This window comes from Vreelandella venusta, assembly GCF_015689495.1.
GTDB lineage: Bacteria > Pseudomonadota > Gammaproteobacteria > Pseudomonadales > Halomonadaceae > Vreelandella > Vreelandella venusta.
Genome location: NZ_CP065135.1, coordinates 2,695,423 through 2,752,276, shown reverse-complemented (window position 1 = coordinate 2,752,276; position 56,854 = coordinate 2,695,423). Strand labels below are relative to the sequence as shown.

55 protein-coding genes (2 of these 55 running past the window's edge) are annotated in these 56,854 nt (G+C 53.3%); 27 read left to right on the top strand and 28 right to left on the bottom strand.

Features of this window, described 5'->3' with window-relative positions:
• Positions 1-867 carry the 5' portion of an imidazolonepropionase gene (gene hutI / locus IR195_RS13270; RefSeq protein ID WP_206047783.1) on the bottom strand. 348 nt of this gene lie to the left of the window's left edge, so only the first 867 of its 1,215 coding nucleotides appear in the window; the start codon lies at positions 865-867; its stop codon lies off the left edge, out of view.
• Positions 868-1,209: 342 nt separating this feature from the next.
• Between hutI and IR195_RS13265 the strand changes: the two genes are divergently transcribed.
• Positions 1,210-2,532, top strand: coding sequence for a YjiH family protein (locus tag IR195_RS13265; RefSeq protein WP_241006721.1), 1,323 nt, complete (start codon positions 1,210-1,212; stop codon positions 2,530-2,532).
• A gap of 38 nt (positions 2,533-2,570) precedes the next feature.
• On the opposite strand, the gene hutC is transcribed toward IR195_RS13265, so the two are convergent.
• Positions 2,571-3,287 carry a histidine utilization repressor gene (gene hutC, locus IR195_RS13260; RefSeq protein ID WP_206047781.1) on the bottom strand — a complete coding sequence of 239 codons (717 nt, stop codon included), beginning with the start codon at positions 3,285-3,287 and terminating at the stop codon, positions 2,571-2,573.
• Between the two features lie 174 nt (positions 3,288-3,461).
• Between hutC and IR195_RS13255 the strand changes: the two genes are divergently transcribed.
• Positions 3,462-4,430: a GlxA family transcriptional regulator gene (locus IR195_RS13255; RefSeq protein ID WP_206049796.1), complete on the top strand. Its 969-nt coding sequence runs from the start codon at positions 3,462-3,464 to the stop codon at positions 4,428-4,430.
• A 119-nt stretch (positions 4,431-4,549) separates the two neighbouring features.
• On the top strand, positions 4,550-5,497 hold the full coding sequence (locus tag IR195_RS13250) for an ABC transporter substrate-binding protein (protein WP_206047780.1): 948 nt from the start codon (positions 4,550-4,552) through the stop codon (positions 5,495-5,497).
• On the opposite strand, the gene IR195_RS13245 is transcribed toward IR195_RS13250, so the two are convergent.
• From IR195_RS13245 to IR195_RS13225, 5 genes are all read right to left on the bottom strand, one after another.
• Positions 5,488-6,321 carry an alpha/beta hydrolase fold domain-containing protein gene (locus tag IR195_RS13245; RefSeq protein ID WP_206047779.1) on the bottom strand — a complete coding sequence of 278 codons (834 nt, stop codon included), beginning with the start codon at positions 6,319-6,321 and terminating at the stop codon, positions 5,488-5,490. The genes IR195_RS13250 and IR195_RS13245 overlap by 10 nt on opposite strands.
• Positions 6,322-6,423: 102 nt before the next feature.
• Positions 6,424-8,025: a BCCT family transporter gene (locus tag IR195_RS13240; RefSeq protein ID WP_206049795.1), complete on the bottom strand. Its 1,602-nt coding sequence runs from the start codon at positions 8,023-8,025 to the stop codon at positions 6,424-6,426.
• Between the two features lie 220 nt (positions 8,026-8,245).
• Complete coding sequence (locus IR195_RS13235; RefSeq protein ID WP_206047778.1) at positions 8,246-8,701, bottom strand: thioesterase family protein; 456 nt, start codon at positions 8,699-8,701, stop codon at positions 8,246-8,248.
• Positions 8,701-9,657, bottom strand: a complete 957-nt coding sequence (locus tag IR195_RS13230; protein ID WP_206047777.1) for an L-carnitine dehydrogenase — start codon at positions 9,655-9,657, stop codon at positions 8,701-8,703. Before IR195_RS13230 ends, IR195_RS13235 begins: the two co-directional genes overlap by 1 nt.
• Entirely contained in the window at positions 9,654-10,574 is a 921-nt protein-coding gene (locus IR195_RS13225) for a beta-keto acid cleavage family enzyme (RefSeq protein WP_206047776.1), read from the bottom strand. The genes IR195_RS13230 and IR195_RS13225 overlap by 4 nt, the downstream gene beginning before the upstream one ends.
• A 125-nt stretch (positions 10,575-10,699) precedes the next feature.
• Between IR195_RS13225 and IR195_RS13220 the strand changes: the two genes are divergently transcribed.
• Positions 10,700-12,169 (top strand): amidase, encoded by a 1,470-nt coding sequence (locus IR195_RS13220; RefSeq protein WP_206047775.1) that lies wholly within the window; start codon positions 10,700-10,702, stop codon positions 12,167-12,169.
• A 29-nt stretch (positions 12,170-12,198) separates the two neighbouring features.
• On the opposite strand, the gene IR195_RS13215 is transcribed toward IR195_RS13220, so the two are convergent.
• The 6 genes from IR195_RS13215 to IR195_RS13190 are packed head-to-tail and all read right to left on the bottom strand — an operon-like array spanning position 12,199 to position 18,065.
• Positions 12,199-12,480, bottom strand: a complete 282-nt coding sequence (locus tag IR195_RS13215; protein ID WP_125749407.1) for an amphi-Trp domain-containing protein — start codon at positions 12,478-12,480, stop codon at positions 12,199-12,201.
• Positions 12,481-13,821: a metallophosphoesterase gene (locus tag IR195_RS13210; RefSeq protein WP_206047774.1), complete on the bottom strand. Its 1,341-nt coding sequence runs from the start codon at positions 13,819-13,821 to the stop codon at positions 12,481-12,483.
• A gap of 18 nt (positions 13,822-13,839) precedes the next feature.
• Positions 13,840-14,532 carry a histidine phosphatase family protein gene (locus IR195_RS13205; protein WP_206047773.1) on the bottom strand — a complete coding sequence of 231 codons (693 nt, stop codon included), beginning with the start codon at positions 14,530-14,532 and terminating at the stop codon, positions 13,840-13,842.
• Positions 14,532-15,647: an HprK-related kinase B gene (locus IR195_RS13200; RefSeq protein ID WP_206047772.1), complete on the bottom strand. Its 1,116-nt coding sequence runs from the start codon at positions 15,645-15,647 to the stop codon at positions 14,532-14,534. The genes IR195_RS13205 and IR195_RS13200 overlap by 1 nt, the downstream gene beginning before the upstream one ends.
• Entirely contained in the window at positions 15,644-16,546 is a 903-nt protein-coding gene (locus IR195_RS13195) for a GAK system ATP-grasp enzyme (RefSeq protein ID WP_206047771.1), read from the bottom strand. Before IR195_RS13195 ends, IR195_RS13200 begins: the two co-directional genes overlap by 4 nt.
• On the bottom strand, positions 16,539-18,065 hold the full coding sequence (locus tag IR195_RS13190; RefSeq protein WP_206047770.1) for an aminoglycoside phosphotransferase family protein: 1,527 nt from the start codon (positions 18,063-18,065) through the stop codon (positions 16,539-16,541). The genes IR195_RS13195 and IR195_RS13190 overlap by 8 nt, the downstream gene beginning before the upstream one ends.
• A gap of 175 nt (positions 18,066-18,240) precedes the next feature.
• Here IR195_RS13190 and IR195_RS13185 point away from each other — a divergent pair, with 175 nt between their 5' ends.
• The 9 genes from IR195_RS13185 to uxuA all read left to right on the top strand — a co-directional run bounded on the left by IR195_RS13185 (position 18,241) and on the right by uxuA (position 28,588).
• Entirely contained in the window at positions 18,241-19,512 is a 1,272-nt protein-coding gene (locus tag IR195_RS13185; protein WP_241006720.1) for a GAK system CofD-like protein, read from the top strand.
• Between the two features lie 375 nt (positions 19,513-19,887).
• Entirely contained in the window at positions 19,888-20,640 is a 753-nt protein-coding gene (locus IR195_RS13180) for a GntR family transcriptional regulator (RefSeq protein WP_206047769.1), read from the top strand.
• A complete protein-coding gene (gene manD / locus IR195_RS13175) occupies positions 20,637-21,848 on the top strand; it encodes a D-mannonate dehydratase ManD (RefSeq protein ID WP_206047768.1) in 1,212 nt (403 codons plus the stop codon). The genes IR195_RS13180 and manD overlap by 4 nt, the downstream gene beginning before the upstream one ends.
• A 14-nt stretch (positions 21,849-21,862) precedes the next feature.
• Positions 21,863-22,885, top strand: a complete 1,023-nt coding sequence (locus tag IR195_RS13170) for a Zn-dependent oxidoreductase (protein ID WP_206047767.1) — start codon at positions 21,863-21,865, stop codon at positions 22,883-22,885.
• 88 nt (positions 22,886-22,973) lie between these two features.
• Complete coding sequence (locus tag IR195_RS13165) at positions 22,974-23,942, top strand: TRAP transporter substrate-binding protein (RefSeq protein WP_206047766.1); 969 nt, start codon at positions 22,974-22,976, stop codon at positions 23,940-23,942.
• 103 nt (positions 23,943-24,045) lie between these two features.
• Positions 24,046-24,624, top strand: coding sequence for a TRAP transporter small permease (locus tag IR195_RS13160; RefSeq protein ID WP_206047765.1), 579 nt, complete (start codon positions 24,046-24,048; stop codon positions 24,622-24,624).
• 2 nt (positions 24,625-24,626) lie between these two features.
• Positions 24,627-25,910 carry a TRAP transporter large permease gene (locus IR195_RS13155; RefSeq protein WP_083006025.1) on the top strand — a complete coding sequence of 428 codons (1,284 nt, stop codon included), beginning with the start codon at positions 24,627-24,629 and terminating at the stop codon, positions 25,908-25,910.
• A gap of 2 nt (positions 25,911-25,912) precedes the next feature.
• On the top strand, positions 25,913-27,394 hold the full coding sequence (locus IR195_RS13150; protein ID WP_206047764.1) for a mannitol dehydrogenase family protein: 1,482 nt from the start codon (positions 25,913-25,915) through the stop codon (positions 27,392-27,394).
• 15 nt (positions 27,395-27,409) lie between these two features.
• The gene (gene uxuA / locus IR195_RS13145; RefSeq protein ID WP_206047763.1) at positions 27,410-28,588 is read left to right on the top strand and encodes a mannonate dehydratase; all 1,179 of its coding nucleotides are present in this window, start codon (positions 27,410-27,412) and stop codon (positions 28,586-28,588) included.
• Between the two features lie 80 nt (positions 28,589-28,668).
• Here uxuA and IR195_RS13140 read toward each other — a convergent pair whose 3' ends face one another.
• From IR195_RS13140 to IR195_RS13125, 4 genes are all read right to left on the bottom strand, one after another.
• Complete coding sequence (locus tag IR195_RS13140; RefSeq protein ID WP_206047762.1) at positions 28,669-30,168, bottom strand: sodium:solute symporter family protein; 1,500 nt, start codon at positions 30,166-30,168, stop codon at positions 28,669-28,671.
• Between the two features lie 156 nt (positions 30,169-30,324).
• Positions 30,325-30,717: a RidA family protein gene (locus tag IR195_RS13135; RefSeq protein WP_125749386.1), complete on the bottom strand. Its 393-nt coding sequence runs from the start codon at positions 30,715-30,717 to the stop codon at positions 30,325-30,327.
• Positions 30,714-32,201: an N-acyl-D-amino-acid deacylase family protein gene (locus IR195_RS13130; protein ID WP_206047761.1), complete on the bottom strand. Its 1,488-nt coding sequence runs from the start codon at positions 32,199-32,201 to the stop codon at positions 30,714-30,716. The genes IR195_RS13135 and IR195_RS13130 overlap by 4 nt, the downstream gene beginning before the upstream one ends.
• Position 32,202: 1 nt before the next feature.
• Positions 32,203-33,066 (bottom strand): MurR/RpiR family transcriptional regulator, encoded by an 864-nt coding sequence (locus tag IR195_RS13125; protein WP_206047760.1) that lies wholly within the window; start codon positions 33,064-33,066, stop codon positions 32,203-32,205.
• A 124-nt stretch (positions 33,067-33,190) separates the two neighbouring features.
• On the opposite strand from IR195_RS13125, the gene IR195_RS13120 reads away from it, so the two are divergent.
• On the top strand, positions 33,191-34,399 hold the full coding sequence (locus tag IR195_RS13120) for an amino acid deaminase (RefSeq protein WP_206047759.1): 1,209 nt from the start codon (positions 33,191-33,193) through the stop codon (positions 34,397-34,399).
• A 33-nt stretch (positions 34,400-34,432) separates the two neighbouring features.
• Here IR195_RS13120 and IR195_RS13115 read toward each other — a convergent pair whose 3' ends face one another.
• From IR195_RS13115 to IR195_RS13100, 4 genes are all read right to left on the bottom strand, one after another.
• Positions 34,433-35,110 (bottom strand): HAD family hydrolase, encoded by a 678-nt coding sequence (locus tag IR195_RS13115; protein ID WP_206047758.1) that lies wholly within the window; start codon positions 35,108-35,110, stop codon positions 34,433-34,435.
• The gene (locus IR195_RS13110; RefSeq protein ID WP_206047757.1) at positions 35,107-36,081 is read right to left on the bottom strand and encodes a 2-hydroxyacid dehydrogenase; all 975 of its coding nucleotides are present in this window, start codon (positions 36,079-36,081) and stop codon (positions 35,107-35,109) included. The genes IR195_RS13115 and IR195_RS13110 overlap by 4 nt, the downstream gene beginning before the upstream one ends.
• Positions 36,082-36,124: 43 nt before the next feature.
• The gene (locus tag IR195_RS13105) at positions 36,125-37,093 is read right to left on the bottom strand and encodes a sugar kinase (RefSeq protein ID WP_206047756.1); all 969 of its coding nucleotides are present in this window, start codon (positions 37,091-37,093) and stop codon (positions 36,125-36,127) included.
• 89 nt (positions 37,094-37,182) lie between these two features.
• A complete protein-coding gene (locus IR195_RS13100; protein ID WP_206047755.1) occupies positions 37,183-38,199 on the bottom strand; it encodes a LacI family DNA-binding transcriptional regulator in 1,017 nt (338 codons plus the stop codon).
• A 183-nt stretch (positions 38,200-38,382) separates the two neighbouring features.
• On the opposite strand from IR195_RS13100, the gene IR195_RS13095 reads away from it, so the two are divergent.
• The 3 genes from IR195_RS13095 to IR195_RS13085 all read left to right on the top strand — a co-directional run bounded on the left by IR195_RS13095 (position 38,383) and on the right by IR195_RS13085 (position 41,046).
• Positions 38,383-39,246 carry a methyltransferase domain-containing protein gene (locus tag IR195_RS13095; RefSeq protein WP_206047754.1) on the top strand — a complete coding sequence of 288 codons (864 nt, stop codon included), beginning with the start codon at positions 38,383-38,385 and terminating at the stop codon, positions 39,244-39,246.
• The gene (locus IR195_RS13090) at positions 39,243-40,232 is read left to right on the top strand and encodes a methyltransferase (RefSeq protein ID WP_206047753.1); all 990 of its coding nucleotides are present in this window, start codon (positions 39,243-39,245) and stop codon (positions 40,230-40,232) included. Before IR195_RS13095 ends, IR195_RS13090 begins: the two co-directional genes overlap by 4 nt.
• A gap of 85 nt (positions 40,233-40,317) precedes the next feature.
• Positions 40,318-41,046: an SIMPL domain-containing protein gene (locus IR195_RS13085; RefSeq protein ID WP_125749353.1), complete on the top strand. Its 729-nt coding sequence runs from the start codon at positions 40,318-40,320 to the stop codon at positions 41,044-41,046.
• A gap of 11 nt (positions 41,047-41,057) precedes the next feature.
• Here IR195_RS13085 and greB read toward each other — a convergent pair whose 3' ends face one another.
• Complete coding sequence (gene greB / locus IR195_RS13080) at positions 41,058-41,606, bottom strand: transcription elongation factor GreB (protein ID WP_125749350.1); 549 nt, start codon at positions 41,604-41,606, stop codon at positions 41,058-41,060.
• Positions 41,607-41,783: 177 nt separating this feature from the next.
• On the opposite strand from greB, the gene IR195_RS13075 reads away from it, so the two are divergent.
• The 6 genes from IR195_RS13075 to cysN all read left to right on the top strand — a co-directional run bounded on the left by IR195_RS13075 (position 41,784) and on the right by cysN (position 47,033).
• A complete protein-coding gene (locus IR195_RS13075) occupies positions 41,784-42,428 on the top strand; it encodes a hypothetical protein (RefSeq protein ID WP_206047752.1) in 645 nt (214 codons plus the stop codon).
• A 154-nt stretch (positions 42,429-42,582) separates the two neighbouring features.
• Positions 42,583-43,269 (top strand): NUDIX domain-containing protein, encoded by a 687-nt coding sequence (locus tag IR195_RS13070; RefSeq protein ID WP_125749344.1) that lies wholly within the window; start codon positions 42,583-42,585, stop codon positions 43,267-43,269.
• Positions 43,270-43,271: 2 nt separating this feature from the next.
• Entirely contained in the window at positions 43,272-43,718 is a 447-nt protein-coding gene (locus tag IR195_RS13065; protein ID WP_009721899.1) for a DUF1249 domain-containing protein, read from the top strand.
• The gene (locus IR195_RS13060) at positions 43,718-44,443 is read left to right on the top strand and encodes a phosphodiesterase (protein ID WP_206047751.1); all 726 of its coding nucleotides are present in this window, start codon (positions 43,718-43,720) and stop codon (positions 44,441-44,443) included. The genes IR195_RS13065 and IR195_RS13060 overlap by 1 nt, the downstream gene beginning before the upstream one ends.
• A gap of 178 nt (positions 44,444-44,621) precedes the next feature.
• Entirely contained in the window at positions 44,622-45,581 is a 960-nt protein-coding gene (gene cysD, locus IR195_RS13055; RefSeq protein WP_125749338.1) for a sulfate adenylyltransferase subunit CysD, read from the top strand.
• Between the two features lie 12 nt (positions 45,582-45,593).
• Complete coding sequence (gene cysN / locus IR195_RS13050; RefSeq protein ID WP_206047750.1) at positions 45,594-47,033, top strand: sulfate adenylyltransferase subunit CysN; 1,440 nt, start codon at positions 45,594-45,596, stop codon at positions 47,031-47,033.
• Positions 47,034-47,156: 123 nt separating this feature from the next.
• On the opposite strand, the gene IR195_RS13045 is transcribed toward cysN, so the two are convergent.
• From IR195_RS13045 to IR195_RS13035, 3 genes are read right to left on the bottom strand one after another with little or no spacing between them, the layout of a single operon-like run.
• Positions 47,157-47,999 (bottom strand): ABC transporter substrate-binding protein, encoded by an 843-nt coding sequence (locus IR195_RS13045; protein WP_206047749.1) that lies wholly within the window; start codon positions 47,997-47,999, stop codon positions 47,157-47,159.
• 16 nt (positions 48,000-48,015) lie between these two features.
• The gene (locus IR195_RS13040) at positions 48,016-48,762 is read right to left on the bottom strand and encodes an ATP-binding cassette domain-containing protein (protein ID WP_186808815.1); all 747 of its coding nucleotides are present in this window, start codon (positions 48,760-48,762) and stop codon (positions 48,016-48,018) included.
• Complete coding sequence (locus tag IR195_RS13035; RefSeq protein WP_206047748.1) at positions 48,759-49,463, bottom strand: ABC transporter permease; 705 nt, start codon at positions 49,461-49,463, stop codon at positions 48,759-48,761. Before IR195_RS13035 ends, IR195_RS13040 begins: the two co-directional genes overlap by 4 nt.
• Before the next feature lie 169 nt (positions 49,464-49,632).
• On the opposite strand from IR195_RS13035, the gene IR195_RS13030 reads away from it, so the two are divergent.
• From IR195_RS13030 to IR195_RS13020, 3 genes are all read left to right on the top strand, one after another.
• Entirely contained in the window at positions 49,633-50,514 is an 882-nt protein-coding gene (locus IR195_RS13030; protein WP_125749326.1) for a helix-turn-helix transcriptional regulator, read from the top strand.
• A 162-nt stretch (positions 50,515-50,676) separates the two neighbouring features.
• Complete coding sequence (locus IR195_RS13025) at positions 50,677-51,795, top strand: App1 family protein (RefSeq protein WP_206047747.1); 1,119 nt, start codon at positions 50,677-50,679, stop codon at positions 51,793-51,795.
• A 95-nt stretch (positions 51,796-51,890) separates the two neighbouring features.
• Positions 51,891-52,565 (top strand): zinc metallopeptidase, encoded by a 675-nt coding sequence (locus IR195_RS13020; RefSeq protein ID WP_206047746.1) that lies wholly within the window; start codon positions 51,891-51,893, stop codon positions 52,563-52,565.
• 326 nt (positions 52,566-52,891) lie between these two features.
• Here IR195_RS13020 and IR195_RS13015 read toward each other — a convergent pair whose 3' ends face one another.
• The 3 genes from IR195_RS13015 to cmoA all read right to left on the bottom strand — a co-directional run bounded on the left by IR195_RS13015 (position 52,892) and on the right by cmoA (position 55,064).
• Complete coding sequence (locus IR195_RS13015; protein WP_125749317.1) at positions 52,892-53,140, bottom strand: GlsB/YeaQ/YmgE family stress response membrane protein; 249 nt, start codon at positions 53,138-53,140, stop codon at positions 52,892-52,894.
• Positions 53,141-53,305: 165 nt separating this feature from the next.
• Complete coding sequence (gene cmoB, locus IR195_RS13010) at positions 53,306-54,319, bottom strand: tRNA 5-methoxyuridine(34)/uridine 5-oxyacetic acid(34) synthase CmoB (protein WP_146943260.1); 1,014 nt, start codon at positions 54,317-54,319, stop codon at positions 53,306-53,308.
• A gap of 1 nt (position 54,320) precedes the next feature.
• Positions 54,321-55,064 (bottom strand): carboxy-S-adenosyl-L-methionine synthase CmoA, encoded by a 744-nt coding sequence (gene cmoA / locus IR195_RS13005; protein ID WP_083005974.1) that lies wholly within the window; start codon positions 55,062-55,064, stop codon positions 54,321-54,323.
• Positions 55,065-55,178: 114 nt separating this feature from the next.
• Between cmoA and pgi the strand changes: the two genes are divergently transcribed.
• On the top strand, positions 55,179-56,854 hold the 5' portion of the coding sequence (gene pgi / locus IR195_RS13000) for a glucose-6-phosphate isomerase (protein WP_206047745.1). The gene runs 19 nt beyond the window's last position; 1,676 of the gene's 1,695 nt are visible here — the first part of the coding sequence; the start codon lies at positions 55,179-55,181; its stop codon lies off the right edge, out of view.

Here is a 56,854-nt window from a genome sequence, read left to right as displayed (position 1 = left end):
ATGGAAAGCACCTGGCAGGATTACCGCCACACTTCCGGCCTCACGCATGGCGGCGATGCCAGTGTCATCCAGGTACTCAATGTGGTCTGCAGATAGGGCTCCGTGACGCGCGGCCATGGCCGTTCCGCCCAGGTTAGAGAGCTGTTCCGCGTGAGCCTTAATGGGTAAGCCATGGGCCTCGGCGGCTGCAAACACTCGCTCGCACTGCTCCACCGAGAAGGCGATTTTTTCGCAGAACACATCAACCGCATCTGCTAAGCCTTCGGCCGCTGCGGCGGGGATCATTTCCTGGCAGACAAGATCGATATAGCCGTCGCTGTCATCTTTGTATTCTGGGGGAAGGGCATGGGCACCCAGCAGTGTCGTGACGACATTAACTGGCAGCATCTTGCCGAGACGGCGCGCAACACGCAGCATCTTGAGTTCATCTTTGACGCTAAGCCCGTAGCCAGACTTAATCTCCACGGTGGTAACGCCGTCGGCAATCAGTGCTTCAAGGCGCGGTTTCGCGAGTCTTAGCAGCTCATCTTCACTCGCCTCACGGGTGGCACGAACGGTACTGAGAATGCCGCCACCGCGTTTAGCAATTTCTTCATAGCTAGCCCCTTCAAGCCGCGCTTCAAACTCTTCAGCCCGAGAACCGCCAAAGACAAGATGGGTGTGGCAATCCACAAGACCCGGAGTCATCACACCGCCACTGCCCACCTCTGTGCAGTGATTGGCGAGTTGCTCGTCGAACTCACTCATGGGCGACAAGGTGATGATGTGTGCCCCTTCGGTGATAACGGCCATGCGGTCGGGCAATGTCTGCAAGCCATCGAAGACGCTGATATCGCGCCAGAGGCGACGATTCGTTGCATTCGGCATGAGGAGCTCCTTTCAAAGGCGATGTGCAAAAATTTATTTTTAAATCTTAATGTATATACAATTAAGGTCAATATGAGCTGATTCGTCAAGCTGCTTGGTACAAAGTAGTGCGAAGGGCGAAACATATGAAAAGGTGGGGTTTTTTAATATTTGTTATTTAAAACAGATTTTTATGTGTTTTTTGATGTTGTTTTAGACTGTTTATAGAATTTTTTATTAGACTAATGTCTATTTATATTGGGGTGGGAGTGCTCTTCAATTGGCGTATATATGTATATACATTGCGTGATGCAGATACGCTGAAGGCTCACTAAACGCTGTTGCACAACAAGAGGCATGCTCATGCTCCCCCCCAATACCACAACACATCAGCGGCCCAGTGCCGCGCTGATCCTCAAACTGTTTTTGCCAAGCGCACTGGGGATTTTGATTTTCTTCGTGCCTGTCGAAATTGGCGGTCGCAGCACTATATTGCTCGATCATATGGTGACCGGCTCCCGACGCTGGCTAGGAGATGCAAGCGGCTTCTATGCGCTGGCGCTGATTGCCGCTGGGGCTGCGTACCCGTTGATTCGAGGCTACTGGAATCGAAACGTTACCGAGCGCATTTTTACCGCACTGAAACTGCTTGGGGTAATGGCTGCCCTGATGGCGCTAACGGGCTGGGGGCCTGCCTTTCTACATGAGCCGGATATGCTGCCTTTCCTGTTTGAAAAGCTGGTGATCCCCGTTGGTTTGATCGTTCCTATTGGCGCGATTTTCCTGGCCTTGTTGATCAGTTATGGGTTGCTTGAGCTTATTGGTGTACTGGTTCAGCCCGTTATGCGGCCCATTTGGCGAACGCCGGGACGCTCGGCAATCGATGCGGTTGCCTCATTTGTGGGCAGTTACTCTATCGGATTATTGATTACCAACCGGGTGTATCAGGCGGGGCAGTATTCCGCGCGAGAAGCGGCCATTATTGCCACGGGTTTCTCTACCGTTTCGGCGACGTTCATGATTATTGTGGCGCGCACGCTGGATTTAATGGCGGTGTGGAACGCCTATTTTTGGCTAACGTTAGTGATCACGTTTATCGTCACGGCGGTCACCGTTCGTTTGCCGCCATTATCGCGTATGGATGACAGCGCTGACGATGGTGAACCGACGGCGGTGCCAGGCAAGCGCTTGCTAACGGCATGGCAGACCGGATTGGAAGTGGCTGCCCGAGCACCGGCGTTGCATAGAAGTGTCGCGATCAACTTTAAAGAAGGGCTAGTGATGGCGATTAGCATTCTGCCTTCGATCATGTCGGTGGGGTTGCTAGGCTTGCTTGCGGCTAAATACACGCCGCTATTTGAGTGGCTGGGTTGGCTATTTTACCCCTTTGTGGCCGTGTGGGGCATTGCTGATGCGGCTGCGCTTGCCCAGGCATCCGCTGCTGGCCTTGCCGAAATGTTTTTACCGGCACTGTTAATGGCAGAAGCGGACTTTGTCGCGCGTTTTGCAGCAGGCGTTGTCTCAGTATCTGCAGTGCTGTTCTTCTCCGCCTCGATTCCTTGCATTCTCTCTACGAGCATCCCGCTTTCTGTAGGGCGAATGGTGGTGGTGTGGTTTATTCGCGTTGCATTAAGCTTGATGCTCGCCATACCCACCGGCTATTTGGTGCAAGCCCTTATCAGCTAGGTCTTTATCAGCAAGGTCTTTATCAGCCAAGCCCAGCATTATGACGCTTGGCGATGCACCGAGGAGCGCAGCTTGTAGCGGTCGCCTGGGTGGAGTAGGCGGGCATAGCTGATGAGCTGCTCGCCTGACCAGGTGCGTCGTACCATGCTCAGGCAGGGGGTAGCGGTATCAATAGCAAGCCAATTGGCAGTTTGCTGGTCGACAAGCACGGCTTCAACAATGTGCTCGACGTCAGTAATCGGGCAGGCCGCTACCAATACTTCATTGGGTGTGTGCAGTGAAAAATCACTGGTCAAGTAGTTGGGGACCCAACGCGGGTTAACATAACGGTTTTCAAGCTGAATAGGCGTGTCGTTTTCCAAATGCACCAGCAGCGTTTGAAACACGCGGCTACCCAGGCGAACGCCTAGCCGTAAGGCGACTTCGTCATCCGCTTCAATGGCTTCACATACCAGTACGCGATTACTGTAATGGTGCCCCCTGCAGCGCACTTCGTCGGCAATATTGTAGACCTCGACCAGCGATGACTCTGCCTTGCGGTCTGTCACGAAGGTACCTAACCCGGGCTGGCGTGTTAGGTAGCCTTTATGGACGAGATCACGAATCGCTTTATTAGCCGTCATTCGGCTTACCCCAAAATCTCGGGCAAGTTGCTCTTCGGGAGGGATCTGGTGGTGTGCTGGCCAGGCACCGCCCTGGATTTTCTCTAACAGGTGCTGCTGTATTTGCAGATAAAGTGGGGGAGCGCTGGTCATGAAGTGCCTTTCAAATGAATCTAATGTCTAACTATATCCAGTGTACCTTGTGCAAAGGCCCAGGGCATCCTGTTGCTGGTTGGGCGTGTATTATGTACGCGGATTTATTGGCGTTGCCTGATGCGTTTAGTAATCGTCAGCATCGATAAGAAAGCGCTTATTTTAGGAGTTATTTTGCGCCTAAACTATTCTGGAGCACTGCCAGAGCGCGTTGGTTTTTTATTATTACCGCGCTTTTCAATGATGGCATTTTTTTCTGCGGTAGAGCCGTTACGCATAGCCAATCGTATCAGCGGCCAAACGCTGTTTGAGTGGACGCTATTTAGTCGTGATGGTGAGCCTGTCACCGCAAGCAATGGCATGACGCTATTAGTCGATCAGACCATGGGTGGTGGTCTCGACCTGCCATCATTGGCTGTATGTAGCGGCTTTGAGCCTGAAGACCATTTAAGCCGAGCGCTCATGTCATGGCTACATCGGCTTGATCAAGCCGGATGTGCCCTAGGTGGATTGGACACCGGAGGGTTTATATTAGCCGCCGCTCAGTTATTGAAGGGGGAGCGGGTCACGTTGCATTGGGAAAGCTTGCCGGTCTTTCGTGAGCGTTTTCCAACGATTGAAACCACCGACGAGTTATTTGAGATAGGGGAGCGGCGTTTTTCCTGTGCGGGCGGTGCCGCAGCAATGGATATGGCCTTAGCCGTCATCGCCAGACGTCATGGGAGCAAATTAGCCGTCGATGTCTCGGAACAGCTTATTCACGAGCGGTTACGTAGCCGCAGCGACCAGCAGCGGATGTCGTTAGCGCAACGGTTAGGCACTCATAACCGGCGTTTAGTGGAAGCTGTTGCATTGATGGAAAGACATTTAGAGGAGCCTCTTGCTTTGGCTGAGATTGCACGCCGAAGCGGTGTGTCATCTCGTCAGCTGCAGCGGTTGTTTGAGGATCATCTTCATCAAACACCGCGCCAGTGGTACTTGTCACTTCGTTTGGCGCGGGCAAAGCGTTTATTGAATGAAACTGATATGAGCGTACTCGCCATAGGGATAGCCTGCGGCTTTAGCTCTAGTTCGAGCTTTGCCAGAGCGTTTCGTGCTTGCTTCGGCTGCTCACCGATAGAGGCACGCCAACAGGGCCGCTAACTGAGCGATGAACGACGCAGCTCTGTCGTTTTGCGCGTAGATAATGTCGCTTTGTGTCGTTTCCATTGTTGTCTAGTCGTCAAACTTGGTGCGGTATATTGCCAAAAGAGGACATTATAATGAAGAACGCACTCGTTGGTTTTAAGGGTATGTCAGCACTTAGCGCCGCTGGGGTGGCAGCGCTTGCGTTGTCAGGGCCCGCCGCAGCCGATCTTGATGAAGTACGGTTTGGTGTTCCTCCCTGGCCAGGTGTCACCGTGAAATCTGAAGTAGCAGCTCAGCTGATGGAAGCGATGGGCTATCAAATAAGCCAGCGTGATTTGGCCGTAAGCGTGATTCTTGAGGGGCTAGCGCGCAACGATGTGGACGTCTATCTGGGCGGCTGGTATCCGGTGCAAACCGATATGGTAGAGCCTCTGGTGGCTGATGATAAAATTGAAAAAGTGGTCTCCAATATCCAGGGGGCGAGCTCTGGTCTGGTGGTTCCTCAGTATGTTTATGATGCCGGTGTAACATCGGTGGCCGACCTGGACGCCTACCGCGACCGCTTTGGCGGTGAAATTCAGGGCATCGAGGCGGGCACCGGGATTAATACCGCCATTCTGGCGGCTATTGATAATGACATTGCAGGTTTAGGAAATTGGCGTCTACGTGAAAGCTCTACTGCCGCTATGCTGGCGCAGGCGGAGCAAAAGATGGCGAATGAAGAGTGGGTGACTTTTGTTGGTTGGGAGCCCCACTGGATGAATGTCAGCTTTGACATGGCTTATCTGGATGATGCCGATGAGGCGGGCATAGCCAAAATTGAGAGTACGGTTTGGACCATCGTGCCGGCCAATATGGCTGAAGAAGACCCTCAGTTGCATCGTTTTCTTTCGCAATATGTAGTGGATATTGAAGATCAAAACGCGTGGGTGCATGACTACAGCTATGAGGATCGTCCCGCCGACGAGGTAGCGTCTGAGTGGATTGGTGCTAATTTAGACACCGTAGAGACATGGCTAGATGGGGTAATGGCTAAAGATGGGCAGCCTGCGATACAGGCGGTGCGTTCGACTTACCAATAGCCACTATTTTGTGTTAACCGTTTGTTAAGCGCTTGGCAAAAATCTTGCCAAGCGCTTTGCATTTCAGGCAGGTTCGCGTGGGCATGTAGTGCCGCATGAACCATGTTTTTTGTACAGCGATAGCCTATCTGCATGCTGCTGTTCCGCCAGGACGCAATGGCTTTTTCAAGCGGTGCGGTTAAAGGATCGTGCTCAACTGCAAGAACCTCAATCTGCATGTTGGGTGGAAATGTATCGACGTGGTTTTCAATCCATGGGCAGTAGGCAATGAGCGACAAAACATCATGTCGGCTAAGTAACGGCGCATCGGCTCCCAGCGTCTGCTGATTTAGTTTGCCGACCGGCGGATAGATGAGTCCTAACAGCACAGAATGATGCAGTAAGGGGGCTAAATCTATGGCTATGCGACCGCCAGCGCTGTCACCGACTACTGCAATGGGCTTTATGGCTTTAGCAATCTTGAAGCAGTCTTCTAGCATGTTGTGGTAGCTCGCCTCGGGCGCTAAGCGGTAGCTAATGCTGATAACGTGACGCTTTAGCTGCTCTGCTAGGTTTGCTGCTACCCCATGATGGCTGTCGATAGATCCCAGGGTAAACCCACCTCCATGAATGTATAGCACTTGGCCAAACTGAGCGGATGCAGGGATAAAGTGTCGAATGACGATATTTTCCCGCGCTTCGTCAGTGATTGTCATGCCTGACGGATTAGGCGGTGCAAACGTTTGGCATAGTTGGTCGTAGCGCTGGCGTGCTACTGCAGGAGTGGCATTTTCGATATCTTTTAAGCCCGCACCAAAGCGGGCGATAAAAGTATTAATGTCCATCAGCGGCGTCACCCGTCAGTCGTTACTGGGTTGGTTTGATGCTTTTTCGCTGACAATCAGGCGCTGCCGTTAAGCACGCCTGATGTCATCGAGATTGTTCGATCAACGCCTTCTGCGCTGTGCGTCGAGCGTCTCGCGGAACAGCGAAATCAGCACACCAGCCGTCATCACTAGCACGACAACACTGAGTGGAAGGGCGGCTGCAATAAGGGCTGTTTGCAGCGCCGTAAGACCACCGGCAATCAGCAGCACCGCTGCTACTAAACCAATCGCCACGCCCCAGAACACTCGGAAGCGTTTAGGCGGTTCATTGTCACCTAACGATAAAATGGTGGTCAGCACTAACGTGCCGGAGTCTGAAGAGGTGACAAACCAGCTCATTAGCAGAAATACCATCATAGCGGAGAGTATCCAGCCAAATGTGCCACTGCCGACAATGCCATCAGCCGTGGCAAACAGTGCTGAGGGTAGGTTCCAAGCGTTAACCAGCTCGATGATACCGGCGCTACCTGGGCCGCCCGTAGCGTAGAGTTCCTGATACATGGCGTTGCCACCGAAAATGATCAACCAGATAAAGATGATCAGGGTTGGCACTAACAGAACGCCCAATACGAACTCACGTAGCGTACGTCCCTTAGAAATTCGCGCGATGAAAAGACCGACAAAAGGAGCCCAGGCTAGCCACCAGCCCCAGTAGAAGATTGTCCAACCTTGTTGCCAAGCGGCGGTGCCTTCCTCATCAGCGTACCAAAGTCCCATGGGAATAAAATTGATAGCGTAGTCGAGCATGGTTTCGCTGAATGCCATGATGAGCCACAACGTGGGGCCTGCAATTAGGAAAATGCTCACCACTATTAGGGACACCCAGATATTCATCTCGGAAATGAGACGAATACCAGCGCGTACGCCGGATACCGCTGAAAGTATAGAGATAACTGAGATAACCGCGATAAGCATTAACTGGGTATTTAACCCTGGGTCGACACCAATGAGCCGCTCTAAGCCAACGGCCATTTGGCTAACCCCAAGTCCCAGCGACGTAGCCACACCAAAGACGCAGCCGAGTACCCCGAGAATATCGAAAAGGTGGCCGATAGGGCCGAAGATGCGTTCACCGATAAAAGGATAAAGCGCCGAGCGCAGTGCTAGCGGCAACCCTTTTCGATAAGCAAAATACGCCAGCGACATACCGACAATCACGTAGATAGCCCAGCCGTGAAGGCCCCAGTGAAAAACGGTGACGCGTAACGCATCGATAGCGCGCTCGTGACCGATGGCGGCGGCACCTGCCATGTCGGCATGAGGATTGTTGGGATAGCCAAAGGCGCCAGTATTGTCGAGATAGAAGACAGGCTCAGCAACGCCAAAAAACAGGATGCCAATGCCGATACCTGCTGAGAAGAGCATCGAGAACCACGCAAAGTTGCTGAACTCTGGGCGGCTGTCATCAGCGCCAAGTCTTACGCTTCCATAGCGGCTGAAGACAATGAAAGCGCAGACCGCTAGTAGCAGCATGACGGTAATTAGGTAATAACCGCTGAACGTGCTCTCAATCCAGGCGCGTGTTGCTCCGAACACGCTGCCCGCTGTATCTGAGCCAAGCCCGGTGAAAAGTACGAAGAGCAGCACTAGGCCGCTAGCGGTTAGCGTCATTCCCTTGTGCATGCCTTGGAAGAAACCGCCCTGGGCGAGCTCTGTCACCATGTAGTCAGTACTGAGTTCGGCCTTGGGTGAGTTGTTATGCGATGGCGGAGTGGGTCGATGAGGGGAAGTTGGCGTAGCGATATGCTTGTCCTCTTGGGCCGGACGTCGGGCCGGCAATCCCGGTCAACCGTCCGCGCTGGCGGACGGTTCTCATTATTTTTAGTGTTGCTTTGCTATGTGGTTTTACTCTGTGGTTTTGATATGCCGTTGTGCCGTGCCGTTATCGCCGTATGGCAATAGTGCGGCCGGCCAGCTCTGGCCAGACCGAAGGCTCAGCTTGGGGTAGAGCCGCAATGGCTTCTTCAACGGGGGCAGGGAAAGGCGCAGGGCGAGTGGTATTGATATCAATGCCCATCAGCATCTGCTCGCTGGTAGCAAGCAGATTGCCTGCCTCATCCTGTAACTTGAAAAAAATATGTAGCCGTTTGGTATCGTGATCCAGCAGGGTCAGCTCCACGCTGAGTGGCTGTCCTTCATGGGCCTCGCGGCGATAACAAAGGTGCGTTTCAAGGGTGTAGATCGTGTAGCCGTAGCATGCTCTGCCTGCGCTATCTAAGCCGATATGCTCCATGAGTTCTTCTACCGCCAATGAGAAGACCCGGGCATATTCGGCGTCGTTCATATGGCCGTTGTAATCGACCCACTCTGAGGCAACGCGGCTTTGCAAAATAATCATTAGATACGTCCTTCCAAACCTTCGGCTTCAGGCCAATATTTTTGTACTAAGCCGAGCAGTTCAACAAGAAAGTCATCACGGCGGCTATCAAGCTCGGCCACCGAGCGACCGGCGGCTTGATGCTCGCAGCCTTCTACCACGCGATCAATCAGCTCGTTGGTAAGCTCGGGAGCTTCAAGCTTTGTCCACGGCAGTTTTAACGCTGGGCCGAACTGCTCAAGCATGTGGCGCATCCCTGACTCGCCACCAGCCAAATGAAAGGTGAGAAAGGTACCCATTAGCGACCAACGCAAACCACAGCCGTAGACGACGGCGGCATCTATCTCTTCGGTTGTTGCCACGCCATCGTTGACTAGGTGCAGCGCCTCACGCCAGAGCGCTTCCATCAGACGATCGGCAATATGCCCCTCGATTTCCCGGCGCACGACCAGCGGGCGCATGGCGAGTGTTTGGTAGAGGGCCTGGGCACGCGCTAGCTCGTCAGACGTGGTGGCTTCCCCGCCCACCAGCTCCACGAGTGGCAGTAAATAAACGGGATTAAAGGGATGCGCGACGATCACACGCCCCGGTGCCCGTGTGCAGGCATGTTGCAAATCGGTGGGCTTGAAGCCGGATGTTGACGATCCGATCAAGACATTTGGAGCTGCTGCGGCATCCAGAGCGGCAAGTATCTCACGCTTTAGCGCGAGTCGCTCTGGTACGTTTTCCTGGATCAGGTCGGCGCCTTCAACCGCTGCCTCAAGGCTTTCCACGAAGCGCAGCCGCTGGGGGCTGGCACCCTCGGCTAGGCCCTGGCGCTGCAAAGATCCCCAGGCATTGTCAACGAAGGCGCGAGTACGCAGTGGCGCATCAGGGTCTGGATCAAAGGCCACGACGTCCCAGCCCCGCGCCAGAGCGCGCGCGATCCAGCCATTGCCAATAACGCCCGTGCCTATAACCGATAGCTGTTGACTCATGCTTGACCCCCTGTAGCTGGCGCGGAGGAGTGTTTGCTATGCGGATCACGTAAGTTGAGGTGCACACGAGTTTCTGCGGGTGTCATTACTCGGCCACCCAGGTTGTCGATTAGCGTGGCGGCATGCTCTACCAGTTGGCCGTTAGTGGCCAGGATGCCTTTTTTGAGGAAGAGATTGTCTTCCAGGCCGACGCGGGCATGGCCACCTAGTAGTACCGCCTGAGCTGCCATGGGCATCTGGTGGCGACCGATGCCGAAGGCTGCCCAATGGGCATTTTCTGGCAGCTTATTACGCATCGCCAGCATACTTTCTGTGTCGGCTTCAGCGCCCCAGGGAATGCCTAAGCAAAGCTGATAAAGAGGATCACCGTCAATCAGACCTTCCTGCTGTAGCTGGCGTGCGAACCAAACGTGGCCCAGGTCGAAACATTCAAGCTCTGGCTTGACGCCAGCCGCTTGCACCAGGCGGGCGTGTTCGCGTAGCCAGTCGGCAGGGTTCACATAGACCATATCGCCGAAGTTCAGGCTGCCGCAGTCTAGGGTGCAGAGTTCGGGTAAAAGCTCACCGACTGGTTCGTGGCGTTGGGCGGGCGTCTGAATATCCGTGCCGGGGCCGCCGCGAGTGGGGTCCTGGGCGTCAGGAATCCAATCACCGCCGCCGCCAGCGGTAATGTTCATGACAATATCCACGTTCGCTTCGCGTACGCGTTCCATTACTTCGCGGAAATGATCGAGAGAGTGGCTGATGCCGCCGGTTTCAGGGTCACGAACGTGGATATGCGCAACGCTGGCACCGGCTTTTGCGGCGGTAATGCAGTCGTTAGCGATTTGTTTAGGTGTGATAGGCACATGTGGATTTTTGCCGGTGGTATCGCCTGCGCCGGTAACAGCGCAAGTTAAAATAACGTTGCGGTTCATTGGCCGCTCCTTGAGAGTGGTGCTAAGTAATGTGCTTCAGTATGGCTAAATAGCGAGATAGAAATTGACACTAAGCGACGTTGGGTGTGCATAAGGCGTCTTTATTGATAGGTGGAGTTAATGCGATGCATTTTGAGGATTACCAAACGTTTGACGCCACTGGCCTTGCTGAGCTAATTCGCCGCCGAGAGGTAAGCCAGGTTGAGGTGTTCGATGCGGCAGTGGCTGCGATTGAAACGCTTAACCCATCTCTTCATGCTGTGGTTCGAACACGCTTTGAAAAAGCGCGGCACGAGTGTAAGCACGTGTTGGAAAGCTCGGTATTTGCTGGAGTACCCACGCTAAGTAAAGACTTATTGATGGCGCTAGCAGGCGAGCCACTGGCGTTCGGAAGTGCATCGTTATCAGCGTGGTGCCCTAAGCAAGATTCGCTGCTTATTCAGCGTGCGCGGGCGGCTGGGTTAGTGGTGATGGGGCAAACGGCCACGCCGGAATTAGGGCTAATGGGGATTACAGAACCTAAGGCGTTTCCCCACCCGCAAAACCCATGTCGAGAGGGCTATTCCCCTGGCGGTTCAAGCGGTGGTGCCGCAGCGGCAGTCGCTAGCGGGATGGTGCCCATTGCGTTGGCAGGCGATGGCGGTGGTTCTATCCGCATTCCCGCCAGTTATTGTGGTTTGTTCGGTTTTAAACCTTCTCGCGGGCGGGTGCCGTTAGCGCCTGCCCACGGCGAAGTATGGCAGGGCGCGGTGGTCGAACATGCCATCACCCGCAGCGTGCGCGATAGTGCCGCGTTGCTAGAACAGATTAACGGCATGGCTCCTTCTGGCCCTTACCCAGTGCCGCGGGAAACGGGTTATGTGGATGCCTTATCGGCCTCCTCTAAGCCGCTACGCATCGCCGTATCGCTGGGTAATTTTTTGAGTTATGGACTGGATACCCAATTAAGTACCGATGTGAAAATAGCGGTTGAGAAGGCCGCCAAGGCACTGGCCGACATGGGGCATGAGGTGGAGTGGTGTGAACCACCGGTTGATGGTGACGCCTTGGCTGATCGTTACCTGACGCTCTACCTTGGCCATTTAGCCGCTGACCTTCAGTGGGTAAGCCAGCAAACCGGTGTGCCGGTGCATCGGTTAGCCATTGAGCCGTCTACCCGCGCTGTTGGCAGACTGGGCGCTAAGCTGTCGGCGAAAGATTACGAGCTAGCCAAGCGCTATTGGCATGAGGCTGCCGAGCAGATGAGCCAGTTTCACCAGCGTTATGATGCCCTGGTGTTGCCGGTAGCCGCGGATACCGCTCCCAAAATAGGCGAGCTGTATCCTTCGGCGGCTCGCGAGCGATTAATGTCTCTGTTAGCGGTTCCAGGCGCATCAGCGCTGGCACTAAAAGCGGGGGTGTTAAAGCACCTGGCAGTGGATGCGCTCAGCCGCACCCCGTTCACGCAACTGGCAAATCTTACTGGCCAGCCTGCTATGTCGGTACCTTTCCATGTGGCGGCCAATGGGTTGCCCGTTGGGGTGCAAGTGGTAGGGCGCCTGGGTGAGGATAAGCAACTATTACAGCTGGCGGCGGATATGGAGCGCAGTGTCTAGCGGTCGCCTAGCGGGCATAGCTGATGAGCTCACCGTTTTCCGGCGCTGGTTTTGATTTTTGGTGGTGTATCGGAAATTTTTTTCTCTTTGGTACGCCATTTAATCTTCACTTCCACTTCCTGTTTATCGCCTTCATCGCTTGCCCGCAGGGAAACTTGCAATAGCTGTTGAGGTGAAAGCACTAGGTCATCGCCACTTTCCTGAAAGGCTAATTCGCCTTCTTTGATGGCATTTGCCAGAGCGACCAAAAGCGCTTGGGTTGACTGACGATCCAGTAGTGAGTCGTGGCTGAACTTAGTTTTTGACTTCATTTAGTTCGCTCCCGCCAGTTTGCCTTTGTGGTTGGGTTTGAACACTTTTGCCTGAGGGTAATCGCAGCTAAGGCCGATAACACCACGTTTTTTATCAATGAGTGTCACACCGACGCCCTGGCCATCTAGCCCTTCATTTTTTCTGGAGTGAGCATCCAGTGTGATATCGGCTTCGATATGGATGAGGCCGTTTTTAAGCGTTACGCGTTGCCCAAAGTGTTGGTTGATATGGCCGTGAACGAGTACTTGAATACCCGCTCGGCGAGCAACGCTGGCACCGTACGGAGTAAGGGGGAGGTCGACTTTGCGATATTTCGTTCTGAAGGTATTGGCGAGTGAGCCATAATAAAAGCTGAATAAATTTTGGCTCAACAGGTTTTTTTTGAAGGCTTGGTTGGCATGTTTTACGCCATGATTAGCGAGTAGTTCGGCCATCTTATCGTCAAGACCAGCATGCAGGAACAGAAATGAGCCTCGCTTCTTTACGAGCTGCATCCGGCGAAAAAACCAGCCAAACTCGCCTGATTGTTTTAGGAACAGTGAGCGGCATTTCATGGCAGCTGCGTAGACTTGCTGGAGTGATAGATCGGCTTTTGCGCAATGTGCCTCGAAACTCTGAGCTTTACTCTCCATCTTGCTAATTTCACGATCAATGCCTTCAGGGGTAAGAAAACCTGCGGCATAGAAAGGGAAGTTCTCGAACCATGCCTCGCTTGGGAATAGGGCTTTACGGCATGCAGCCTCAGAAGGTATCTCTCTGTCCCATTGAGTATCGGCTAAGTACTGGTCGAAGACTTCTTTGAACAGTGGAACCACTTTCTTGCCCATGCGAACAAAGAGATGCTGGCTTCCGGCATCTGTCTCGCGTTTCAGGGATAGTAGCCCCATGAGCAAGCGTAAATCATGGTTGCCGGCAAGCAGGGTGATGCCCGCGTTGAGGCGGTATAAGTGAGCTAAACTGCGTAGCATCGTCAGGTTGCTCGGCCCTTTGTCCAGGCAGTCTCCACCCACCACAATTTCCGCTTTTGTACCGAACTTAGTCAGCTCGTATTCACACGGGTGCGGTCCATCCCGCTCAATCACCCCTGCGGCAATTAATGAGGCCTCAAAAGCCTCGGCATCGGCGTGAGGGTCGGAGATAAATACGACAGGCTGCTTGGGCCAGGCAAAGCAGCTTTTCCGTGAGCGCTTTAGAAAGGTGCTCAATGCGTCATCATGGTTGACCGAGCTTTGATCATTAGGCCAGGGGACCCAATCTGTCGGCAGGCGCGCCAAGATAGCATCATGATACGGTTGCTTGCTTATCTTTGGCATAAAGTCCAACGCGGTTATCGTCGCCATCTTATAAGTTGCCACCTTTTAATCGATTGGGTCTGCCAAGTGCCGGTGCTTCCAGTTTCCGTACAATCGGTTCCAGCCTTCCGCCTGTTGCTCAAAAACGACGGGGTGCCCGTAAAACATACTTAACCGCTTAATATCGCTGAAGTGTATGACATTTAAATGATAGCTAGCGTGACGTATGGATGCGCCATGGCCAACAACCAGCTGTAGTCGGTTATCCGTTGCGCATCGTAATGGTGTCTTTAAAAGTGCCGTTAAGTGCGCCGCGACTCGTTCGCCTGCCTCGATCAGAGACTCAGCACCTTCGAAAGGCAGCTTGAAGTGGCTGGCTGATTTCCAGCCTTCTGGTAAGGGCGTTAGGCGAGGATCCTGGGCAACAATCCTTTCTATTTCCTTAACACTGAGGTTGGCTAGCGCTCCAACACTGCGCTCACAAAGGGCTGAGAAGCAGCGTGAATATGGGGGATCTGTAAAGAGTGTTGCTAGCTCTTCGCGGTAGATCTCAGCTGTTTGCCAGGCTCTTAACAGTGTCGAGGAGTGTATTTCGCTATTCAGTTGGTAGCCTGACGTAGATAGCCACTCGCCGAATTGCCGAGCTTGCTGTCTAACCTCTGCTGCCCCTTTATCGGTCAGCGGGTAAGGCTGTAGAGCGCTAGGTGTGTCCGCCCGTTGTGCGTACTCACCATGCCTGATTAGAGCCAGTGCCACCATCAGAGAATGCCTTTGGCTTGCAGCAGTTCAATGGCACGCTCAAAGTCTATGCTGCCGGTAAGGCGCAGTACCTGAACGCCCCGTAAGTTATCGGCATAGGTCTCGACAGATTGAGTCTGTTCGGGAGGGAAACGGCCATCCGCCTGCTGAAAAAATGCCCCAGGGCTTTTGCGTAAACCCTCAAGTGCCTCCGGCGTTTTATCGCTCTCCACACTGCTCAAACGTGTGGGTTCCATAGAGCTTAAAGACCAGTCAAGGAGTATCAGGTTACGTAGCTTTCCGGAAATAGCAGTTTTGTTCTCGCCGTAGGCGTTGGGGATCAACACATCATATTTTTGCTCAAGATCCCACAGCTGACTTTTCGGCATGCGATCCAGCTTAGCGCACTCCTCGCTGGTAAGCATTGCAACCAAGCGTTCAGAGTTAAGCAGCGTGCCTGGGTTAACGCGCGGGTGTTTGGCGACACCGATAACATTAACCTGACCCTCTTGTGGCTTAAACAAAATCCGATCATTAGAGAGAAAGCACGCTTTTTCATTCTCTAGCGCCTTCAGCATTAATGTCGATTTACCGCCACCTGAACTCGCGGCAATGGCGGTGGTACTGCCATTAATGTCAAAGGCTGATGCGTGGCCCAATAGGTAGCCGTCACGCTGATGGTAATTAAGAAACTGGTTGTTGATAAAATTGACTACTTGAGATCGATGTTGGGTTAAATCGCCAGTCGCAACTGGGTCGGTTAACGACTGAAATAGCACCATTCCCGTACGAACTTTATGTATCCAGCGTCCTTTCGGTGTATCTACATAGGCTTCTTTTAGGCCAAGAGAGCTGCTTTTGTTGCGTTTAACGGGCATCCAATCGATCCCGCTGGTATCAAACTGCCTATCGAGCAGGAATATCCGCTGTTCAGCGTGAGGAGGGGACGTGTGAGGGGAGAGCGTGTGAGGAAAGGTACTTGCCGTCAGGCTGGCGTAGTACTGCTTAAGATAGTCCAAAATAGCTGGGTTATCAGCCAGCACACGCAGTGTCAGCCCGTGGAATACCAACGGTAGCTCGTAGAGACAAGCAGCCTTAGCCAGCATTATTTGCTTCTCATCAAACAGATGGGTCATTCGCTGGCCTCTACTTCAAGTTGGTTAAGGACATAATCACATAACTTTTCGCTGGCATCGATGCCGCAGCCTTTTAACGCGCCGCTAAATCCGCCAAAGGCCGAAACCTCAAATACCACAGGGCCCTCATCGGTCAATGCAATATCTACGGTGGTAAAGCTTAGTGTGAAGCATGACTGGGCTTTTTGGCCAAGCTCAATCAGCTCCTGGCTTGGCTCGTAGGCTTGATACTTTCCACCACTATGTATCGTTGTGTTCCATGCATCGCCACTGGCAACACGGGCATAAGTGCATAAATACTGGCCGCCCAGAAAGACCATGCCTAAATCCTGGCCACCTAAGTTTACGAATTTCTGTAGATAAAAAAGTCCATGTTTAGACTTAAACTTATTCAACTTTTGTGTGTTGGTCGCGACGCCGTCGGACGCTTTTAACACCACCATGCCTCGGGCTTTGGTCGAGTAGAGTGGTTTTAGGATTGCTGTACCGAACGACTTGATGGCCTTTAATGCAGCCTCAGTACTTTCTGTAACACGTGTTGATGGCAGAGCAATGCCACCTGCGGCCAATGCGGCAGTGCCCTCAAGACGATTAATCAAACGCATTACCTCGCTTGGGCTACTGAAGCAGCGCACACCATCCGCTTCAAGGCTGTTAAGCATCCGTAAACGATCGTCTGCAGCAGGGGAGTACGTTTCGCTTATTTTTTTGATGATCACCCCATCAAGCTCGTTGAGAACAATGTCTCGATAGCGCAGCTTGCCTGTCTCTAGCTCTAGCACTACTTCAGACATATCGACGATGCAGCGGAAGCCGGTCTGCTTTTCCAAGTGATTTGCAAGAACTTCGGTTGACCACTTGCCAGGTATCCCGATAACTGCAATCCGCTTTTTAGTCATTAAAAATGTCCTCTAGGGGAAACCTGTAGTTCTCAAGTTCTGTAGGGTTCAAAAGTGTGATTGCTTCTAGCAGGTAGCTAGCTCTTAGCGCGAGTCGATTGGCAAAGCTTTTGTCATATATAAAGCGCGTGGATGTCGCAAAGGAGCGCCCTAACGCAATGGCTAGACGCGCATCAAAGCTTGTATCGTGATTGTCTTTGGCAAATCGCCACGCAAATTGATATAGCTGTCGAATCAATGCCATTAACTCGGCCCGTGGAGAAACATCCATAATGGGCAGCCGGTAAATGGATGCCATGAGTACTGATAAGTCCTGAACATAGTCAGAGTACGAGGCTCGGTGCAGATCGATAAAATAGATACGGTCTTTGAATTCGTCATAAATAATGTTGTCGACGTTGAAGTCACCGTGGATCAGAACTGAGAACGGTGCCCGGATGTGCTGCTCAAGGTTTTCAACGTGATCAATTAATTGGTCAAAGCTTGGCCGAGAAAGTCCACAAATTAGCTGGCCCGTACTAAGCAGGTTGGGGTGAGTGTGGCGGGTTGCTGGCATCCGTTTACGCAACTGCTGCATATACTCGGGCTGAGCAGACTCGTTGGTACGTGACGTCTTCCAGATTTTTCTCAACGTCCGCTGGAGTGTGCGGATAAGTTGCTTGGTTGATTTCCACTGGCCGTTTAACAGCAGTGATTCAAGCGTACGGCCGGGGAGATGTTCGATCACCATCGAACCCAGCTCATCTCCCTGCTCGACATGATGCGAGAGCACCGTGGGCGCCACCTTGGGGTAGATTCGCTTCCATTGATCTACTCCATAAAGCTCTTCAATTACTTTCTGGCTTTCCCCCTCTTTGTAGACTGCCATCATTTCGCCAGAGGAGGCGTGCTCTGCTTTAAGGGTGGCGATGGTGCTGCCACTGCGGGTAAGCGCCAGCCGCTCAACGGTAAAATCGTCGCTCTGGGCGGTCATCACGTGAGCGGCGTTTTGCAGCTGCTTGTAATTTTGTAAACGTACGGCGGGGCCAAAGTTGGCGGAGAGTAGGGCGTCGGCAAGCTCCGAAAGTAGGCGAATCATGCGATGAAGTTGAAAATCCACCACGGCGTTGTTACGCATGCTTGAAGTGCCAGGCTCGAAAGCAGCGGTTAAACGGGCGGTTATTTTGGGAATTCGGTGACCCACTTTCAGGCCTTGCCGAGTGTTTGCATCATCGACATTAATCATCACCAGCTTCAATGATTTACCTATCGATCGAATTAGCTTGGCGTACTCTTTACGTGACTTGTCTGGGAGCTGTTTCAGAGCATTGATCGCGGTAAATTCCAGACAGGCCTGCCCCAGTTGGTCAAGCAATCTTGCCAAGCGCTCAAGCGACTTGGATTGTTGAAAACCTGCACCGTCGACTTTACGTCGATGCACATCAATCGCGACGGAAAGTTCAACTTTCTCCAGTAGCGTGCTCCGGTAACCCTGGCGATTAATTAAACGTCGTGCAGTAGAGCCACTTGGCTGAGTCACATAAACTTCAACTAACTCGAAGTGATTTTCGACTTCGAATCGTAGAAAATAAAAATGCTCTAGAATTGATGCGTTGATAGACGGCCTCACCGTGAAAAGTGTCAATCAAGGGGGATCACTATAAGTAACTGTGCCATTTTTGATGTTACGTTTTAGTTACAATTCAAAGGGTTGTATGAAAAAAAATCGCTTCATTTGTGCACATGTTAATATGCCGCGAGGACTTTCTCAGGGACAGGATTTGCGTCTTGCCAGATACCGTAAAACGCCGGAACTAGGGCCAAAAATACTTTTCTTCAGTGGTGGTTCGGCACTCAGGCGCTTCTCTGAGGTACTTACAGACTACACGCATAATTCGATTCATCTTGTGACCCCTTTTGACTCTGGTGGGAGCTCCGCCGAATTGCGTCGAGCTTTTGCGATGCCTGCCGTTGGAGACTTGCGAGCTCGGTTACTTTCATTGGCTGACGATTCGGTGACTGGGCATCCTGACGTTGCTGCACTGTTTTCGCATCGCCTAACGGCTAATGAGCTGAAAGAAAGCGCAGAGAAAGCCGTGCTGGAGCAAAGCCTACAAGCACTGGTGAGCGCCAAGCATCCACTGCTTAGGGCGATTGGAGAGCCCATGCGGTCGCTGATTCAGAGTTATATCACTGCGTTTTATAAACACATGCCACAGGATTTTGACCTCGCTGGAGCCAGCGTGGGGAACTTGATCTTGACCGGTGGCTACCTGATTCACAATCGCTCACTGGACCCGATTGCTTTTCTATTTGGCCAGCTCATCAAAACACGCGGCACTGTTCGCACAACAACTGACGCTGACCTTCAGCTAGAGGTGTTGTTAGAGAATGGCCAGAAAATTATCGGGCAGCATTGCTTTACCGGCAAAGAAACAGCAAAAATTGATTCACCCATTAAATCGATAAAACTATCGGGGGAAGCGGACGATATCGATACTTTGGATGCCTCTAAAGTTTGTAAAGAAACTCGCTTACTCATCGATTCTGCTGAGCTGCTGGTTTTTCCACCGGGTAGTCTTTACAGCAGTATTATTGCCAATTTACTTCCCAAAGGCGTGACCAAAGCATTGGCTAAAAATCCAGCGCCGAGGGTGTATGTGCCTAGCTTGGGAACCGATCTTGAAACGTTTGGTATGACGTTGGTTGACCAGATCAGAATGCTCAATCACCACTTGTCATTCAAACCAGTGCCATTCAAGTCTATGTCATTCAAACCTCAAACGAGGTCGCCAGAACGGCCCTTAATAGACTTTCTGCTGTTTGATTCACAGTTGCTGAGTGTTTCAACTGAGCAGATGGAAATCATCAGCAAGCAGATGGGCATTCAAATTATCGATACGGATCTTGCCGCCGATAACGCTGATGCTGATATAGACCGTTACGATGACGTTAAGTTGGCAGAAGCCCTACTTGGGCTTACCTAATCCCCCGCTAAATCCAAAACAGTGTTGAACCCGCGCTGCTAGATGCTCTTTGGAATCGCCCAAGTGGCGTTAAAAGTTGATTAGTACGCGCGTTTTATCCATCTGTTTCGTCGTCGATTCCTTTCTTTTAGGCCTTCTTCGCACGTCTCCTCGGCTGTTGGTGTTTATTTTGAATCAGGAACTAGGTTGGCTAGTTTCTTTTTCAAGCCATACAAGTGGTTGATATTTCAATACCTGTTGGCGATCTAAGGCTGGGGCTGACTACTTCTGCAACCAAAGTATAAACAAATGAAGCTTTCGCTTACTTCGCCATACTACCATACTAGTTGTATCAGATGAGGGCAGTATAGCGGTCATCGAATTGGGAGGCTCATTATGAATACGCTTCAAGCACTCTGGGGGGAGACTCGCGAAAGCGATCCCGTTCGGCAGCGCCTTTATCAAGTACTACGCCAGTCGGTTATTCAAATGGTACTGGCACCAGGTCAGGCGCTATCTGAAAAGGAAATTGCTGACACTTTTTCGGTCAGCCGCCAGCCAGTGCGGGAAGCCTTTATACGGCTCTCTGAGGCAGGGTTGGTGGAGGTAAAACCTCAGCGTGGTACTTACGTCGTAAAGATCTCTCAACGGGCGGTGCTTGAAGCGCGCTTTGTGCGCGAGGCGGTGGAAGTCGCGGTCGTAAAGCTAGCTGCTGAAAAAGGGCTTGAGCCAGCCATACTGGTGGAGCTGCATGATTTGTTAGCACGTCAGCGTCGTTGTATTGAACCTAATGATAACGATCGCTTTTATCGCCTTGATGAAGAATTCCACCGAACGCTGTCACTGGGTGTTCAGCAGTATGCGGCTTGGAAAGTCATTGAAGAAGTGCGTGCTCAGCTTGACCGAGTACGCTACCTCAGCGTGCCGCATAGCACCCCGCTGGAACGGCTTGTGAATCAGCACGCCAACATTATTGCCGCCATTGAAGCACGAGATATATCCCAAGCAGAGCAGGCGATGTCACTTCATTTACGCGAAATTTTGGTCTCGATGCCTGATTTGATTCGCCGTTTCCCCGCCATGTTTGAAGAACAAGCAGCGTTTGAAGAACAAGACTCCCCCGTGCTGAAGCAGGAGCTGACGCAATGAAGATTGAGCACGCTTATACCATCGTGACATCGCCCGGCCGCAACTTTGTCACACTGAAAATTGTCACCGATCATGGCGAGTATGGCATTGGTGATGCCACGCTCAATGGCCGTGAAATGGCCGTGGTGGCTTATCTGGAAGAGCATGTCATTCCGATGCTAATTGGGCGAGACCCTCAGCGCATTGAAGATATCTGGCACTACCTTTATCGCGGTGCTTACTGGCGGCGTGGGCCGGTCACCATGAGTGCGATTGCCGCTGTGGATATGGCGCTGTGGGACATTAAAGCAAAGCTCGCGGGCATGCCTCTGTATCAATTGCTTGGAGGCAAGAGCCGTGACCGGGTGATGGTATATGGCCATGCAACGGGGCGTGATATTGAAGCGTGCCTGGAAGAGGTCGCCCGCCATGTGGATGAGGGCTACAAAGCGGTACGCGTGCAGGCCGGCGTGCCCGGTATTGCCAGCATTTATGGCGTTGCCAAAAAAGATGGCGAGCCTTACGAGCCAGCCGACTCTGATTTGCCCGCCGAGCATGTCTGGAGTACCAGTAAATACCTAAATCATGTGCCTAAGCTATTTGCCGCTGTGCGTGAGCGTTTCGGCGACGATTTGCATGTACTCCACGATGTTCATCACCGTCTGACGCCCATCGAAGCCGCGCGTTTAGGCAAGGAGGTTGAGCCCTACCACCTATTCTGGCTTGAAGACTGCGTACCGGCTGAGAATCAGGAAGCGTTTGGGCTTATTCGTCAACACACCACCACGCCGCTGGCGGTGGGCGAAGTCTTTAATAGCCTGTTTGATGCTAAAGCACTGATTGAAAACCAGTGGATCGACTATATCCGCGCCACCTTAACCCATGCTGGTGGTATTACCCATGTGCGCCGTATCGCCGATTTGGCAGGCCTTTACCACGTGCGAACTGGTTTCCACGGGCCAACGGATCTTTCGCCTGTCTGCCTGGGCGCTGCGATTCATTTTGATACTTGGGTGCCTAATTTTGGCATTCAGGAATATATGCCGCATACCAGCGCTACTGACGAGGTTTTTCCCCACGATTATCGCTTTGAGGATGGTCATTTCATCGTCGGTGAAAAGCCGGGGCATGGTGTTGATATCGATGAGCAGTTAGCCAAGCAATACCCCTATAAGCGCGCCAGCCTACCGGTGAACCGGCTAGAAGACGGCACCTTGTGGCACTGGTGAAGGAGTCCATCTAAATGAAAGCATTTCAGGTAAAGGCGCCCCATGACTATCAGGTTGAGGACGTTGAGCCGCCCAAGGTGGCCGCTGGTGAAGCGCTGGTACGCGTAGCATTTGCTGGCATCTGCGGTTCGGATATGCACATTATCCATGGCGACAACGCCTTTGTGCGCTTTCCGCGCATTACTGGCCACGAGTTCGCCGGTGTCGTGGAAGCGGTGGGGGAAGGCGTGGCTGATGTCGCCGTCGGGGATCGGGTGTGCATTGACCCCGTTATCAGCTGCGGTGAGTGCTACCCCTGCCGTATTGGCCGTCCCAATGTGTGCAGTTCGCTGGAAGTGATCGGTGTGCATCGCGATGGCGGGTTTGAAGAGTTTGTCGCCGTGCCTGCCGCTAATTTGCACCACCTGCCTGACCATATCGGGCTAGACGCTGCAGCCTTAGTTGAGCCTTACACCATTGCGGCCAATGTGCTTGATCGGATGCAGCCACACCCCGGTGATCGGCTGATGATTTTGGGCGCAGGTGTGATTGGTATGACGATTCTGCAGATGGCTCTGGCCAAGGGGATTGAAGAGGTCATCGTCACGGACGTTATCAACGAGCGATTAGCTGTCGCGAAGCAGCTTGGGGCGACACAGGTATTAAATAGCCGAGAGCAAGATGTTGAACAAGAAGTACTCGCGCTCACCCAGGGCGAAGGTGTGCCACTGATTGCCGATGCGGCCTGCGTGCCTGCGTTGTTGCCACAAATGCTGCACCTAGCATCGCCGGCAGGGCGCATTGGTTTGCTGGGCTTTAGCGCTCAGCCCAGCGACCTTGTGCAGCTAGAAGTGATTAAGAAAGAGCTGACCCTAGTGGGGTCGCGCCTTAACAACCGTAAGTTTCCGGAGGTGCTTGAGCTAATGGCAAGCGGGCAGCTGGATCCGTTGGCGCTTGTCAGCCATCGGTTGCCGCTAAACGACATGCCTAGTGCTATCGATATGCTTGATCACCGACCAGAAGAGGCCCGTAAGGTGCTGATTGAAATCAGCGCTTGAAGGGGGCGCTACGCCAACGCATGCCAACCCACGCGTAGTTAACCGCTGCAATTAACAACTAACAACACTCGTGTGCAGGAGAAAGACAATGATCAAAAAACTGATTACCAGCGCTGTTCTGGGGGCCGCCATACTAGGCAGCCATTCTTTATTGGCGGCAGATTTCACTCTGCGATTTGGTCATTTGGCCAATGAGCAGAACATTTGGCACCAAGCTGCCGAAAAGTTTAAACAGGAAGTTGAAGCTAACTCAGATGGGCAGATTGAGGTGCGTCTTTATCCCAGCGAGCAGTTGGGTAACGAAATGGACGTGATTAATAGCATCCAGTTGGGCACGGCGGATATGACTATTACGGGGGAGAGCTTACAGAACTGGGCGCCCAAAGCCGCCATGATGGCAGTACCGTACGCCTTTAGAGATTCCGAGCATCTCCATGCCGCTGTTAGCGGCGATATTGGTGCTGAGATTGAAGCGCAAATCACTGAGCGTACTAACTTAGTCCCTCTGGCGTGGTTTGAGCGTGGCCCCCGCGAGTTGACCTCCAATCGCCCCATCCGCCATCCAGACGAGCTTGATGGGTTACGCCTTCGCGTACCTAACGTGCCGCTGTTTGTTGATACATGGCAAGCAATGGGCGCACGCCCTACGCCAATGGCGTTCAGCGAAGTGTTCACCGCGCTTCAGCAAAATACCCTGGAAGGCCAAGAAAATCCGCTTAGCCTGATTGAAAGCGCCAGCTTCAATGAGGTGCAGGACTACGTCAACATGACCGGCCATGTGCGCAGCTGGATCTATGTAGTGATTGGCCGCAACCAGTTGGAGAGTATGCCCGAAGATCTACAGCAAGTGGTTCGCGATGCTGCGCAGGCCATGCAAGCGTATGAAGCTGAACTGTTTACTGAGGATCAAGCACGCCTTGAACAAGCATTACAAGATCGCGGCATGGAGCTTATCGAGGTCGATGTTGATGCCTTTGCTGAGAAAGCTCGCCCCGCCGTACTTGACGCATTAACCCCAGAGCAGCGTGAAATCTTTGACGCTATCCAAGACTTATAAAGCCGCTCGTAGAGATTTTGTAGTGAATGACTAATGAAACTGGGCGGGTAGCACGCCAGCCCAGTTTCTACTGCAATAGCGGCTTGCCCCTGAGGATATGGTTATGAACTCGGATCACAAAGCGCTTGAACAACAAGCGTTGGAGAGTCTGGATTCAATGTCGGCGGTGCCTAAGTTTAAAGGCCCCATTGGGCGTGTGATCGGCTGGGTGGATAAGTGCTTTTTAACCTTGGCTGTCATGGCGCTGATTGCCATTGCTGCCACGGTACTGCTGCAAATATGTTCGCGGCTGTTTTTACCGTTTTCGATTGCCTGGACGGAAGAGCTTTCGCGCTATTTGTTCGTATATATGGTGGCGTTATCTGCCGGGGTGGTGCTACGCCAAAACCGCAACATCAGTGTTGAGCTTTTTCATCATCTGCTGAGCCCACGGATGAAAGCGGCTTTCCAGGTATTGATCTGCTTGTTGGTTGGTCTATTTGCCTTTCTAGTGCTGCCTTACGCTTGGCAGTATGCGCAAAACGGTACCTGGCAAACCTCACCAACGCTGCGTGTACCCATGCTGTATATCTTTTTCTCAACGGTTATCACCTTTGCGCTACTCCTGGTTTACAGCTTGCTGGGGTGCCTTGAGGGGATTATCGCAATGTGTCGCTCTTCTGCCTCCCTTCAGGAGTCGTAAGCATGGAAGTCATTATCCTGTTTAGTGTTTTCTTGGTTCTGCTATTGGTAGGCATGCCTATAGCATTTGCGTTGGGGCTGGCGTCACTTTCTTACCTCCTTCTGGAGGGCATTTCATTGACGATTGTGCCGCAACGTATGTACGCGGGAATCGATACCTTTGTGCTGCTGTGTATTCCCGGCTTTGTATTGGCCGGTAACCTGATGAATGCGGGCAATATTACGGAACATATTGTGCGCTTTGCCAACGCGTTATTAGGCCATATTCGTGGTGGTTTGGGGCTGGCGAATGTCGGTGGATCGATGATTTTTGGCGGTATTTCAGGCACCGCTGTGGCGGATTCTGCCAGCATTGGTTCAGTGATGATCCCTGGTATGGCGCGTTCGGGCTACGATAAACCATTTGCTGCTGCGGTGACCGCGGCGTCATCCACCATCGGGCCCATTATTCCTCCCAGCGTGCCGATGATTATCGCCGGTTCGCTAAGTGGTATTTCGGTAGGGCGGATGTTCCTGGCAGGCGCCGTACCTGGGCTGCTAATGGGCCTGGCGATGATGATCACGGTGTATATTCTGGCCGTCCGCCGTGGCTACCCTAAAGAGAAACGGGTGCCTTTCTTGCAACTGCTGCGTGAGGCGAAAACAGCCTTCTGGGCGTTGCTGATGACCGTGATTATTCTCTACGGCATCATCGGTGGTTTCTTTACCCCAACGGAAGCGTCTATCGTTGCCTCTCTTTATGCGTTGGTTGTGGGCATGTACGTCTATAAAGGCCTGGCATGGAGAGACCTGCCATCAATCTTATCTGACACGGTATTAACTTCTGCGGCGCTGCTGTTGATGGTGGGGTTAGCCAATCTGTTTGGCTGGATACTGACCAGCGAACAGATCCCGCAGATGATTGCCGCACTGATTCTCTCTATTAGCGACAACCCGCTAATTGTTTTACTCATCCTTAACCTGATTCTGCTATTTGTCGGCGCCTTTATGGAAACCATTGCCGCGCTGATTATTCTTTTCCCTGCCTTAGTGGGTGTGGCCACTGGCGTCGGTGTTGACCCTGTGCATTTTGCGGTCATCGCGGTATTAAACCTGATGATTGGGCTTACAACGCCGCCAGTAGGGGTGTGTCTATTTGTAGTAGCAGGGATTGGTAAACTGCCTATGTTGACGGTGGCAAAAGCCATCGTGCCATTTTTGCTGTGCAACTTAGCCGTGTTGCTGCTGGTAACTTATGTCCCCGCGATCTCGCTTTGGTTGCCTAACTTGCTGATGGGGAGTAATTAACGATGGCCCTGCAACGTATTGACGCTTCGCCAAAAAGTGGCCAGATCGCTATCGTCCACCTGGGCTTAGGGGCTTTCCACCGAGCTCACCAAGCCGTGTATTTAGAGTGCTATCGCCAGCGTAGTGGCGACGCTGAGTGGGGGGTATGTAGCGCGAATTTACGCTCAAGCGTTGGCTTGGTAGATGGCTTGCGTGATGCTGACTACCGTTATCAGGTAGCCGAATACGCTGACAGTGACAGCCTGACCCTGCGTGAAATAGGCGTGATCGAAGAGACGCTATTCTCGGGCCGTGATGGCGCGGACGAAGGTATGGATAGCTGGGGCCGAGACCGAGAAACACTGCTGGCGCGAATGGCCTCTGCCGATACGCGCATTGTGACCCTAACGGTGACCGAGAAGGGCTATTTTCTAAACCCTGCCAGCGGTGAATTAAGAGTCGATGATCCGATGATCATCGGTGATATAGCCTCGCCCCAACAACCGCGTACCGCCCCAGGGCTATTGGTGGAAGCGTTAGCACGGCGGCGCGAGGCTGGCATTGGCGCCTTTACGGTACTGTCTTGCGACAATATGCCGGATAACGGCAAACGAACACGCCAGGCGGTGGTACAACTGGCCGAGCATCGAGACGCAGAATTGGCCAGTTGGATTGCCAATGAAGCGGCATTTCCCTGCAGCATGGTGGATCGTATTGTGCCCGCGATGACCGACGCCGACTTTGAGCGCTTAACGGCATTGGGAGTGACTGATCCAAATGCTGTGGTATGCGAAGCGTTTACGCAGTGGGTGGTCGAAGATAACTTTTCACTCGGGCGGCCGAGCTGGGAAGTTGAAGGTGTGGAGATGGTCGCCGATGTGGCGCCCTTTGAAACCATGAAACTGCGTATGCTCAATGGCAGCCACTCCTTACTGGCTTATCTGGGTGCATTAGCGGGTATTGAAACGGTCTTTGATGGCGTCAATCATCCCGGGCTTCGTGCTGCCTTACGCCGCTATATGCTTGAAGAGGCGGCTCCCACGCTTGAGATGCCCGAAGGCATCGATTTAGACGCCTATGCCGACTCGCTGCTGGCACGCTTCGCCAATGACAGTTTACGCCATCGCCTGCAGCAAATTGCGATGGATGGTAGCCAAAAACTCCCGCAACGCTGGCTCTCGGGCATGTTGGAGCGCAGTGTCGCTGGGCAATCATCTCCCTGCGTAGCGTTGGGGATGGCTGCCTGGATTCGCTACACCGCAGGCCAAGACTTACACGGCAATAGTTACCCTGTGGATGATCCGCTTGCCAAACGCTTTGCGGAGCTGCACCAAGCGCATGGTAGTGATCCCCGCGCTCTGGTAGCAGCCTACTTAGCCATGGACGACGTGGTGCCTAGTAAGCTGGCAGCGGATAAGCAGGTTGCCCAGGCTGTGCTGACCGCTTATCAGACGTTGACCCAAGATGGACTGGCTGGAGCGCTTGCAGCGCTTGAGCGCAACTAACATTAGGAGATCTCCATGGAGCATACTTGGCGCTGGTTTGGCCCAAACGATGCGATTCGCCTGGGAGAGATTCGCCAGACAGGCGCAACCGGTATCGTCACGGCACTGCATGAGGTGCCCAATGATCAGGTTTGGCCGGTTGAATCGATTCGTGAGCGTCAGCAAATAATCGAAGCGGCAGGCCTGACATGGTCGGTGGTGGAGAGTGTGCCGGTGCATGAGTCGATTAAAAAGGGGCTGCCCGAGCGGGATGCGCTGATCGCAACTTACTGTCAGACACTGCGCAATCTGGCGGCCTGTGGTATCGACACCGTTTGCTACAATTTTATGCCGGTGTTGGACTGGACGCGTACCGACCTGACCTACGAACTGCCTGATGGCGCTTTGGCGCTACGCTTTGACCAGGTGGCGTTTGCCGCCTTTGATCTTTATTTGCTTCAGCGACCAGCCGCCGAAGCGGAGTACAGCGACGAGGAGAAAGTCCTGGCACGCCGCTATCTGGACGCATTGGATAGCGCTGGGCGCGACAAACTTGTCAATACGCTGATCGCAGGGCTACCGGGTGCCGAAGAGCACTACACCCTTGAGCAGTTTCGCGCGGTTTTGGAAGAGTATGCTGATATTGATGCCGCTCGGCTGCGGGAAAACCTTGGCTATTTTCTGCAGGCGGTTATCCCGGTCGCTGAAGAAGTGGGCATCCGTATGGCCATCCACCCAGATGATCCGCCTCGGCCGCTGCTGGGGCTTCCCCGGATTGTCTCGACTCGTGAAGATGCCCAATGGGTTATCGATCGCATGCCCAGTCCCGCCAATGGATTGACGCTTTGTACGGGCTCATACGGCGTTCGTGCAGACAACGACTTGGTGGCGATGACTCGCCACTTTGCTGCGCATATTCACTTTATTCATCTGCGCGCCACCCAGCGCGAGGCGGATACGCTCTCGTTTCACGAGGCTCCGCACTTGGCCGGTGATGTGGATATGGTCGGTGTTATTCAAGCGCTGGTTGAAGAGGAGCACAGACGTGAAAGAGAGGGCGGAGCGCGTTTACCGCTGCGCCCAGATCACGGTCACCAACTTCTTGATGATCAACAGCGCAATACGGCACCCGGCTACCCGCTTTACGGGCGCATGCGTGGCCTAGCTGAGTTACGTGGTGTAGAGCTTGCGGTGCGGCAGTTAACCGCCCGATAACCCATTTTACCCTTCGGCATATCAAAGCCCCGCTGAGGTCATTCATCAGCGGGACTTTTGGGCGCACGACTGGCTAACGATTAGCGAGATGCAGCGGGCACTTCATCATTGGTGAGTGTTGGCTCGGGCACTTGCTCCATACGCTGGCGCTCTTGGTCAAGAATCGCTAATGCCTGCTCCGGGGTAACGCGGGAAGCGGGTGTCACTAGACTTACCATCACGCCTGCTACCAGTGCTGCCAGCACTGCAGGAATGCTTGGGTTACCCCAAAAGGCTGTCCATTCGCTATTGGCGATAATCGTTAAAGAGGTCACCGACGCGCAAATTAGCGTGGCGATCGCGCCCTGCCAGTTGTAGCGGGGCCAGAAGCGACCGAGCATGGCACTCACAAACAGTCCTGAAAGAATTGTCGAGATCATGCGGGTGATGTAGGTGATGACATTATCCGAGGCTAGTGCGAACAGCAGTGCCAGACCAATAGTTGCTACGAGCGCAATACGTGAGAAACGCACGACATTTCGTGCGGAGGGCGTACGGCCCGTTGCCAGCACATAAAGATCGCGAATCAGCGTGGAAACACCGGCAATTGCATCGGAGCTTGCACTCGACATGGTAGCGGAGAGGCCTGCTACCAACAGCAGTAAGCCCAGCCCAAGCGGCATGATTTCAGTGGCCAGGAAAGGGAAGGCGAAGTTGCTGTTTTCAAGTCCAGGATTAAGCGCGTGAGTCGCCATGCCGATAATGGCAGGAATGATTGAAAAGCCCAGGTAGAGAATGCCTGTAATTAAGAATGAGCGACGTACCGAGCTCACTGATTTACCTGAATAGATGCGCTGACGAAAAGAGGGCGTTGCCAGTACGCCGATAGCAATAACGGCGGCAAGCGATAGCGCGGGTAGTCCGCCAATCTGACCAATGCCTAGAAAGCTCGTGGCGCCCGCATCCATACCCGCCGTAAGCCCTGAGAAGCCGCCAACCTCTACTAGCGCCAGCACTGCCATCAAGATAAAGCCTGCGAACAGTACGACCGCTTGAATAGTGTCCGTCCAGATCACCGCGAAATAACCGCCGACCACGCAGTAAATGCCGAAGCCCAGAGCAACCAGAATACGCGCAGTCGTTAGATCAATACCCGCCATCCAAGAGAGGTAAAGGCCACCGCCAAGAATATGGGCGCCCAGCCAGCCTATACAGGCAATATAGATAAGCAGCGCGACCACATTGCGTACCAGCCGGTTGGCGCCGACGTAATAGGCGAGCTCCTCGCTCATGGTCATAAAACGCAGCTTACGAACGGGGGCAAAACACACGGCGAGTAGCAAAACCCCAATCGCGCCGCCAATACCATATAAAGCGCCAGCCCAGCCATTAGCGTAACCGAACCCAACAGCACCCATACTTGAACCAGTACCTACCATGGTGGCAACCGTGGTGCCGACGGTAAGAAAGAGCGGTACGCTTCGCCCGCCGAGTAAGAAGTCGTCGCCGCTGCCCCGTTTGTGTCTTGAAACCCACCAGCCAAACACGATCATGGCGACGATGTAGAGCACAAAGGTGGTGAGGAATAGTTGACTGTTCATGTTAACCTCTTGTTGTTGTTTATCCGGCCGTTGCCGCGGCCGGCGGTAGACAATGGAAGCGATTACCGCAGGGCTTTTTATCTTAATCACGCGGTAATCTGGCGCCGTGCCCTTGCCGGGGTGCGGCGCTTTTTTGTGGTAGTTATTTTTAGATGTTTAGGCGCGATCTGCGCGGAAACACTTCACGTCAACCTCAACTTTGCAATCCACCACCAAGTCTTGAACGCTGCAAATGCGTGCCGGGGGATTGTCGCCAAAGACCTCCTTAAACACTTTGTTGAAAGAGCTGAAATAGCGTGCATCGGTGAGCACGGTGGTGACATGTACGACATCTTCAACGCCGTAACCTGCTTCATGCATAATGGCCAGGCAGTTGTCGAAGGCGAGACGAGTCTGCTCAACAATGCCGCCTTCAACGACTTCGCCATCGGTCATGGGTGTTTGGCCGGAGACGTATAGCCAGCCACCTGCCTCTACGGCGCGGGCAAAGGGCAGCTTCTGGCCGCCGGTGCCTACGCCGCCTTCGGTGCCGTATCGCGTAATGCTCATGGAGTTTGCTCCTGGTTGGGGTGAATGGTGGGAGTTGATGGCAAAATGCGCTCTGTTCTGCGCAGCATCCTGCCAGCACGTTGGTCTGAAACTGTGCCCTGGCGATAGGCGATTTTGCCGTTCACTATGACCAGCTCGATGCCTCTAGCGGCCGCAATAGGGGTCTCGTAATTGGCAGTATCTTCAAGAATTTTTAGATCAAAAAGGGTGAGGTCTGCGTAGGCGCCTATGCGGATCACGCCACGATCTGTTAGGCCAAAATTAGCCGCCGAAAGACTGGTCATTTTGCGCACCGCTTCGGCCAGCGGCATTAGCTTTAAATCGCGGCTGTAGTGAGCCAGTACACGCGGAAATGCTCCCCAAAGGCGCGGGTGAGGATGCGGGTCGTTTGGTAAGCCATCGGAACCGACCATGGAGAGCGGATGCGCTAACACTTGCTGCATGTCCGCTTCACTCATGTTGTGGTAAACCGCCCCCGCTGGTTGTAGCTGCTTGGCAGCGTCTAAAAGAGATACTCCCCATTCAGCGGCGATCTCTTTAAGTGGGCGACGCGCCTGCTCTGGGTGTGGTGTCGACCAGGTAATGGTGATCTCAATCTCATCCGTGACCTGGCCCAGGTCGAGGGTGGAAGAGCCTGCGGTGTAGGGGTAGCAGTCGCAGTGAGCATGCTGGTGCTGGGCGGCTGCCTCTAATTTACCCAACGCCTTACCAGCGCCTCCCCAATTACCCGCACCAGCGCATTTAAGATGCGAGATCACCAGAGGCACCTGGCCACTGCGAGCAGTGGCAAATGCTTCGTCCATGGCACCTAGCAGACCCGCAAATTCATCACGAAGATGGGTGGTATAGACCCCGCCTGATTTCCCAACGGCGGCCACCAGAGAAGCCATTTCGGCGGTCGGCGCGTGTATCGCGTTGCGGTAGGCAAGCCCCGAACTAAGCCCTAATGCACCTTCATCCAGTGCTTGGCTTAGCAGCGCTTCCATGTTGGCAATTTCTTCAGCACTGGCAGGGCGGGCAAAGCTATCCATCACCTGGCTGCGTAAACTGGTATGCCCCACTAAGGCGGCGACGTTGATACTTGGTGCGGCAGCGTCCACGGCGTTGGCATAGGCGCTGAAGCTTGGGTAGCGAAAGTCTTCTAGCTTGCCCAATAGATTCATGGGGTCGGGAACTTCGCTAGCCAGCGTCACGGGGCTGGCGCTGATTCCACAATTACCCACCACCACCGTCGTTACTCCTTGTGTCAGCTTTGGCAGCATTTCGGGAGTACGAATAACATTGGTGTCGTCGTGAGTGTGGACGTCAATAAAACCAGGAGCCAGATAGCGCTCTTGGGCGTCAATAATGGTGGTGGCGGTGGCGTAGGGCATGTCACCGATGGCGCAGATACGTTCGCCTTGAATAGCCACATCGGCACGATAATGGGCTGCGCCGGAGCCATCCAATACGTTGGCGTTACGAATCAGCAGATCGTAAACCATCTTAATCTCCTAGTGGCTGGCGGTTGTCGCCACCGCGATGGTCATCGAGGCTAAGTTTGAGACGGCGTAATTTGGTTCGTGAACGCTCACGGTGGCGCATGGCAAGTTCAAGTGCTAACACGTCGATGACTGCCAGCATGGCGTAGCGGGAAGCCGAAGGGTGATAGATGAAGTCGGTTTCCCGAGAAGTAATCGGTAGCACAATGTCGGCTGTTTCGGCTAAAGGAGAATTCAGGGCGGTGATGGCGATCACTTTTGCGCCGTACTGCTTAGCAATTTGCGCAGACTCCACCATCTCAGGTGTGTAGCCAGTGACTGATAGCACAACGACGACGTCATTCGGCTCTAAGGTTGACGCCACCATGCGGGGCAAGAGCGCTTGAGGGTAAGCGCAGATCGCATAGCCCAGTCTCACTAAACGGAACTGAAACTCTTGGCAGAGAATGCTGGAACCGCCTCCTGCGCCAAATACCAATATCTGGCGCGCTTGATCCAGCAGTTCAACCGCGCCTGCCACATCGGCCTGGAAGAGCAGGTCACGGTTAAGCGCCAAGGTTTGCGCGGCAATGTCATACACCACGCTTGAACTGTCTTCGGGGGTCGCTTCTTGTATAAAACGACGACCTGCTGCTAAAGCGCGTGTTAAGCGCGTTTTTAAGTCGCGCACATTCGTACAGCCGATAGCGCGTGCAAATCGGGTGACGCTGGCATCACTTACCCCCGCGCGCTGGGCAATGTCACCGATGCTTGCTTCGGTGACAAACTCGATGTCAGCAAATATCAGCTCGGCGACTTTCTTTTCAGCTTCGCGTAGGGCAGCAAAGTCAGTGGTAATACGTGACAAGATGTCGGTTTCTTGGCTCACCGTGGACTCCTAGGGGTTGCCTGATTTAGAAAGTATGTTAGTTTCTAACTTAAAGTCAATAGTTGTGAAAGTATCTAACATTAATGTGTTTCATTAAACAGAAAACTAAACAGGAAGTGGGCGAATGCAGACAATGCCATTAGTAATGGATAAAGGCGGTGTGGAATTGGGATCAAACCTTCTATCAGGAGTCAGCCTGCCCGCTGCCGTGGTGCATGAAGGCCCACTGGCTCATAACGTAGCCTGGATGCAACGATTCGCCGAGGCTCATGGCGCTCACTTAGCGCCCCATGGCAAAACCACCATGACGCCAGCACTTTTCCAGCGACAGCTCCAGGCAGGGGCGTGGGGTATCACACTTGCCACTGCACCCCAGTGTCGTGCGGCCTTCACCAATGGTGTCACTCGGATATTGATGGCGAACCAACTGGTCGGCCAGGCCAATATGGCTATCATCGCTGGTCTGATTGAGCAGGGTGCGACGTTTTACTGTGTGGTCGATAGTCAGGAAAACGTGCGTCAGCTCGGACGTTTCTTTGCTGAGCGTGGTTTGAATTTGGCGCTACTGATTGAGGTGGGGGTCTCTGGGGGGCGTTGCGGCTGCCGCAATAAGCAGCAGATTCTTTCGCTGGCGGAGGCCATTGCTGATGAGCCAGCGCTTTCACTGGTGGGGCTAGAAGGCTATGAAGGTGTGGTTCACGGGGATAACCCCGAAGCGGGTATTCGTGCTTATGCTCACGATCTGGTGGATGTAGCGGTAGAGCTAGAAGCGGCTGGCCGCTTTGCCGAAGAAAACCCGATTGTAACGGCCTCAGGTTCTGCCTGGTATGACGTGATTGCAGAAGTCTTTGAGGGCGCACCGCTGCAGGGGCGATTTACGCCTGTGCTACGGCCTGGGTGTTATGTCGTCCACGATCATGGGCTTTATCGTGAAGCACAGTCAGCGGTATTAGACCGCCGACCGGATTTACAGCAGGGGCTTGAGCCTGCCCTGGAAGTGTTTGCCCAGGTGCAGTCGCTTCCTGAACCTGGACTTGCCATTGTGGCGCTTGGTAAGCGTGATATTGGTCATGATCAGTTACCCATTGCCCTACGTCGTTTCCGAGAAGCAGGTAGCGCCTCGCAGCCATTGCCTGTGGTTGGTTGGGAAGTGACGAAAATTATGGATCAGCACGCTTTTGTGCACCTTCCCGAAGAGGCTCAGGATGTCGAGGTCGGTGATATCGTCGCATTTGGCGCCTCTCACCCCTGTTTAACCTTCGATAAATGGCGCCAGTTGCTGTTAGTGGATGATCAGTTAAACATTAAAGAGCGTTTGGCCACCTACTTTTAAAAGAGGCTCTATGATCACTCGCCGCGACGTTGCCTACGCGCTTAAGCGTTCAATAGCGGCGGGTAGTTCATGGGCTTTTTGAATGCCAATGGCACCCTCGGGGGTAACTTCCTCGTTAGGGAAGTGGTTGAGGTGAATGACGTGCATGCCTGCTGCTAATCCTGCTTCAACTCCCACCGCCGCATCATCAATCACCACGCATTGTTGGGGTGAGTAGCCCATTGCGGCGGCGGCTTGGCGATAAAGTTCAGGGTTGGGTTTCCAGACGTTTAAGGTATAGGCGCTAAACAGCTTGTCGCCAAAATGGTGGCCTAGCTCGGTGCTTTCCAGCGCACAGCGAATTTTGGGTTCGGGGCCATTAGACACTACGGCTTTGGGGTGGCTGCTTAACTGCTCCAATGCGGCAGCCATACCCGGTATTGCTACTAGCTCAGCACGCATGCGGGTTTCCATACGTGTCCGCATGCCTGCCTCAAGCTGAGAAAGCTTGCTTTCTTCCAATGCCTGAAAACGACGTTCCAGCGTTTGCACAATTGTCAGGAAACGCACCCCGCGAAATTCATCCATATATTGCTGTGCGGAAAAGGGGAGGTGAAATTCGGGAAGAATTTCACCCATCACCTCGGCAAGTAGTACTTCGCTATTCACCAAGGTGCCATCGCAGTCGAACAGTAAGCAGAGCGGTGTTGGCGTGGTGTTAACAGCACTCATCGACATGCTTCCGGGTTGACCAGGCTGATAGGGCGTTCACCCTGGAGTGCCAAGCAAATATTATCTACCGCCCGCTGGGCCATGGCGTCGCGGGTTTCATGGGTGGCAGAGCCGATATGCGGAAGGGCGACCACATTGGGCATCTTCGCTAGCGGTGACGAGGAGGGGAGCGGCTCCTGTTCGAATACATCCAGTCCGGCTGCTTGAATAACGCCGTTTTCCAAGGCATCTATTAACGCGTTTTCGTCGATGACTTTGCCGCGAGCAATATTGATGAAGATGGCGGAGGGCTTCATCAGCGCGAATTCATTGGTACCAAGTAAATGTTCGGTGTCGGCGGTGAGAGGTACGGTAACACAGACGAAGTCGGCCTCTGCCAACAGCTCGTTGAGTTCGCGGCGCTGCGCGCCCAACTCCTTTTCAAGGGCAGGTTTGTGCGATGCATTGGAGTAAAGCACCCGCATGCCAAAACCCAAGGCTCCGCGCCTGGCGACAGCCTGGCCAATACGCCCAAACCCTACCATGCCGAGGGTTTTGCCATGTACATCGCTACCAAACAGTGCAGGGCCAATGCTGGCTTGCCATTTGCCCGCTTTGACCCACTCGGCTAATTCAACTACCCGGCGCGCGGTGGCCATGATCAGGGCAAAGCCAGTATCGGCGGTGGTTTCGGTAAGCACATCAGGCGTGTTACACAGCATAATGCCGCGCTGGGTCAGTTCCTCAGCGGGAATGTTGTCGTAGCCAACAGAGATGGTTGCGATGACTTCTAAGTTGGGGGCTGCGTCCAGCAATTGAGGGGTGATCGCCAAGCCGGAGCCGATAATGCCATGCGCTTGCGCTAGGGTGGAAAGCACCTCTTGTTGAGTGAGGTCTAATGGTTTGGATAGCCCAACTAACTGAGCGTGCTGTTCAAGTTCCACCCATTGAGATGAGCTGAGCTGCCCTAGTACGATGACGCTCTTTTTCATGCTGCCTCCTGTCGCTTGAATGGTGTTTGTGAATGCTAGTGGCTTAGCGTTGTTCTAGTGCCTGCAACTGTTGGCGACTAGGTAAGCCTTCCATATCGCCCACTACTTGAACGGCCTGGGCACCCACCAAGTTGCCGCGGTTCAATGCCTGCTGAGGCGTAAGGCCATCTAATAAGGCGCTAATCACGCCCACTGCGAAGCTATCGCCTGCGCCAACGGTATCGACTACTTCAGCGACTGGTCGACCAGGAACTAAATAACTTTCAAGTGAGCCGCTGATGTTGCCGCGATAGTAGCTGCCTTCTGGCCCCAGCTTAATAATGACGGCCTTGGCACCGCGGGCTAGATAGAAGTCGGCAATTGCTTCAGGCGATTCGCACCCAGTCAGCAGGCGACCTTCGGCCAGCCCTGGTAATACCCAGTCGGCTCGGCTGGCAAGTTCATTTAAGGTAGTGCGCATGGCGTTTTCGTTGGGCCAAAGTGACGGACGCAGATTGGGGTCAAAGGAAATACTCGCACCATGAGTACGCGCCTGTTTCATCAAGTGGCGGGTAAGCTGGCATGCGCTTTCAGATAAGGCTGGAGTAATGCCTGTTGCGTGTAGGTGGGTAAGTGCCTGAAAGTCGACATTCTTAGCATCCTCGATAGAGAGGTGGCTCGCGGCACTGCCTTGTCTGAAATATTCAACTCGCGGGTCAGCGCCGTCCTGTGCACGCTCTTTAAAGAGCAGCCCTGTGGGGCGCTGTGAGTCAGTGTGAATATGCTGGCTATCGATACGCTCAGCTTCCAGTGCTTTGCGAATAAATTGGCCGAAACTGTCATTGCCCACTCGGCTTAGCCAGCTGACCTGAAAGCCCAGCCTGGAGAGGCCGATCGCGACATTATTATCGGCACCCGCCAAACGGCGATGAAAGTGCTCAATGTGTGCAAGGGGGCCGGGGGCATCGGCGACAAACATGGCCATGGCTTCGCCGAAGGTCAGTATTTTGGGTGCAGAATCAGGCTGTGTCATAGGGCGTCTCACACGCTTTGTTGTTTATTGGGAACGATACCATTTAGGGGTGTCAGTTGTACGGCGTCTCGCTGCGTTGCAGGTAAGGGCTATCCCGAGGGGGAGGTGCTACCCCGGATAATCAGCGTTGGTGAGTGTAGGGCTTGCACGGCTTGCTTACCGGGGTGTTGGGGAAGCTGATTAAGCAGGCAGGCGACGGCGGCTTGGCCAATCGCATCGGTTGGTTGAGCAAGTGTGGTAATGCCCGGCGACACGAGCTCACACCACTCCAATTCATCAATGCCTAGTAAACCGATTGAGCCCATCGTGAGGCCAAGGTGCTGAAAACTGCGCACCATCGCGAGCGTTACGTTGCCGTTGGCGCACAATACTGCTTTGGGAGCGCTGGCAGGACGTTGGCTAAACTCGCGCAAGGTTGGCAGGGCTGAATGTTCATCTAGGCTGTTTAGCACTAGCGTCTGACTGTCTAGGCCTAGGGTTTTTACTTGCTGCTTAAATCGTTTCAGCCGTTCTTGGCGAGCGCTGGCATGTTCTGGCGCTTCACTTACATAAAGCACTGAGCGATAGCCTTGCTGTACTAAGTGATCCAGTGCCATATCAATCGCCTGGGTGTTATCGAGCCCAATGACTTCGGCATCGAGCTGGCGAACTTCGCGGTCAAGTAGCACCAATGGAATACCGCTGCGCATTAATGCTTGTAACTGAGGTTCAGGTTGCCCTGCCGCATTGATAATCAGGCCTTCCACTTGGTAGGCGGCTAGCGATGCTAGTTGCGTTTGTTCTTGCTCTGGGTCGTTATCGGTATTACACACGATCAGCGAATAGCCATGGGCTCGCGCAGCCTGCTCCACGCCATGTACAGCGGCAACCGAAAAAGGGTTACGTATATCAGCCACTAGCATACCCAGCAGCCGTGAGCCTCCGCCTTTTAAGCCACGCGCCATGAGATTGGGCTGATAGCCCAATGTGTTAGCTGCCTGTTCAATCTGTGACTGGAGTTTGGCTGTTAGTCGTTCGCGTTCTGAACCGAAATAACGTGAGACGCTGGTTTTTGATGTACCCGCTAATTTGGCAACTTCGATGAGGGTGGCCCGAGATGACGGCATAAGTGGCGTGTTTCTTGAATAAATGGGAACGTTCCCAAATTAGCTGTTTTCGATTCGAAAGGCAATACTCATAGTATGGCTTGGCATTAACAATTACCCCTCGTCGTCTCCGCTATCGAAGCAAGCCTTCTGCTCTCAGGCAGGTTAAACTAGGCGACTTTGAGTCAACGCTTGGCGCCCTGCATGCATCCCCTTGATACCTCAACAAGTCATATTTCAAACAGCCATATTGCAAAAGGCTATGAGTTAACCCAAGCGGGAGATCGCTATTTCGATGGCTTGGTTGATAAGTTCTCTCGTTCGCTTTATCAAGCGCCCCGTGGCGAGCTGCGGCTGGCGATGCTGGATTATTTGCTGCCGCAAATGCTGCGCCTGACAGCACAGCCAGTACTTGATGTTGGTGGTGGTTTAGGACAACTTTCGGGCTGGTTTGCTGAGCGTGGGCACGCGGTCACCATGGCAGAGCCTTCCCAGGATATGTTGGCTCATGCAAATGCATGGCACGACGAGCGATGTGCTGCTGGTGCTTGGCCACCCGAACAGCTGCGCTATCTTGCCGCGCCACTTCAGTCGTTGCCCCAGCAAGCGCCTGGGCCATGGCCGCTTATTACCTGCCACGCTGTGCTTGAGTGGTTAGGAGAGCCTGAGCAGGCTGTGCAAACGCTGGCGAGTCTGCTTGCCCCCGGCGGGCAGTTAAGTTTGATGGTGTTTAACCGCGATGCGTTGCGTTTTTCCAACGTCATCAAAGGTAACTTACAAAAAGCGCTTAGCGATCAGCTTGAGGGCAAAGGTAAGCGACAGCGGTTAACGCCTATCTCACCGGTCACCCACGATGAAGTGTGCCTATGGGCAGCGAATAACGGTCTGCGCATGGATGCCGTTGCCGGGATACGAATCTTTCAGGACTATTTACGCCACCCCTCTGCCGAAGAGACCGAGCAAGCGACGCTGCTGGCACTCGAAAAGCAGTATTGCCGCCAAGATCCTCACTGGCGGTTAGGTCGCTATTTACTTTACACCTTCACCAAACCTAAGGCTGATGTATGAGCGCTCAACTGCCTGCTTGCCAACTCCTTGAACGTTTCTATGGCCAATCGGCTAACTTATGGCCCGTTGCGCCGCCTGCTGATGCCTGGTTGCAAGCCCACTCCACGGCAATGATAAGTGGGGATGTGGCGTTGCGTGAACACTGGTCATCCGGCGGTAAAGCAGCCGTCAGCCCGTTTGATGCACCCTTTATTCAGCAGGCTGGGCAGGTGGTGCTGTTTTGGCCGAAGGCACATCAGTTGGGAATCTGGTGGCTAACATGGCTATGTCACGTGCTGCCTGAAAATACCCCGCTTGATGTTGTTGGTGAGCATCAGGGAGGCATCAAGCGCGTACCTAAGATATTGAGTGAGTTAGGCATGCGCTGCGATAAGCTCGATAACGCTCGTCGTTGCTCGTTGTTTGCTACGCGCACGGTAGCGATGGAGCAGCCGGACACTGCGTGGCAAACCTTTGACGCGCTGGATTTAAAGCTGGTGAGTCATCCTGGTGTCTTTGGTCACGGCAAGGTCGATGAAGGCACGCGTTTAATGCTCGATAGCATTGAGGCTAGCTTGCCCAAAAAGCCGCTTAGCGTGATGGATATGGGCTGCGGCGACGGCATTATTAGTGCTTGGCTTGCAGCGCGAGGTCATCAGGTCACCGCCGTAGATGTCAGTGCGTTTGCGGTGGAGGCGTGCCGCCGAACGCTAGCAGCCAACCAGCTTAGTGGGCGAGTGCTTGAGAGCGACGTCTATTCAGCGCTTGGGGGAGAGCAGTTTGATCTGATAGTGAGTAATCCGCCGTTTCATCAGGAGCGCGAGATTACCTATGGCCCTAGCGCACGGCTGATTTCAGAAGCGCCCAATCATTTATCGGCCAAGGGGCAGCTCGTGTTAGTGGCGAATGCCTTTCTGCCTTATCCTGATGTGCTGGAAAGCACCTTCGGTGGTTTTGAGACCTTGGCAGATAATCGGCGCTTTAAAGTGTATCGAGCCGCTAAATAGCAAGCGCCACTGCTGAGACGACTATTTACGTCTATGATGCCATTTGTAAGCCTTGTTTCGGCTACACGTGTAAAAGGAGATGGAAATGACAGGAAGCGTTCGTACGACAGCGGTAATTGGCAGTGCGTTGATCTTGGGCGGTTTGTTGGCGCTGGGGCTGGTGTGGGGAGGCAGTTACTTCAAAGGGGCTGCGGAGGTTTGGCAGCAATCTTCACGCAGCGTCACTGTACGTGGCTTGGCCGAGCGAGAAGTGGCGGCAGATATGGTGCTATGGCCACTCAACTATACTGTTAATGCCAATTCGCTTTCTGACTTAGAGCGGCAACTTTCCAGCAATGAGCAGTTAATTCGCCAATTTCTGGATGACCGTGGTTTCGATGAGGACAACGTAAGCGTCACGCCACCGCGTATTACTGATCAATTTAGCAATATGTATGGTGGCGAACGTCCAGACGAGCGCTATCGCGCTGAGGCTACGTTGTTGCTACGTACTGATAATGTTGCTGGGGTGATAGATGCGGTGCCCCAAGCCACAGCGTTGGTACGTCAAGGCGTGCTGTTGTCGCCTAGCTATGAATACCGCACTGAGTTTTTGTTTACTGGCTTAGATGACATTAAGCCTGAAATGATTGCTGAGGCGACAGCTGATGCACGTAATGCAGCCCAGCAGTTTGCCGAAGACTCTGGTAGTGGTGTTGGGGGAATACGCCAAGCGACCCAGGGCTACTTCTCGATTGAAGATCTTGATAGCTATACACCCCATATTAAGCGAATCAGAGTCGTTACTACGGTGGATTACGCGTTAGTAGAGTAGTCTTTGCCGCCTCAAGTAGACGGTGATTTCATGCCCGGATAACGGATCGCTGTGACGGTGTAGAACGTCTCGCCATTGGGTGTGAGTACCGTGATATCGTCGTCTACTTCTTTCCCGAGTAGTGCTTTGGCCATGGGGGCGTCGATGCTGATCCAGCGTTTTTTAGTATCGATTTCGTCATGGCCAACAATTCTAAGATGAATTTGCTCTCCGCCTTCATCTTCCAAATCTACGTACGCGCCGAAAAAAACCTTGCTGGTGTCAGCGGGTAGGCGATCAACAATTTGCAGTTCGTCCAGCCGTTTTGTTAGGTAGCCAATACGCGCGATAACGCGGTTTAGCTCTTTTTTGTTATAGGTGTAATCGGCATTTTCACTGCGGTCACCCTGGGCGGCCGCTTCGCCAACTTTGGCCGAAATAGCGGGGCGTTTAACTCGCGATAGATGGTCCAGGACAGCGCGTAGACGAGCCGCACCCTCTGCTGTGATCAGGTTGCTCTTAGGTTGTTGACGCGGGTCTTTCGCTGGGTCGCGCCAGCGCGTCATATTTCGGCCTTTCATTGCGTTTTTCACCTCCTCAAAGAGCACCAGCTTACGCTAATGACAGTGGGGTTAACAAAGCGCTTATTTATTGGCGATTCATTCAAACGTTCGTTACATTATGGGTGTAGGGGTTCAAAACCCCAGAACCAAACGTATTGCTTGCTAGAAAGCACAAAAATAAATCAGGAGCTTATTATGCGCACATCCCCTTTTTCTCGTTTAGTCATTGCAGCGGCATTAGGTAGCGCCTTAGCGTTAGCCCCATTAAGCGTGTCGGCGTATGAAAGCGATGTGTTCTCGCTAAAGAATCGTTGGGAACACACGGTTACTGAGATGCCTGCTAACGAGCGTGAGAGCACGCTTAAAGCGCTAGCCAGTGAGGTTGAGCAGCTGGCTAACCAATATCCTGATCAAGCGGAGGTATTGGTCTGGCAAGGCATCGTGCTGGCTTCCTACGCACGTGAACGCGGCGGTCTTGGTGCATTAGGCACCGCGGGTGATGCCCGGGATGTGCTGGAGAGAGCCATTGAAATCGACCCACAAGGCGGCAATGGCTCGGCTTATGTCACGCTGGGAGCGCTATATGACCGTGCCCCAGGCAGGCCATTAGGTTTTGGCAACAGCGATACCGCTGAGCGCATGTTTCAGCGCGCGCTAGAGATTCGCCCAGACGGTATTGATGTGAACTATTATTATGCGGCGTTCTTGAAAGAAGAGGGCAATAGCGAGGCGGCTCGCGAGCATGCACAGCGCGCGGTGAATGGTACTGCACGCGAGACCCGTCAAAAATCTGATGAAGCGCTGCGCCGTGATGCCGAGATACTACTTGGTGAGCTGTAGACCCTAAACCAAGGCGCTTAGCACTCAGAGTGATAGGCGCGCTAACGTTAATAGCCGCGTTAAGGTTGATAGGTGCGTTAAGGTTGATAGGTGCATTGGCATTCCCAGTGGTAAGCATTGATAATAGAACGATTGTTAACACTGGGAGTGCTTCATGGCATCTAGCCCTAATCCATTAGTGCCCGATGCGTCAGCGCCGCCTCAGTTAGGCCGGGACGATGTCGAGCTTATTCAGCGAGAGACCCTTTATCAGGGGTTTTTTCGTTTGGAAGCCTTAGAGCTGCGTCATCGTCTGTTCGAGGGCGGCTGGAGCAGCACGATGCGGCGTGAGGTGCATAACCGCTTTGATGCTGTTGGCGTGCTGCTTTACGACCCGGTTCGTGACGCATTGGTACTGGTGGAACAGTTTCGTGCTGGCGCGATTGACGATCCGCTTTCCCCCTGGAAGTTAGAGTTAGTGGCAGGGCTGGCAGATAAAGATGAATCCCTAGAGGATGTTGCCCGCCGTGAGGCCATGGAAGAGTCAGGCTGCCAGGTTGGCGAACTGACAAAACTGCATACCTATTACCCAAGCCCTGGGGCGTGTAACGAACGCGTGACGCTATTTTGTGGTTTAGTCGATACCCAAGGGATGGGGGGAATTCATGGCCTGGATGATGAGCACGAGGATATCCGTGTTCATGTAGTGGCGTTTCCAACCGCATGGGAACTCTTGGAGCAGGGAAGACTCGATAACGCCATGTGCTTGATTGGGCTACATTGGTTAGCGAGCCAGCGCGCTTCGCTGCGTGCTGCTTCTCATCGAGCAGCGACAGTGCCAAGCGAATCTGAAAAGGAGTGAACATGGCTAGAACCGCCTATGTCACCGATTTAAAGTCCCTGCAGGGCGAGTGTAGCGCCAACTATATGCGCATGCTTCGCTTGGTAGGTGATATGGAAAGTGGCCAGCGGCGTGATATCGCGCTGCATGGCGATGACCAGCATTTCGGCGATTTACATCTTAAAATTCTGGAGCAAGCGCCCTATACCACGATGGTGGAAGTGACCCAGAGTGGGCCGCTGGATGCGGTAATTGAAGGCCCCAGAATGCGTGTCCATCTCTACCATGACGTACGTATGGCAGAGGTGACTGATTTTCAGCGTGAGCGTCACTTTAGTGGTCGCTATCGTTATCCGAATGCCAGGATGCACCAGCCGGATGAAAAGCTGCAGCTAAATCGCTTCCTAGGCGAGTGGCTGGCGCATGGCTTAGCCCATGGCCATGCCTATGATATGCCGGAGTTACCCTGATGCGACTGGTTCAGATAACTGATTCGCACCTGCATGCCGATAAGGCGGCTCGCTCTCGGGCGGGAGTCCCGTGGCAGCAGTTTGAGCGTGTGCTGGAGGCGGTGATCGCTGAGCGGCCTGACATTGTCGTAGTTAGCGGGGATGTCAGCCAGGATGAGACGGCCGCTTCTTATGCATTGGCGCGCCAAGCGCTGGCATCATTGCCATGTCCATGGTTCTGGATTCCTGGCAATCACGATCAGCTTGCCTTCATGCAAGCGGAGCATCCGCTGGTGGAGGATGTCGATCTGGATCAATGGCGATTATTGCTGTTGGATACCCATGTAGAAGGCCAGCCATATGGCGAATTGGGTGCTGAGCGCTTAAGTGCACTGGCTGAGCGCCTAGAAGAAGATGGCCGCCCAACCTTGATTGTGATGCACCACCCCCCCGTTGATGTAGGCGCTGTGTGGATGGACGCGATTGGTCTTAAAGATCGCGATGCGTTTTGGCAACTGTTAAACCGCCACCCTCAGGTTGAGATCATTCTGTTTGGTCATGCCCACCAAGCCTATGCCCAGTCAACGGATAGCAAGGTTGATGTGTATGGTTGTCCTGCCGTCGCTGATCAGTTCTTACCCGGCGCTGAGCAGTTTACGATTGATGAAGCGTCTCGCCCCGGCTATCGAGTCATTGACCTTCAGGGCAGTGATTGGCAGACCTGGATTGAGCGTGTCGCCGTATAGTCTGTGCCTGTGATGACACTGTTAGGCAATAAAGATATAAAAAGATAGTTATTAATTCTTTTGGGTTATTATTGACTCGGCGTTACCCTATCCTCAAATAACCGTCTTTCGGCGACGTTACCGTTAGACGGCAAATAGCGTTTGCACGTGCAAGCACCGTTTTATGAGGGAGTAGGTAATGAACCAGTTTTCTGCGCCGTCGGCGTCCCAGCGAGAGGTGTCTGCCACACCTGACGCGGCACGTTTGACCCATCTAAAGCAGCTAGAAGCTGAATCGATACATATTATCCGGGAAGTTGCTGCTGAGTTTAGTAACCCGGTCATGATGTACTCCATCGGTAAAGACTCCTCGGTAATGCTGCACTTGGCGCGCAAAGCCTTCTACCCGGGGACACCGCCATTCCCGTTGATGCATGTGGACACGACCTGGAAGTTTCGTGAAATGATCGAGTTTCGTAACCGCATGGCAGAAGAAGCGGGGATGGAGCTGATTGTGCATACCAATGAAGAGGGGCGGGCCGCCAATATCAACCCCTTCGACCACGGTAGTGCGAAATATACCGACATCATGAAAACCCAAGCGCTGAAGCAAGCACTGGATAAGCATGGCTTTGATGCGGCTTTCGGTGGCGCACGGCGTGATGAGGAAGCCTCGCGCGCTAAAGAGCGTGTCTACTCCTTCCGCGATAAATACCACCGCTGGGATCCAAAGAGTCAGCGCCCCGAACTTTGGAATGTGTATAACGCCAATGTTAACAAGGGCGAGTCAATTCGCGTCTTCCCACTTTCGAATTGGACCGAGCTGGATATCTGGCAGTACATCTATCTTGAGTCGATTCCGATTGTGCCGCTTTACTACGCCGCCAAGCGACCTGTGGTTGAGCGTGATGGCATGCAGGTTATGGTTGACGATGAGCGCTTGCCTTTGGCAGCAGGTGAAGTGCCTGAAGAGAAGTTTGTGCGCTTCAGAACGCTGGGCTGTTACCCACTGACCGGTGCGGTGGAGTCAACGGCGGCGACACTGCCCGAAATTATTCAAGAGATGCTATTGACCAAAACCAGTGAACGTAGTGGCCGTGCCATTGATCGTGACCAGGTCGGTTCGATGGAGAAGAAAAAGCGCGAAGGCTATTTTTAAGGAGTAGGTTCAATGGCTCATCAATCTAATTTAATTGCTGACAATATCGAGCAGTACCTTCACGAGCACGAAAACAAAGACCTGCTGCGCTTTATTACCTGCGGCAGTGTTGATGACGGCAAATCTACGCTGATCGGGCGATTGCTGCACGACTCTAAAATGATCTTTGAAGATCAACTGGCGGCAATTACCCAAGCGTCTAAAACCAGTGGCACTACCGGTGATACGGTTGATTTAGCGCTGTTGGTAGATGGCTTGCAGTCAGAGCGAGAGCAGGGCATTACCATTGATGTTGCCTACCGTTTTTTCTCCACCGAAAAGCGTAAGTTCATCATTGCAGATACCCCAGGGCATGAGCAGTACACGCGAAATATGGCCACGGGCGCTTCAACGGCCAGCTTGGCGATTATTTTGATTGACGCCCGTTATGGGGTGCAGACCCAAACTCGTCGCCATAGCTTTATTGCCGATTTGCTGGGTATTCAGCACTTGGTGATTGCGGTAAACAAAATGGATTTGGTGGCGTTCTCCGAGCAGCGCTTTAACGAGATTGTTGACGAATACCGCGCGTTTGCCACCAACCTTAATGCACCGGATATTCGCTTTGTGCCTATGTCGGCACTCAACGGCGACAACGTCGTCAACCCAAGTGATCAGACGCCTTGGTATTTCGGTGCGGATTATGAAGGTAAAACGCTGATTGAGCTGCTGGAAAGTGTCGAGATCAGTCGCGATCAAAATCTGACTGATTTACGTTTGCCGGTACAGTACGTTAACCGCCCGAATCTGGATTTTCGCGGTTATTGCGGTACATTGTCGGCAGGTATTCTACACCCAGGCCAGGCAGTAAAAGCGCTGCCATCGGGTAAAACGTCACGGGTTGAGCGAATTGTGACGTTTGATGGTGACTTAAGCGCCGCTTATCCAGGCCAAGCAGTAACAGTCACCTTGGAAGACGAAATTGATATTTCCCGCGGTGATTGGATTGTCAGTGCTGACGCCGACATACCGCTCTCTAATGCATTTATGGCGGATATTGTATGGATGCATGAAGATGCACTGGCACCGGGAAAACTGTATGACTTTAAGCTCGCCACCCGAGATCTATCGGGGCAGGTAAGCGCCATCGAGTACCAGGTAGACGTTAATACACTTGAACGACATGCCACCGACGCGCTGGGCTTAAATGCGATTGCTCGCTGTGAAGTAGAGCTAACCGCCGCGATTCCAGTAGATGACTATCGCACCAGTCCTGGTACTGGTAGCTTTATCATCATCGACAGATTGACCAACGTAACGGTTGGCGCTGGCATGATTCGCGGAACTGCCGATGCCCGTGAGCAGGTCAGTGGTGCTACTGATTGGGCAGCCTTTGAGCGTGATTTGAATGCGCTGGTGCGTAAGCATTTTCCGCACTGGGAAGCGAAGGATGTGCGCGACTTACTGCGTTAACAGGGTCTGTTAGCAAGTACTGTTAGTAGGTACTGATACCAAGTACTGGCAAGCAGGTACGTGAACGGAGCCAAAAAGCCGCCTTGGCCATTGACCAAGGCGGCTTTTACGTTTGGGGTAACGCTACTGGGTGTTAGACGAAGACTGCGCGTTAGGGAAAAACAGCTGTTGGCCGTTGACGTCAAAATCGGCAATCGCTTGCTGTCCTTCTTCAGACACCAGCCACTGGTGCCACTGAGCTGCTAAATCATGCTTCAAGTGCGGGTGCCGCTGTTCAGAAAGCAGCAGAGAGCCGTACTGATTAAACAGCGCATCGTCGCCTTCAAAGAGCAGTGTTAAGTCTTGTGGGTTTTCAAACGCTACCCAAGTGGCACGGTCAGTAAATGTGTAGGCGTTCATGCCTGCAGCGGTGTTTAGGGTTGGTCCCATCCCGCTACCTAACTCACGATACCACTCTCCTTGGGGAGTTACCTCGGCACTTTCCCATAAACGCAGTTCGGCACGGTTGGTTCCGCTATCATCGCCACGGGATGCAAAGGGCGATTCGCTTTCCGCAATACGTGCAAACGCTTCGGTGACGTTGGCACTACTGCTAATATCTGCAGGATCATCGCTGGGCCCGACAATTACAAAGTCGTTATACATTACGTCCAGGCGCTCGCTGGCGTAGCCATCGGCGACAAACTGCTCTTCGCCTGCCGTGTCATGTACCAGCAGACTATCGGCATCTCCGCGGCGGGCAATCTCAAACGCTTGCCCTGTTCCTACGGCGACGACGCGTACATCGATGCCTGTGGCGTCGGTGAAAGTAGGAATAATCGCGTCAAATAGCCCTGAGTTTTCAGTCGAAGTCGTTGACGCTAAGGTGATGAAGTCATCGTTAGCGAGCAGTGAGGCACTCCACGAGAGGCCTACTAAGCCTGAGGTTAATAAGCTAGCGGTAGCCAACGTTGTGGTTTGTTTCATAGGGTTGCTCCTGGGGTTACCAAACAAGTTCACCGCGAATAAAAGCTTTCGCTTGCGTGGAAGCTGGCGTGTTAAAAAAGTGTTGGGCCTGCGTGTGCTCTAGCACTTGGCCGCTATACATAAACACCACCTCATCAGCTAGGCGGCGTGCTTGATGCAGATCGTGGGTGGTCATAATGATGCGCGTGCCATTCTGATGAAACTCATTGACTGCATCTTCGACCGCCTTGATAGCAGCGGGATCTAAAGCAGATGTAGGCTCATCTAGGAACAGCACGGCAGGGTTAAGTAACCAGGCGCGAGCAAGCGCAAGGCGCTGCTGTTCGCCGCCTGAGAGCACTCGGGCAGGACGCTTGGCAAGCGCGACTAAGCCAAATTTTTCGAGTGCCTGCAGGGCCATATGCTTGCGCTGCCGACGTGGTGCTCCGCTAACCGCTAGGGCATAGGTCAAATTATCGATTGCCGAACGGCGCAGCAGCACCGGACGCTGAAACACCATGGCTTGGGCAGGCGGCGCTTCATGCCAACGAACGCGGCCACTACTTGGAGTGAGCAGGCCGTGGGCCAAACGCATTAACAGGCTCTTTCCTGCGCCGTTGGGCCCCATAATCAGTGTGCGCTGGCAGCCTGAGAGCGTCAGCGTGGTGGGGGCGAGTAAATGATGGCCGCGATGCTCAAAACTGACCTGCTCAAAATGTAGCGTAGGCACGGTCGTCATAAAAGACTGGGGGAAACTCGCTGGTGGAAAAATAGACGCGTTCATCCCAATCGCCTCTTGGCCGTTGCACTGACCATGTGAGCCAATGCATTAATCAGCGTCACAAGGCTAAGCAGCACTATGCCCAATCCCAACGCGAGAGGGAGGTTGCCTTTACTGGTTTCCAACACAATGCTGGTCGTCATTACGCGGGTGACGCCATCGATATTGCCACCGACAATCATCACCGCACCGACCTCAGCGCTAGCGCGGCCAAAGCCTGCGAGTATCACGGTTAATAGTCCGAAACGTGCGTCCCATAGTAGAGTAGGCATCATTCGTAGCTGTCCCAGACCAAGGGAGCGCAGCTGTTCGGCGTACTCGTTATGTAGTGTCTCTACTTGTTGGCGAGTAAGCGCGGCAATAATCGGAAAGACTAAAATGACTTGTGCAATCACCATGGCCGTTGGCGTAAACAGCAGCCCAAACTGACCTAGTGGGCCGGCGCGGGAAAGCAGCAGATAGACACATAACCCAGCGACCACTGGGGGAAGGCCCATGAGCGCATTGAGCAGCACAATCAACGCATTGCGGCCAGGGAAACGCCAAAGAGCAAGGGCTGCGCCTAGTGGTAATGCCAGTACACAAGCAAGCAGTACGGCCAGCAGCGACACCTGCAGTGACAGCGTCACGATAGCGATGAGTCCCTGATCCATGCCTAGAATCAGTGCAAACGCCGTGTTAAAGGGGGTCTCAGTTGGGAACATTGCCGCTCGCACCCCCATTTTTATAATTCAGCATCGTTTTAACAACTGACATCGTGTGTATTTAAACACCCCGGGTGCATTAACTAGCATCATGTACGCAAACTTGATGTAATGCACTGTAGTCTGAAATATATGCAGCTATATGCAGTAAATGGCGAGGTGTATGCACATGTTAAGGGAATTCCTCACCACGGCAGAAGTGGCCGACTATCTGCGCTTAAAAGAGCGGAAGGTGTATGACTTGGTGCGCCAGGGGCAGATACCTTGCAGTCGTGCTACCGGAAAATTGCTCTTTCCTCGTCAGCATATCGATATGTGGGTGCTTAGCCATTTAGAAGGTGACCAAGCGTTGCGTTCACCGCTGCCGTTGATATTGGCAGGTAGCCAAGACCCACTATTGGAGTGGGCGGTTCGCGAAAGCGGTAGTGATTTGGCTTCACTGTGCCACGGTAGTGGTGATGGCCTGCGCCGCTTGATGGAAGGAAAAGCGATGCTAGCGGGGATTCACTTACTCAACTTTGAATCCGGGCGCTATAACGAGCCAGCGGCACTAGGGCTGGGCGGTGTGCGAGACTTAATCGTGCTGCATTGGGCGAAGCGCCAGCAAGGGTTGCTCGTGGCGCCGGGAAATCCGCTGGATATTCAAACGCTCAGTGATATTTCTCGCCAGGAGGTGACGCTTGCCCACCGCCAGCCTGATGCCGGTGCGGCTCAATTACTGCGTTGCCTGCTCCAGGGGGCAGCGATTGAACCGAGCACGCTCAATTGGGCAGCTAACGTTTCGTTGAGCGAAGATGATTTAGCCCTTTCCATTGCTCAAGGTGAAGCGGACGTTGGGCTTGGGGTCGAAGCTGCAGCCCATCGCCAACAGCTACACTTTATACCGCTAATTGAAGAGTCATTTGACTTGGTAATGCACCGCCGAAGCTACTTTGAGCCAGCGGTTCAGGCGCTGATCTCATTTGCTCGCCAGGAGCGTTTTATCCAGCGGGCGGGGGCGTTGCAAGGCTATAACGTGAGTGACCTGGGAAAAGTGTTGTATAACGCTTAGCAATAAGGCTTTGGCGGTTGAGGGACATCCGCCATTACGCCACACTGGTGACCGGTTAGCCATTTAATAGAGCCATCACAGGAAGTGAACAATGTTGAGAATAGCGCAAAATATAGCGGTTACCGATGACGTGGCTGAGTGTTTTTCGTGTGGGTGCCAATAATGGCGTGGTACCACCAGTGGGCAAGCTTTGCCAAAAGGCTTGCCCATGTTATTGCAAAGCCTATGAAGCGCGACAGCGGTCATGGGGGGGTAATGGTGCATCCCTACCGTGGTTATGGCTCTCATCAAGAGGTGTTTGTGATGGGGCGCGTATTTCGTCAGGCCGCATTAGGTCGGGCGATACCTCGGCGAGGTATGTTGCGGGACACTGCAGATGTTGCCCGGCGTATCTTTCGACGCGGCCTCGCGAATGCCAAAGTAGATATACGCATTGGTGATAATCAGCTGTGTTTAACGACTGACCGTGACGGTTACTTTGACGCTCACTTGCCGATCAGTACTGCGTTACCGGTTGATGTTTCCTGGCATCGTGCCGATATCATGGTTCATGCTGACGGCCACCCGCCAATCCGCACCAGCGTTGAAGTTTACGTACCGCCTCCCGAAGCAGACCTGTTGGTGATCAGTGATATTGACGACACCGTGATGTTCACCGGCGTCGCTGAAAAACTTAAAATGTTGTACCGCTTGTTTGTCCGCAAACCGCATCGGCGCACGGCTTTTCCAGGGGTGGCATCGCTTTATCAGGCGTTGTATCGAGGGGAAACCGAAAAAGCTGAACGGCCTATTTTGTATGTTTCCAGAGGGCCCTGGGCGATCTATGAAATGTTGGAAACCTTCTTTCAGCTTAACCGTATTCCTGTTGGGCCTATTCTATTTCTACGCGAATGGGGAATTTCTCTGCGCCGCCCGTGGCCTCGGCGGGCTGAAGCGCATAAGCGTGATTTGATCGACCGCATGTTAGCGCTCTATCACGATATGCCGTGTATTTTGATTGGTGACAGCGGCCAGCACGATCCAGAGGTTTATACCGAGGTGGTGAAGGCATATCCGACACGAATCAAAGCGGTCTATATTCGTCGGGTTGATAAAGACCCACAACGGGAAGAGGCCATTCAGCGTTTACGAGATGAGCTGGCTCATACCGACTGTGAATTAGTACTCGCCGCTGACAGTATTTTGATCGCCGAACATGCTTACTCAAAAGGTGATATTTCTGTCAGAGGTTTGCAAGCTGTACAACGGGATGTAGACGCGCACCATAATGCTCCTAGCTAGTTGCAGTTGAGTGCGCCTATTTAGTGCTCATGGTAAAACTAAACACGGGTTTGCGGGTCGTTAACTTAGGTTCTTAATCAGCGGTGAGTGTGATCATGGTCATTGTGTTAATCATATTGGCGCTGGCCATTTTTGTTCTGCCTAACCTATGGGCAAAGTGGGTGTTAAAACGCCACACTCGTGGACGGGATGACTATCCGGGGACTGGCGCAGAGCTTGCCGAGCACCTACTACGCCGTTTGGGGGTTGAAGGCGTGAGAGTTGAGCGTAGCGAATTTGGTGATCATTACGACCCGGAGTCGCGCTGCGTGCGCCTTACCCCAGACTGCTATGATGGTCGCTCGCTGACGGCGGTGACCGTTGCTGCCCACGAGGTTGGTCACGCTATTCAACACCATGAAGGCTACGCGCCCCTGCTAGCCCGCAGCCGTTTGGTTCAACTAGCGCAAAAGGCAGAAAAACTGGGGGCTATTTTAATGATGGCCGCACCGTTTCTGTTTGTGCTCACAAGGCTGCCCGGTGGGCTGGCAGCGGTTATCGCCATGGCCGTCATTAGTTTTGGTACCGCCGCGCTGGTGCACCTAGTGACGCTGCCCGTTGAGTTCGATGCCAGCTTTAACCGTGCACTGCCACTGCTTAAAGAGTACGTGCCGCCCTATGACATGCCCGGCGCTCGCCATGTGCTTACCGCCTGCGCATTCACCTACGTAGCTGCTTCCTTGGCCAGCGTGATGAACCTTGGCCGTTGGCTGGTAATTTTGCGGCGTTGAGATTAGCGAGCGCTGGCCAAGTGCTGTTGAATAACAAAAAAACCAGCCCATCGGCTAATGCCAGCTACCGCACTGTCATTCCCGAGTGGGGTTATCGGGAATCCATCTTGATCTTGACCTGCAGCAGCCCAGAATCCCATGTCAACATGGATTCCCGCTAAGGGCCTGCGGGAATGACGAGGACGTCTCGAAGGGCTGGGGGGAGTCATCGTCAGGCGCTTGTTAAACAAAAAAAACAGCCCATCGACTAATGCCAGTCAGGCTTAACTGACTGGCATTACGCTCTATTGAGCGGCTTTTTTTGTCGTATGGGCAATGTGAGATGCTTACTTCTTGATCATCCGATAGCCGAACAACAATACCAATGCGCCTACGATAGCGGTCACAAAACTACCAAAGCTAAAGTCGCCCATGGTGCCAAGACCAACGAATGAACCAATCCAGCCGCCAACGAATGCGCCGGCAACACCAAGAAGAATAGTAATGATAAGACCACCTGGATCCTTACCAGGCATAATCATTTTTGCAATAACACCGGCGATAAGACCGAATAGAATCCACGCTAAAAAACCCATCTTTACTCCTTGATAAATATTCTATTGGTGAGCTTGTGCCTATATGAGCGATGACATTATGGGCTATCTTATAACGATCTAAGTAATTAAGAACTGTTACTAAAAAGCGTGTCATTAACAGCACGATCATTACACGCTTGTTTGACAAGCGTATGACACAGCCCATCAACATTCGTTTCGATTGGCGATAATTACCGCACGGCGTGGTGCAGGATAGCCTTCAATGGTGCGAGTTGGATCGCTGGGATCGAGAAAATCCGCTAGCGATTGATAGGTCATCCACTCGGTTGAGCGCTGCTCGTCAAGCGTTGTTAGCGCTTCGTCGACCACTCGCACATTGGTAAAACCGCACCGTTCTAGCCAGTGACATAGCGCTTTTGAAGAGGGCAGGAAGTAAACATTAGGCATCGCGGCGTAGCGTTCGCCGGGTACAAACACGGTTTGCTCATCGCCTTCCACCACTAGCGTTTCTAGTACCAGTTCACCGCCAGGGGCTAACGCCTCTTTTAGTTGCTGCAAATGCTCAAGTGGCGAAGGGCGGTGGTAGAGCACGCCCATGGAAAATACCGTATCGAAAAAACCCAGCTTTTCCGGCACATCTTCAATGCCTACCGGTAGAAACTGCGTGCGACCGCCGTCGGCATTGCCAACGAAGTGGCGCACCGCCTGAAACTGCCAATAAAAACGTGGTGAAGGATCAATCACAAGCACAAAGGCTGCGCCTTCTCCAGCCATGCGCCAAGCGTGGTAGCCGCTGCCACCGCCAACATCCAATACTTTACGGTACTTTAGCGGCGCAAGATGCGGGGCGACTCTTTGCCATTTCCAGTCGGAGCGCCATTCGGTATCGATATTAATGCCACCCAACCGAAAGGGGCCTTTGCGCCAGGGCGATAGTTTGCGCAGCAGGTTAAAACACTGACGCTTTTGGCTATCGCTCAAAGCGACCTCAACGCTCACTGTATCGCTGGTAAGATCGACGTGGCGCTCCTCGGGCAGAGCAGGCAGTTTGGCAACTGCCTTTTCCCAAGCGGACAGGTCGCCATGGCGCTGGCGATCTAATCCCCTGGCCAGCTGTTCGGGCAGCTTGGCAAGCCAGGGTGTCAGTGTGGCATCCTGACTAGCTTGATCTAAAAATGCCTGATAAAGCGCGCGATGATCATCGGGTAACAGCGGCACCTTAATCCTCCTTGAAGGCGATCAGCGAGGTAAAGTTCAAGTACTGGAACCAAGTCATTGAGCGAGGAAAGCCTGCTAGGGCTAAGCGGCCATGTAAGGCATCAAGCGTGTCGGGTATCAGCACGTTTTCCAGCGCAGTGCGCTTTTGGCTGATTTCCATATCGCTATAGCCATTGGCGCGCTTGAAGTCATGATAGCGCTCAACCCGCCACGCGTTGTCCCGTTCATCGGCATCGATGGTTTTCTCCGATAAAATCAGTACGCCGCCCGGTTCAAGGGCATCATAAAGCCGCTTTAGCAGCGCATCGCGATCGGCAGGGGGAAGAAACTGCAGTGTAAAGTTGAGAATGATCATGCCGGAAGGTGCATACTCCAGCGTGCGTATGTCGGCCTCCTCGATCTGCATGGCATGGTCTGGGCACTCTTCCAAAAAGGTTTGCTTGGCCCTAGCCACCATGGCGGGTGAAAGATCCACACCGGTATAGCGGAAGGCATCAGCAGGAAGGGCGCCCGCCAGTGCCAGGCCGGATGCGCCCAGCGAGCAACCTAGGTCGTAAACGTGAGCGCCATGGCGCAAATGGCGTTGGGCAATTAAGCTCAACATGCCGAGGATTTGCCCGTAACCGGGCACCGAGCGGCGAATCATATCAGGGAAACAGGCAACGACCTGTTCGTCGAAAGAGAACCTTGCCACCTTATCTAAGGGTGTTGAAAAGATAGCGTCGCGGTAAGATGCATCACTCATGGGCAAGCCAGGATTATTAATGAGGCTGGGTAGTTTACGCGCCCTTGATACACCAGAACAGACCTGTTTATAACAGATTCCTGCCGCACGGAAGGACGCCAAAGGAGAGGGCATATGGCTTCAGCAGCACGCACAACCCCCGATACACTACCCGCATGGCAGATGTTGAAGCATCATGCTGACACGCTACAGCACGTACACTTAAAAAATTTGTTCGGTGACGACGACAGTCGCTGGTTGAACTTTACGCGCCAAGTGGCAGGTTTAACCTTGGATTTATCAAAACAGCGTTGGGATGACGACACCCTTGAACACTTGCTGGCGCTGGCGCATGAAGCAGGAATGCCTGGGGCGATTGATGCCCTGCTGAGTGGCAAACGTGTCAACGTTAGCGAAAATCGCCCCGCTCTACACACCGCTTTACGCTTACCTGCTGATGCCACGCTTGAAGTAGAAGGGGAAGATGTAGTGGCCGCTGTGCATGACAGCCTTGCCCACATGGAGCGCTTGGTGCAACGCTTGCAGGCGGGGCAGTGGCGGGGGGCAACCGGTAAGCCGATCCGTCATGTGGTGAATTTAGGTGTCGGCGGCTCGGATCTTGGCCCGTTAATGGTCACCCATGCGCTGGCAGATTATCGCCCAAAAGAGGGTCACCCATTGGACGTGCACTTTGCGTCTACCATGGATGGCTCCCAACTGGCGGATTATCTAAGTCGCTTTAACCCTGAAACAACCCTGTTTGTTTTATCGTCCAAGTCGTTTACCACTATCGACACGCTCTCCAATGCCAATACGGCCAAAGACTGGCTGTTAGGAAGGCTATCTGAGCATGGCGATCTTCCCAGTGCCGCGCCATTAAGCGCAGCGTTAATTGTTCGCCAGCACTTCATTGGTGTGTCGGCGAACCCTGAAAAGATGAGTGAGTGGGGTATTTCCTCCGATCACCAGCTGATGTTCTGGGATTGGGTCGGCGGGCGCTACTCCCTGTGGGGCACCATTGGCCTACCTATTGCGCTCGTTGTCGGCATGGATAACTTTCGCGAACTGTTGGCGGGGGGCCATGCAATGGACTGCCACTTCCGTGATGCACCAATGGAAGAAAACCTGCCAGTATTGCTGGGGTTAGCGGGTATCTGGAACGTCAATTTCCTGGATATTCGTGCCCATTCGATACTGCCCTACGATGGGCGCTTAGAGTACTTTGCTGCCTATCTTGAACAGCTTGAGATGGAGTCCAACGGTAAGTCAGTGACTCGCCAAGGCCAGGCAGTGAATTATTCAACGTGTCCGGTACTTTGGGGGCAGCTTGGTCCCAACGCGCAACACGCCTTTTATCAGTTACTTCACCAGGGCACCCAGCCAGTGGTGTGCGATTTTATAGCGCCGCTGAAGCGCTACGATGAGGTGGAAGACCCGGATACGCGTCGCCATCTAAAGGCACAGCACCGCCTAGCGCTGGCGAACTGCTTTGCTCAGTCACGAGTACTGATGCTGGGGGATGACGCCCTAGAGGATGATGGCCCCCGCCCAGAGCACAAGCGCTACCGTGGGAACCAGCCCTCTACAACGGTCCTGTTGGATAAGCTAACACCCTTTACATTGGGGGCACTGATTGCCCTGTATGAGCACAAAGTGTTTGTACAGGCGGTCATTTGGGATATTAACCCGTTTGATCAGTGGGGCGTTGAGCTAGGTAAGAAAATTGCCACCGACACCCAGGCGATCATTGATGGCGGCGGTGATATTTCCCGTATGGATGCTTCCAGCCGCGGCTTGATAGAGGCGTTTTG

Bases quoted from the DNA above. Each gene is read 5' to 3' on its own strand.
- IR195_RS13265 (WP_241006721.1), top strand. From the start codon at position 1,210: ATGCTCCCCCCCAATACCACAACACATCAGCGGCCCAGTGCCGCGCTG.
- hutC (WP_206047781.1), bottom strand. From the start codon at position 3,287: ATGACCAGCGCTCCCCCACTTTATCTGCAAATACAGCAGCACCTGTTA.
- IR195_RS13250 (WP_206047780.1), top strand. From the start codon at position 4,550: ATGAAGAACGCACTCGTTGGTTTTAAGGGTATGTCAGCACTTAGCGCC.
- IR195_RS13245 (WP_206047779.1), bottom strand. From the start codon at position 6,321: ATGGACATTAATACTTTTATCGCCCGCTTTGGTGCGGGCTTAAAAGAT.
- IR195_RS13240 (WP_206049795.1), bottom strand. From the start codon at position 8,025: ATGGTGACAGAGCTCGCCCAGGGCGGTTTCTTCCAAGGCATGCACAAG.
- IR195_RS13235 (WP_206047778.1), bottom strand. From the start codon at position 8,701: ATGATTATTTTGCAAAGCCGCGTTGCCTCAGAGTGGGTCGATTACAAC.
- IR195_RS13230 (WP_206047777.1), bottom strand. From the start codon at position 9,657: ATGAGTCAACAGCTATCGGTTATAGGCACGGGCGTTATTGGCAATGGC.
- IR195_RS13225 (WP_206047776.1), bottom strand. From the start codon at position 10,574: ATGAACCGCAACGTTATTTTAACTTGCGCTGTTACCGGCGCAGGCGAT.
- IR195_RS13220 (WP_206047775.1), top strand. From the start codon at position 10,700: ATGCATTTTGAGGATTACCAAACGTTTGACGCCACTGGCCTTGCTGAG.
- IR195_RS13215 (WP_125749407.1), bottom strand. From the start codon at position 12,480: ATGAAGTCAAAAACTAAGTTCAGCCACGACTCACTACTGGATCGTCAG.
- IR195_RS13210 (WP_206047774.1), bottom strand. From the start codon at position 13,821: ATGGCGACGATAACCGCGTTGGACTTTATGCCAAAGATAAGCAAGCAA.
- IR195_RS13205 (WP_206047773.1), bottom strand. From the start codon at position 14,532: ATGGTGGCACTGGCTCTAATCAGGCATGGTGAGTACGCACAACGGGCG.
- IR195_RS13200 (WP_206047772.1), bottom strand. From the start codon at position 15,647: ATGACCCATCTGTTTGATGAGAAGCAAATAATGCTGGCTAAGGCTGCT.
- IR195_RS13195 (WP_206047771.1), bottom strand. From the start codon at position 16,546: ATGACTAAAAAGCGGATTGCAGTTATCGGGATACCTGGCAAGTGGTCA.
- IR195_RS13185 (WP_241006720.1), top strand. From the start codon at position 18,241: ATGAAAAAAAATCGCTTCATTTGTGCACATGTTAATATGCCGCGAGGA.
- IR195_RS13180 (WP_206047769.1), top strand. From the start codon at position 19,888: ATGAATACGCTTCAAGCACTCTGGGGGGAGACTCGCGAAAGCGATCCC.
- manD (WP_206047768.1), top strand. From the start codon at position 20,637: ATGAAGATTGAGCACGCTTATACCATCGTGACATCGCCCGGCCGCAAC.
- IR195_RS13170 (WP_206047767.1), top strand. From the start codon at position 21,863: ATGAAAGCATTTCAGGTAAAGGCGCCCCATGACTATCAGGTTGAGGAC.
- IR195_RS13165 (WP_206047766.1), top strand. From the start codon at position 22,974: ATGATCAAAAAACTGATTACCAGCGCTGTTCTGGGGGCCGCCATACTA.
- IR195_RS13160 (WP_206047765.1), top strand. From the start codon at position 24,046: ATGAACTCGGATCACAAAGCGCTTGAACAACAAGCGTTGGAGAGTCTG.
- IR195_RS13155 (WP_083006025.1), top strand. From the start codon at position 24,627: ATGGAAGTCATTATCCTGTTTAGTGTTTTCTTGGTTCTGCTATTGGTA.
- IR195_RS13150 (WP_206047764.1), top strand. From the start codon at position 25,913: ATGGCCCTGCAACGTATTGACGCTTCGCCAAAAAGTGGCCAGATCGCT.
- uxuA (WP_206047763.1), top strand. From the start codon at position 27,410: ATGGAGCATACTTGGCGCTGGTTTGGCCCAAACGATGCGATTCGCCTG.
- IR195_RS13140 (WP_206047762.1), bottom strand. From the start codon at position 30,168: ATGAACAGTCAACTATTCCTCACCACCTTTGTGCTCTACATCGTCGCC.
- IR195_RS13135 (WP_125749386.1), bottom strand. From the start codon at position 30,717: ATGAGCATTACGCGATACGGCACCGAAGGCGGCGTAGGCACCGGCGGC.
- IR195_RS13130 (WP_206047761.1), bottom strand. From the start codon at position 32,201: ATGGTTTACGATCTGCTGATTCGTAACGCCAACGTATTGGATGGCTCC.
- IR195_RS13120 (WP_206047759.1), top strand. From the start codon at position 33,191: ATGCAGACAATGCCATTAGTAATGGATAAAGGCGGTGTGGAATTGGGA.
- IR195_RS13115 (WP_206047758.1), bottom strand. From the start codon at position 35,110: ATGAGTGCTGTTAACACCACGCCAACACCGCTCTGCTTACTGTTCGAC.
- IR195_RS13110 (WP_206047757.1), bottom strand. From the start codon at position 36,081: ATGAAAAAGAGCGTCATCGTACTAGGGCAGCTCAGCTCATCTCAATGG.
- IR195_RS13105 (WP_206047756.1), bottom strand. From the start codon at position 37,093: ATGACACAGCCTGATTCTGCACCCAAAATACTGACCTTCGGCGAAGCC.
- IR195_RS13100 (WP_206047755.1), bottom strand. From the start codon at position 38,199: ATGCCGTCATCTCGGGCCACCCTCATCGAAGTTGCCAAATTAGCGGGT.
- IR195_RS13095 (WP_206047754.1), top strand. From the start codon at position 38,383: ATGCATCCCCTTGATACCTCAACAAGTCATATTTCAAACAGCCATATT.
- IR195_RS13090 (WP_206047753.1), top strand. From the start codon at position 39,243: ATGAGCGCTCAACTGCCTGCTTGCCAACTCCTTGAACGTTTCTATGGC.
- IR195_RS13085 (WP_125749353.1), top strand. From the start codon at position 40,318: ATGACAGGAAGCGTTCGTACGACAGCGGTAATTGGCAGTGCGTTGATC.
- greB (WP_125749350.1), bottom strand. From the start codon at position 41,606: ATGAAAGGCCGAAATATGACGCGCTGGCGCGACCCAGCGAAAGACCCG.
- IR195_RS13075 (WP_206047752.1), top strand. From the start codon at position 41,784: ATGCGCACATCCCCTTTTTCTCGTTTAGTCATTGCAGCGGCATTAGGT.
- IR195_RS13070 (WP_125749344.1), top strand. From the start codon at position 42,583: ATGGCATCTAGCCCTAATCCATTAGTGCCCGATGCGTCAGCGCCGCCT.
- IR195_RS13065 (WP_009721899.1), top strand. From the start codon at position 43,272: ATGGCTAGAACCGCCTATGTCACCGATTTAAAGTCCCTGCAGGGCGAG.
- IR195_RS13060 (WP_206047751.1), top strand. From the start codon at position 43,718: ATGCGACTGGTTCAGATAACTGATTCGCACCTGCATGCCGATAAGGCG.
- cysD (WP_125749338.1), top strand. From the start codon at position 44,622: ATGAACCAGTTTTCTGCGCCGTCGGCGTCCCAGCGAGAGGTGTCTGCC.
- cysN (WP_206047750.1), top strand. From the start codon at position 45,594: ATGGCTCATCAATCTAATTTAATTGCTGACAATATCGAGCAGTACCTT.
- IR195_RS13045 (WP_206047749.1), bottom strand. From the start codon at position 47,999: ATGAAACAAACCACAACGTTGGCTACCGCTAGCTTATTAACCTCAGGC.
- IR195_RS13040 (WP_186808815.1), bottom strand. From the start codon at position 48,762: ATGAACGCGTCTATTTTTCCACCAGCGAGTTTCCCCCAGTCTTTTATG.
- IR195_RS13035 (WP_206047748.1), bottom strand. From the start codon at position 49,463: ATGTTCCCAACTGAGACCCCCTTTAACACGGCGTTTGCACTGATTCTA.
- IR195_RS13030 (WP_125749326.1), top strand. From the start codon at position 49,633: ATGTTAAGGGAATTCCTCACCACGGCAGAAGTGGCCGACTATCTGCGC.
- IR195_RS13025 (WP_206047747.1), top strand. From the start codon at position 50,677: ATGGCGTGGTACCACCAGTGGGCAAGCTTTGCCAAAAGGCTTGCCCAT.
- IR195_RS13020 (WP_206047746.1), top strand. From the start codon at position 51,891: ATGGTCATTGTGTTAATCATATTGGCGCTGGCCATTTTTGTTCTGCCT.
- IR195_RS13015 (WP_125749317.1), bottom strand. From the start codon at position 53,140: ATGGGTTTTTTAGCGTGGATTCTATTCGGTCTTATCGCCGGTGTTATT.
- cmoA (WP_083005974.1), bottom strand. From the start codon at position 55,064: ATGAGTGATGCATCTTACCGCGACGCTATCTTTTCAACACCCTTAGAT.